The following is a 55,939-nucleotide window of genomic DNA, read 5'->3' as shown; positions in this document are numbered from 1 at the left end:
AACCACACCGCGCTGCCGTCGGACTCCCACACGCAATGGGTGAGCGTGGACGGCGACGTGGTGGAGGCCGCCATCTGGTGCGGTCCGCTGACACCGGAGGGTCCCGGGCGCTCCGCGCTGGTCCTGCACTCGGGGGCGAATGGCATCACCGCCCACACAATGGCCGACGACGTCACCGATCCTTCCGAACCGCCGGTTCAGGTCGATCCGATCACCTCTCCCGACGACCTGGGCAGCATCATCCACGTGCCCGACGGCGCCGCCATCCGGGCCGGGCTCGTCGCCCGCCTCTGCCAGACGCTGTCCGCCCGGCCGGTGGGACCACGGATCGGCTATCTCACGTCGGAGAACATGCCCGACACGGCGACCACGCCCTTCGTTCGTTCCTTCCGGCTCACTGAGGTTCTGCCGCTGCGGCTCAAGACCCTGCGGGCCAGAGCCCGCGAGCTGGGGGTGGGAAGTCTGGAGATCCTCAAGCGGGGGGTCGATGTCTCACCCGATGCGCTGCGCACCTCACTGAGGCTCAGCGGCCAGGAGGCCGAGACCTGGATCCTGACCCGCGTGGGAGACAAGGCCAAGGGCGTCGTCCTCGTCGTCGAGCCCATCGACAGCACACCATCGACTGACTCGTCATCCCACTGACCCGGCTGCGTGCCTTCCAGCGACTAGCCACCGAGACCACCTGCCACGACCCGTCAGGGACCGACGGAACCCGAGGAGACGACCAGGACATGCAGGACATGAACCAGAGCACCGCCCCCGCCCTGGCGGACTCGCAGCTGCCGCCGGCTCGCCGGCCCCAGTCCCTGCCCTTCGCCAGCTCAGCCCGGTCCACGCTGGGCGTGGAGTGGGAGCTGGCCCTCATCGACCGAGACAGCCTCGACCTGCGTCAGTGCGCCGAGGAGATCCTCCAGAAGGTGGGACCGGACCCGCACGTGCACGGCGAGATGATGCTCAACACCATCGAACTGGTCTCCGGAGCGCGCCGGACCGTGTCGGAGTGCGTAGAGGACATCGCACTCGCCTTCGACCGGGTCCTTCCAGTCACCGACCCGCTGCGCGTGGACCTGGCCTCAGCCGGTACCCACCCCTTCGCGGACCCATTGGTGCAGAAGGTGACCAATGCCGAGCGCTACGCCCGTCTGGTGGACCGCACCCGGCTGTGGGGTCATCAGATGCTCATCTTCGGCACCCACGTGCACGTCGGGGTCGAGGACCGGGCCAAGGTCCTGCCGATCCTCAAGGCGCTGCTCACCCGCACCGCCCACCTGCAGTGCCTGAGCGCATCCTCACCGTTCTGGGCGGGTGCGGACACGGGATACGCGGACAACCGGGCCATGATGTTCCAGCAGCTGCCCACCGCCGGCGCCCCCGAGCAGTTCAGCACCTGGGAACAGCTGGAGAGCTACACCGGGGACCTGGTGCACACCGGCGTCATCGAGGACTTCACCGAGATCCGCTGGGACGTGCGTCCCTCGCCACGACTGGGCACCATCGAGATACGGGCGTGCGACGCCGCCACGAACCTCACCGAGCTGGCCGGAATCGCGGCGCTGACCCAGTGCCTCGTGGAGTCCTTCTCCCGCACCCTGGACCGGGGCGAGGATCTCGACGCGATGCCAGACTGGTACGTCGCCGAGAACAAGTGGCGCTCGGCCCGCTACGGCATGGACGCGATCCTCATCGTCAACTCAGCCGGCGAGGAGGAGCTTGTGGGCGACACGGTGGAGCGGATGCTCACCGAGCTCACGCCAGTCGCCAAGGACCTGGGCTGCGCCGCCGAGCTGGACTCCGTGCGCGCCACCCTGGAGACAGGGGCCTCCTACCAGCGCCAGATCGCCGCCGTCAGAGCCTACGACGGGCAGAGGGAGGCGGCCGTCAGGCTGCTGCTGGCCGAGGCCCGTGCCGGCAGGCCCCTGCGTCCCACCGAGGTGCTGTCGCTGGCGGCCAGGTCCTGACGAGTCCCCCGAGGCACGCCTCGCTTTTCTACACGAGAGCCCAGCCGCGGGCGCGGGTGCGCTGCTCCCAGAAGCTCCGGTAGGGGCCCTCCACCTCCACAAGGTCCTCGTGCCGTCCGCGCTGGGCGACGTGCCCGGCGTCGTCGAGAACGATCACCTGGTCGGCGGCGGCGATCGTCTCGAGCTTGTGGGCGATGACGATGAGTGTCGAGGTGCGTCGCAGCTCCTCCATGGCGGCCACGATGTTGGCCTCGTTCTCCGCGTCCAGGGCGCTGGTGGCCTCGTCGAGCAGAACGATCGGCGCACGTTTGAGCAGTGCCCGGGCGATGGAGACGCGCTGGCGCTCGCCCCCGGACAGGGCACGCCCACCCTCTCCCACACGGGTGTCCCAGCCGTGTGGCAGCCGTTCGACGATCTCAGTGACGCCGGCCAGGTCCGCTGCCCAGCGAATCTGCTCGTCATCGGCCACCGGGTTGCCGATGCGGATATTGGCGGCCAGGGTGTCGTCGAAGAGGTAGACGTCCTGGAACACCATGGAGAGCTGCTCCATGAGCTGGGCGGTCGGCATGTCGCGCACGTCCGTGCCGCCCACCCGCACCGTTCCCGAGTCGACGTCCCAGAAGCGGGCCAGGAGCCGCGCGATAGTCGTCTTGCCGCTGCCGGAGGGCCCCACGATCGCGCACATGCTGCGCGCTGGGACGTCCAGCGACACCCCGTCCAGCACGGGCATGTCGGTCCGGTAGCCGAAGACGACGTCATCGAGTCCGACGGCGCCGGGTTCGGGCAGGTCGGTGCGGCCCTCGGGCTCGGCCATGAGCTCGGCATCCATGACGGCATCGAGGTGGTTCATCATCTGGCGACGTTCCTCCATGCCCATGACGTTGGCGCCGATCTCATCAATCATGGTGGTGAAGCGCAGGCACATGCCGATAATGGCCACGGCCACGAGCGGTTCCATGGTGCCGCCGACGGCTCGCGAGGCCGTCAGGGTGATCAGGGCGACGATGATGACCTGACTGAGGGCACCATTGACGATGTTGCCCGCGGTCTCCCACCACAGGGCGCGTCCGGAGGCCCGGGCACCGTCGTCGAAGGCCGCGGTCAGGCGGCTGTAGCCGGTGGCGGCCCGGCAGGAGCGCAGGGCGCCCTGGCATCGGGCGATCTCGACCACCCGGGTGGCGAGCTCGCGCTCGGCGGGCTCGGAGATCGACTTTCCGTGGTCCAGCAGGCGGCGTGCGATACGGACGAACCCGGCGAGCACTGGCGCTGCGACCGTCAGCAGGAGGCCCAGGCGCCAGTCCCATGCCCACGAACCCGCCCAGACGACGACGCAGGCCGCAGTCGTGGAGGTGAGCCTGTACATGAAGTGGGCGGCGGACTCTCCCAGCGACACCATCTCCTGACTGACGGCCCGGGACAGGGTTCCAGCGGAGTCGGAGGTGAACCAGCGCAGCGGGAGGCGAGCTATCTGGTCACCGACCGCGTGGTGGACATCGTGCATGAAGCCGAGCGCCCCGGACATGCCCTTGCGCTGTCCCTGGAACTCCAGCGCGGCCGCCCCGATGCCGAGGACGATCAGAATGAGGAGCCAGTTCCCGAAGGACAGGCCCCAGCGGGGCGCACCGGAGCCCAGAGACACCGTTGCGGGCAGGAGTACCAGAAGCGCCAGCCCCACCGTGATCCCATTGGCCGCCGCCAGGATGAGGCAGCTGCGCGTCCGCCGCCAGGAGGACTCGACCATGAGCCGGTGGAAGCGGGCCAGCAGCGAGCGGGTGCTGCGCGGGGAACCCGTACCGGCCGGCCCCCGGGTCACGGTGACGTCATCCGCCTCGTCCTCGGCACGAACCGAGTCGGGGCTGAGAGCCGGCGAGCTCGTAGAGCTCTTGGCGGTCTTCTCCGTGACCGGGGTCTCGACGTCGTCGAGCTCACCGGTCTGCCGCAGAAGAGCACGGTAGTGGGGCTCATCCAGCAGGTCGTCGTGGCTGCCGCAGGCCACGATGCGGCCACGGTCCATGACGGCGATGCGGTGGGCACCACGCACTGCGGCTGGACGGTGGGCGATGACCAGGACGGTGCGATCCTCCACCAGGGCGCTCAGAGCCTCCTGGATCTCAGCCTCGGACTCGGGGTCGGCCATGGCGGTGGCCTCGTCGAGCAGGATGACGGGGGTGTTCAGCAGGATGGCGCGGGCGATGGCGATGCGCTGCTCCTGCCCGCCGGACAGACCCGTGTCCTGTCCCAGAACGGTGTCGTAGCCGTCCGGCAGGGCCATAATCTCCTCGTCGATGCGGGCGACCCGGGCGGCGGCGCGCACCTGCTCCAGGTCGGCGTCGGGGCGCCCGAGCGAGATGTTCTCCCGCACTGTGGTGCCCAGCAGCTGGGCGTCCTGGAGGATGAAGGAGACGGTGGAGTACAGGGTGTCCTCATCCATGTCGCGCAGGTCCACCCCGCCGATGCGCACGGCTCCCGCGTCGGGGTCAGCGAAGCGGGCGATGAGGGTGGCCAGCGTCGACTTGCCCGAGCCGGAGGGGCCAAGCAGAGCGGTGACGGTTCCGGGTTCCAGAATGAGGGAGGCGTCGTCGACGGCGAGGGTGTCCCCGTAGGAGAAAGAGACATGCTCGATCTCCACCCTCGCCGACTGGGGCCGCTCCGGAGAGTCCGATATGGGCAGCACGGGGGTGTCGAGGACCTCGCACAGGCGCAGCGCCGCCGCTCCGGCCAGTTGGTAGGACCAGGAGATCGACGCGACGGTGGTGAGAGCACCGGGGAGGACCAGGGCGATGAGGGTGGTGGTCAGGACCTGGGGAAGGGTGACCGTCCCGGCATGCATGAGCAGCGCCCCTCCACCGAGATTGACCAGGAGCAGCACCGGGATCGACACCCAGGTGAAGGACAGGCAGGCGACGGTCACCAGGGGCATCGCCCAGGCCCGGTAGAAGGAGGAGAACTCGTCGGCCGCAGTGAGGTAGGCCGAGTGGGCGCGCCCGACGCGGCCGAAGGCCTTGACCACGCCGATACCGGAGACGAACTCGACCATGCTGGAGGAGACCGCGGCCAGCTTGCGGTCCATCTCGACGGTCTTCTCATTCATGCCCCGTAGGGACGCGGAGTAGGTCAGCACGTAGAGGATGAGCGTGGACAAGGCCAGCAGGGCCAGGCGCCAGTCGATCCAGAAGGCGCAGATGAGAAGCGCCAAGGGAGTGACGATGGCGTTGAGGCGCTCGACGGGGCCGTGGGCGATGACCGTGTGCACGGTGGTCGTGTCGTCCTGGACGGCCTTGCGGATACGTCCGGAGGTGGATTCGGTGAACCAGGCCAGTGGGGCGTGGGAGATGCGCTCGACGATGTCACGGCGCAGCCGGTCCCGCAGGGAGAGGTCGGCCAGATGGGTGATGAGCAGCGCCATGAAGTACAGGAGCAATCGTGCGGAGTAGGCGCTCACAAGCACCATGACGGCACTGTGCACGCGCTGCGAGTCGGGGCTCACGCCCGCCCGGTAGGCGTCCAGGAGAATGTCACCGAGCTGGACCAGCGCGATATAGGGCGCAACTGCGAGGACCGCGGAGAGAAGGACGAGAACCTGCCCGATCCGCAGCCTGATACGGATGGGGGCACCCAGGCGGGCGATGGCGGCCTGTCCCTCACGGGAGCGCTGGGCATTGCCCCCCGTTCCCGTCTGTGCGCTCGCTTCCGGACCGCCAGAGTCGGCAGGGTGAGATTCGGCGGCGCGCTCGACCGTAGGGGCCGGCTCGGCGAGCAGTGACTGGGACGTTACGGGCTGAGATGTCGACGGCGGGGCCGACGGCGTTGTCTGCTTGCTCATCAGGAGCCTCCATCCAGTGCCAGATCTAATACTGAAAGGCCTTCAGTCCTGGTTAAGGTGCACCTTACTCGCTCTGCTGAACCACGGGCAACCATTCTGCGAACGCATTACGGTTGGACCATGACACGACTGGGCAAGCCCACGGGCCCACGGCCCGGGTTCACGCGCGACGACGTGGTTGAGGCTGCGCTCGGGCTCGGCATCGCGGAGTTCACGCTCACCGCCGTGGCCAAGCGGATGGGCGTGGCGGTCTCCGGGCTGTACCGGACGATCTCCTCGCGTGAGGACCTCCTGGCCGCCTGCCTGGAACGGATCGCCGCGCAGGTCGACGTCCCCCGTTCCGAGGACAACTGGCCTGACGCGGTGCGAGCTCATGTCGAGTCCGTCTGGGGAATGCTTGAGGACTATCCCGGTCTGGCCGGTGTCATCATGAGGGTGCCCTGGGCGCATCAGCTCTTCGCCGGGCCGGTGTCCCAGGCGTGTCAGGTCCTGGTCGACGGAGGACTGGGGGCCGAGGAGGCCGGAGTGGTTCTGGACTTTGTGGGCGACACCGTCATCTCCACGCATGCACAGATCGAGATCATGCGCTCCCCCGTCGGACGCTCCGGGCTGTCCGCACCGACTGCAGGGCAGGAACCGGAACCGAGCGCCTTCTCCTCCGGCCGAGACGACTCCACGGGACTGGAGGAGGCGAGTCGGCTCGCGGCTACCAAGCGGGCACCGGATCTGCCGGAGGCGCTGACTCCGAACGAGAGCTGGCTGGACCGGGGCGGCCTGGACCGCAAGATCGAGATCATCATCCGGGGCGTCGCCGCCGACCTCGACCTGAACGCGCCGGAGCCGGCTTCAGTGAATGTCAGCTGGCGTCAGTGAGCGATACTGACATCCAGCGGCATTCCTGAGTCTGGGGCGAAGCCCATGGGGCTGGGGGCCACGCCGGCGCGCACGGCCGCTGAGCCCAGGGCGGCGATCTGAGCGCCGTTGTCGGTGCAGAAGCGCAGCGGCGGCAGGCGCAGGGTGATACCGGCGGCCTCGCAGCGCTCGGCGGCCAGGGAGCGCAGGCGGGAGTTGGCGGAGTAGCCGCCTCCGACGACGAGCGTGTCGCAGTCGTTGTCCAGACAGGCCTGGACCGCCTTGGCCGTCAGGGAGTCGTTGACGGCCTCGGAGAAGGCGGCGCAGACGTCAGCACTGGGGACCTCCTGGCCGGCGTCCTCCAGCGACTCGACGTAGCGGGCCACCGCGGTCTTGAGCCCGGAGAAGGAGAAGTCGTAGCGGTGACGCTCCTTGTCCTTACCGGCGGCCAGCCCCCGAGGGAAGCGGATGGCCGTGCGGTCCCCCTCCTGGGAGAGCCGGTCCACGTGCGGGCCGCCGGGGTAGGGAAGCCCCAGGAGCCTGCCGACCTTGTCAAAGGCCTCTCCCGCAGCGTCGTCGAGAGTGCCACCGAGCTCGACGACGTCGGTGGCGATGTCTCGGATGCTCAGGAGATTGGAGTGCCCGCCGGAGACGATGAGGCCGATGAACCGCTCGGGCAGGGGGCCGTCAACCAGCTCGTCGACCGCCAGGTGCCCGATGACGTGGTTGACGCCGTAGATCGGCCTGTCCAGGCTCGCGGCCAGCGCCTTGGCGGCGGAGATGCCGACGGTCAGGGAGCCGATGAGTCCCGGACCGGCGCACACGGCGACGGCGTCGACCTCACTCAGGTCGACGCCGGCCCTATCCAGAGCGGCGTCGAGGGTGGGCAGGAAGGACTCCAGGTGGGCTCGCGAGGCGATCTCGGGGATGATCCCGCCGAAGCGCGCGTACTGGTCCATGGAGGTGGCGGTGACGTCGGCGAGGAGCTCGCGGCCGCGCACAAGGGCCACGCCGGTCTCGTCGCAGGTGGACTCGATGCCGAGGATGAGGGGGTCACTCACAAGCCCACAGCCTATCGCTTGCCGATGCAGGCGACGGACAAGGCCAGGCGAAGCGGGCACGGGCCGCGAGGCCGCCGTCACCGCTACCGTTGGGATGAGCCGACCGGGATGCGGTACAGGTGAGACGAATGAGGAGGCACTGCAATGACCGAGCCCGACAACCCGGGCCTTGTGGTGGGCGACGACGGCCTGGCCAGACCGGCCTGGGCGACCAGCGACCCGTTGCTGCGCGAGTACTACGACACTGAGTGGGGCATGCCGGTGCGCGACGAGCGGGGCGTCTTCGAGCGGCTGAGTCTGGAGGCCTTCCAGTCGGGCCTGTCCTGGGCCACGATCCTGCGCAAGCGACCGGCCTTTCGCCAGGCCTTCGTGGATTTCGATCCCAAGGCGGTGGCCGGCTTCGGGGAGGCGGACGTGGACCGACTGCTGGGCGATGCCACGATCGTGCGCAACCGGGCCAAGATCCTGGCCACCATCACCAATGCTCGCGCGACGCTGCGCCTTCGGGAGGCGAGTGACGTCGACGGCGGTCTGGCAGGCCTCGTGTGGTCGTTCCAGCCGGAGGCCACTCCGCGGCCGCACCGGCTCGCGGACATCCCCGCTCAGTCGCCTCAGTCAGCGGCCCTGTCCCGCGAGCTCAAGCGCCGAGGTTTCCGCTTCGTCGGTCCGACGACGATGCACGCCCTCATGGAGGCGATCGGGATCATCGACACCCACCTGGTCGGCTCCCACCGCCGCGGCACCTCCGGGGTGTGGGCATAGCCCAGCCTATGCCGCCTCCTTCGTTGATACCCTGGACGACACTCGCATCCGTGTTTCCTTCTCCTTCCATCGGTCTCACCTCAGGAGGCACCGTGACCGTTCAGCTGCTGTCGTTGTCGGACAGCTCCACCGAGGAACCGGTGCCCCTGGCCCGGGCAGAGGCGGTCCTGTGCGACATGGACGGCACGCTGGTGGACTCCTCGGCTGTCGTGGAGTCGATGTGGAGCTCCTTCGCCCGTGATTACGGCATGAGTGAGCGCTTCGACGAGATCATGGCCTACTCCCCCGGCCGTACCGGCATCGACACGATCCGCCGGTTCCTGCCGGACCTGGCGGCGGAGGAGCAGGACGCCATCCACGAGTGCTTCGCCCGGGAGGAGATCGTGCGCACGGCGGGGAGGATGGCGGAGATCCCCGGCGCTGCGGCTCTGGTGACCGCACTCATCGAGGTCGGTGTTCCTCTGGCCCTGGTGACCTCTGCTCCGATTGAGCTCATGCGGGTGCGCATGGAGGAGGCCGGGGTCCCCATTCCCTCCGTCGTCGTCTCCGCTGAAGACGTCGAGCGCGGTAAGCCGGACCCCGACGCCTACCTCATGGCCGCCGAGCTCCTGGGAATGCCGATCGCCTCCTGCCTGGTGCTGGAGGATGCCGCCTCCGGTTATATCGCCGCCCAGCGCGCCGGCGCCCAGATCCTCCTCGTGGGCGACGGCGTCCCCGAGGCCGATCCGAGCACACCGCGGATCCCCGACTTCACCGGGGTCAGTGTCACCATCGACGGCTAGCGCCCGACGTCGAGCCGGGCATTCTTCGCGTGGCCCTACGGAATTTCTGTTGGTGTACGCGAAGAATGCCCTCTTCGCGGTTGGGTACCGGGCGGCGTGATTCTGGTACGCGCCGGTTTCCACAGACGGGTATCGACACCGCCAGTCCACAGAGCATCTGATGCCAGTTCTCACGTCTTGAGCTCAACCCTCACGCTGGTAGGCATGACCACCGGCATCTGACCCTCATCCGGGCTGCGGTGGCCAAGGCCCACGGGGACCTGGTCCTGCTCGGCCCGTCGGCGGCCGTGTGGCTCGGGCTCCCGCTGGTGGGGCGCATTCCGAGGCGGGTTCAGTGCCTCGGACGTCGCACGGATCGATCGAGCACCGCTCTTCTGCAACGTCGGGAGAGAACCGGGCTCGGCGCATTGGAAACGGTCAGAGGAGTCTTGGTGTCCAACGCCTCTGACACAGTCGTTGATCTGGCCCGGTGGGGTGGGCTCACCCAGGGCGTGTGCGCCATGGACGCCGCCCTGGCCGGCCGCCGGTGCACCCACGCCGAACTGACCGACGCCGTCGACCGCCTCCCCACCGGCGCCCGCGGCATCCGCAGCGCCCGCACCGCCGCCCACCTGGCCGACGAGAGCGCCGAGTCCCCCGGCGAGTCCGTCTCCCGCATCCGCATGTGGCAGGCCACCCTGCCCCAACCCGCCCTCCAGCACGAGGTCCGCATCGACGGCGAGCTCTACCGCCTCGACTTCCTCTGGCCCCACACCATGGTCGGAGGCGAGTTCGACGGCCGCATCAAGTACGCCAAGAACAGCTTCGGCAAGGACGCCGACGACACCGTCTGGGACGAGCGCCAGCGCGAGCTCGCCCTCATCCGCGCCGGATACGACGTCGCCCGCTGGACCTGGAAGGACGCCTGGCCCAACGACGCCCCCACCATGTGCCGCGAGCTCGCCCGCCACGGCATCCACCCCACCGGGGTGCGCTGGTAGAACCGGCAGAACCGGACACCGCTGGAACACCGCCGAGCCGGGCATTCTTCGCGTAGCCCTACAGAATTTCTGTTGGGGTACGCGAAGAATGCCCGGCTCGGCGTATGAGGCAGGTCAGAGGTCAGTGGGCGTGCTGGCCCTTCCACAGGGCATGACCGAGGTCCCGGTTGAGGCGTGAGATGACCTCGAGCGGCACCGACTTGGGGCACACGGCTGCGCACTCACCAATGTTGGTGCAGCCGCCGAAGCCCTCGGCGTCATGCTGATTGAGCATGCTCACCACACGGGCGAGACGCTCGGGCTGGCCCTGCGGCAGCAGACCCAGGTGGGAGATCTTCGCTCCCGTGAACAACATGGCCGAGGCATTGGGGCAGGCGGCCACGCAGGCACCGCAGCCGATGCAGGCGGCGGCCTCGAAGGCGGCGTCGGCCCTCTCCTTCTGCACGGGTACCGAGTGGGCCTCGGGGGCACCACCGGTGTTGACCGAGATGTAACCGCCGGCCTGGACGATGCGGTCCAAGGCGGAGCGGTCCACGATGAGGTCGCGCAGCACCGGGAACCCGGTGGAGCGCCACGGCTCAATCGTGATGGTGGAGCCGTCCTTGAAGGAGGGGTCCTCCGCCAGGTGGCGCATGTGCAGCTGGCAGGTGGTGGAGCGGATCGGCCCGTGGGCCTGCCCGTTGATGACCACGCCGCACTGACCACAGATACCCTCGCGGCAGTCGGAGTCGAAGGCCACCGGCTCCTTGCCCTCGGCGAAGAGCTGCTCGTTGAGCAGGTCGAGGACCTCGAGGAAGCTCATGTGCTCCTCGATCCCGCTCATGGCGTACTCCTCGAAGTGGCCCTTCGAGTCCTTGTTCTTCTGGCGCCAGATCTTGAGCTTGATGTTCACTTGTAACTCCGCTGCTTGAGCTCGATGTCCTTGTAGACGAGGTCCTCCTTGTGGAGGATCGGCGGACGGTTCTCCCCGCCCCACTCCCAGGCGGCGACGTAGAGGAACTCGTCGTCATGCCGCAGGGCCTCACCCTCAGGCGTCTGGGACTCCGCCCGGAAATGGCCGCCGCAGGACTCACGCCTGTGCAGGGCGTCGATGCACATGAGCTCGGCCAGCTCGAAGAAGTCCAACAGCCGCCCGGCCTTCTCCAGGGCCTGGTTGAGCTCATCGGCCTGGCCCGTGATGCGGGCATCGCGCCAGAACTCCTCCTTGAGGGCCCGTATCTGCTTGATGGCGTCGCGCAGACCGGCGTCACGCCGCTCCATGCCGCAGTACTCCCACATGATGCGCCCCAGGGCCATGTGGAAGTCGTCCACGCTGCGGGAGCCCCGCAGGGCCATGAGGCGGGCGACGCGTTCCTCGACGGACCGCTTGGCCTCGGCGATCTCGGGGGCGTTCGGATCGACCTTGCCTAAGCGCAGCATGTCCGCCAGGTAGTCGTTCATGGTGTCGGGCAGGACGAAGTAGCCGTCGGCCAGCCCCTGCATGAGGGCCGAGGCACCCAGGCGGTTGGCGCCGTGGTCGGAGAAGTTGGCCTCTCCGGCGATGTAGAGGCCGGGGACGTTGGACTCCAGGTCGTAGTCCACCCACAGGCCACCCATCGTGTAGTGCACGGCGGGGTAGATGCGCATGGGGACCTCGTAGGGGTCGTCCCCGGTGATGCGCTGGTACATCTCGAACAGGTTGCCGTAGCGGGCGGAGACGGCGTCCCTGCCCAGGCGGCCGATGGCCTCGGAGAAGTCCAGGTAGACACCGCGCCGCATCATGCGCTCGTTGCCGTTGGGGTCCCGCTCCTTGATGGCCGGTCCCACGCCGCGGCCCTCGTCGCACATGTTCTTGGCCTGACGCGAGGCGATGTCACGCGGCACGAGGTTCCCGAAGGCCGGGTAGATGCGTTCGAGGTAGTAGTCACGCGCCTCCTCGGGGATGTCGCGCGGGTCCTTGTCGCAGTCCTCAGCCTTCTTGGGCACCCAGATGCGTCCGTCGTTACGCAGCGACTCACTCATGAGGGTGAGCTTGGACTGGAAGTCACCGGACTGAGGGATGCAGGTGGGGTGGATCTGCGTGTAGCAGGGGTTGGCGAAATAGGCGCCCTTGCGGTGCGCGCGCCAGATGGCGGTGGCGTTGCATCCCATCGCGTTGGTGGACAGGAAGAACACGTTGCCGTAGCCGCCGCTGGCCAGCACGACGGCGTCGGCCAGGTGGGTCTCGATCTTCCCGGAGACCATGTCGCGGGTGACGATGCCACGGGCACGGCCGTCGACGATGATGAGCTCGACCATCTCGTGGCGACGGAACTCCTTGACCGTGCCGGCGTGCACCTGACGCTCAAGGGCCTGGTAGGCGCCGATGAGGAGCTGCTGGCCGGTCTGTCCGCGGGCGTAGAAGGTGCGGGAGACCTGCACGCCACCAAAGGAGCGGTTGTCCAGCAGGCCGCCGTACTCACGGGCGAAGGGGACGCCCTGGGCCACGCACTGGTCGATGATGTTGGCCGAGACCTCCGCCAGGCGGTAGACGTTGTCCTCACGGGCGCGGTAGTCGCCGCCCTTGACCGTGTCGTAGAAGAGGCGGTAGGTCGAGTCGCCGTCGTTGCGGTAGTTCTTCGCGGCGTTGATACCGCCCTGGGCGGCGATGGAGTGCGCCCGGCGAGCCGAGTCCTGGTAGAAGAAGACCTTGACGTTGTAGCCCTGCTCACCCAGGGAGGCGGCAGCGGCGCCGCCGGCCAGGCCGGAGCCGACGACGATGATGTCCAGCTTGCGGCGGTTGGCGGGGTTGACGAGCTTGGCCTCGAACTTGCGCTGCTCCCAGCGCCTGTCGATCGGGACGGAGTGCGGGGCCTTGGTGTCGGCGATCTTCTCGCCCTCGTAGTACAGGCCGTCGATAAGTTCAGTCATAGTCGTTCACTCTCAGTGGGTCGCCGCAACACACTCGGCGAAGTGCTCGGCGGAGGAGCCGATCGCGTCACAGAACTGCGGGTAGTAGTCGGCAGCGGTCATGGGGGCGTCGACATAGCCGAAGAGGATCGCCGTCGGGACGGCCATGAAGCCTGCGAACAGCGCGAAGGCCACGACGAAGGCGATCAGCCGGATGAAGGGGATGGTGCCTCCTCGCACCGCGCCCAGCGTCTGGAGGGCGGACCATACGCCGTGCCACACGTGCAGACACAGGGCCGCCAGCGCGATCGCGTAGATGAGCCATACCCACCACAGCTGGAAGCCGTAGTACATGTTGAGGTAAGCGCGTCCATGCACGTACTGGCCCCCCGGCGTCAGTGACAGGGTGGTGAACTGCAGGATGTGCCAGATGATGAACAGCAGCAGGATGACGCCGCCCCAGCGCATGGTGCGCATGGCGTAGCGGGAGGCGAAGTACTCGGCGCCGGGCTTCTTAACGGCGTACTTGTCATTGCCACGAGCCCGCTTGTTGCGCACCCACAGGTGGAAGGCGCTGCCGGCGTGAACCAGGAGACAGGCCATGAGCGCCAGGCGGAGGATCCACAGGACGCCGCCATAAGGCATGATCGGCACCAGCAGCGCTCGCAGGAACACGGCGTAGTGATCGTAGGCGACCTCACCCTCGAAGTAGTGAAGGTTGCCGTAGGCGTGGAAGAGGACGAAGAACAGGAACACCAGCCCCGAGATCGCCATCATGCGCTTCATGAAGACGGTCGTGGAGAAGGCGGTCCGCCTCTTCAGGGAAGGAGCAGATGTTTTGGCCACGGCAAAAGGCTAGCCGCGCTCAGGCACCCATTGGTCCCATCCGGGCCTCCACCAGCGCAGATACGTCGATCATCCGCAGAATCGTGGGGATTTCGTCAGGCCTCAACTTCGGATTCAACGCCGCTGAATATGTGGTCAGCACGACCTGAGGCCGCCTTTTCGTCATGAGGGTGTCAGACAAATCTGTGAGGTCTCAGACAATCGGGCCATTCGAGGCAAAGGACCGTGTTTAAGGCCGGCACCTGCCGTGGCTATCTAACCTTCGCGACCGTTGCAATCCTCCTGGTCGGAAATAGCGGTCCATCCGGCTCAGCCCACCCGTCTGTTCCGGGTCACTCCGAGGTCGTCTCTCTGACTTCATGGGCTTCGCTCGTCCCGACCGGGCCCAGGCGCGGGCGCAGCGTCAACCGCATGACCACGGCGTCCTCGGGCGGCGCCTGGTAGTAGCGGCGACGTCGGCCGATGGGAACGAACCCGTGCCTGGCATAGAGCCTCTGGGCGGACTCGTTGGACTGGCGCACCTCCAGCAGGACGTCAGGACAGCCTGTCCTTCGAGCAGTGCCCACGAGCTCGGCGAGCATGCGAGAGGCCAGTCCTCGGCCACGCGCCGCTGGGACGGTGGCGATGGTCAGCAGGTCGGCGCTGGTCAGGCCGCCGGCGTGGTAGAGCCCGGCGTATCCCAGGAGCCGCGGCTGCATCCTTCCAGCGTCTGCACCGGTCTCCACAGCGGCATCATCGGACTCGATAACGACGTAGCGGCGGTCGGCCTCGGCTCCCTGAGAGGCCTCCAGCTCGGTGGCCAGCAGGCCTCGGCTCCAGGCCTCGGCCCCGAACAGCTCGCTCTCAAGGCGGGCGATGGCATCCAGGTCCCCCTCGGCCATCTCCCGCAGCCCGGGTGCCCGTCCTGCGTTCTTCGCCTCGGACATCTGAGTCACCCTGGGCCTACGTTCAGCGCACGCGCTTGCGGGCAGCGGGCACCTGCACATCGGCGTGGCGCAGGTAGAGCGGCTTCGTACCCAGCTCCTCACCGCGGTCCAGACGGGCCAGGGCGATGCGCACCTGCGTCAGAGCGTCACCGGAGACGGGGGCGAGCGCCTCGTGGCAGGAGGCCAACTCCGCCAGCTCGGGGTAGAGGGCGACGCCGGAACCGGCCACGACGTCGACGTTTCCGTCCGCACCGACCTGCCCCGGTGCCTGCTCGGCAACGCGTTCGGCGACCTGAGCCGGAGGGCAGACACTGATCTCGGTCAGGCGGGTGACGTCGTCGGGTCCGTTGGCGCGGAAGAGTGCCCCGTAGACCTCCCGCCTGCGGGCGTCGGTAGCAACCAGGACGACGGGGGCCCGCTCGACACCGTGGGCTCCGAGCTCGTCGAGGGCTCGGCGGGCGACGGCGTCGAGGCTGGAGACGCCGTGGACGGGCACGCCGCGGGTGCGCCCGACGACCTCTGCCGTCACCAGTCCGGCCCTCAGCCCGGTGAAGGGGGCCGGCCCGATGGCCGCGACGACGGCGTCCAGTGGACAGTCGGCCACGTCGGGGGCGGACAGCGACTCGGAGAGCATCTGCCCCAGGGACTCGGCGTGCCGGCGGGTATTAGTCTGCTCGGCCTGGGTCAGCACTCGCAGGGCGCGTCGGCCGGTGGCTGAGTCGGTGTCGGCGGCGTCGACGGCCTCGGCCGTGTCGACAACCGCGAGCTGTGTCCCCAGGGAGGAGTCGATGGAGAGGATTCGCACCGGGCCAGCCTATGCCCTCGGGTCCCGAGGATAGTTGGCGCGGCTCTCGGGGATCGTGTCACCCAGGGTCTCGCCGCCAGTCGTGCCTGTACCGGCATCCCCCTCGGTCCCGTCTCCGAGGAGAGACAGGTCGATGGCTGCGCGGGGGATGCCCCGCCGTACCGCGACGCCCCGCTCGTCGGGCTCGTCCCGGCTGAGTCGGTCGGCGCGCTCGGCCATGTCGGCGCGGTTGCGGGCCTGGCGCAGCGGCGCGGTCACCTTGCGCTCGTGGCGGACCGTGATGATGACGGTAACGATCCCGACGACGACAACCGCAAGGACCGGCCCCCAGATCGCCCAGCCGCCCGTGGCGGAGCGCGCCTCGCTCTGCGTGGCGGCGGTCTTGGGCTTGGAGCCGGCGCGCTCGCGCAGGATCTCCCCGTAGTCGCTGAGCTCGATGGGCCCTGCCAGGCGTCGGGTGGCGGCCTCCCCCAGCGCCGTCACCGTGGTACCGCGTAGCGAGTACCAGGCGTTGGCATTGCGGTCGTGGATGAGCTGGGCGTCGCCCATCTGGTCGACGTCGATGGCCAGGTCGTCGTCGAACACGGGAGTGCAGGTGGCACGGCCCTTGTCCTTGACGACCTCGAGCAGGCCGACAGGCTTGCCGGCCGCGGAGACGGTCGCGGCCCAGTCCCCGGTGTCGACGGGCTGGGCGGAGGGCTGGGAACCATCGAGGAAACCGGGCGCCCAGGCGTAGACGCTCCTTAAGTCTCCGACCGTGATCTCACCCTGCTCACCGGTGCTCTGGCGCACCTGGGCGACACAGTCGCTCTCCATGAGGGACTTGGCCGAGCTGCGCGAGTCAGCGCCCGCTGAGCCTGCCGAGCCATCCGTCGGGCTCCCGGCGGGAGCGGCCGGCGTGGTCTGGGCAGTCGAGTCGGAGGTGGCAATGTCGCCGGCGCCGGTGGACGGCGGGTCCGTGACGGCCCGTGCCGCTCCCGCTACCAGGAAAGTGACGGACAGAAGGGCGATCACGAGCACGAGGCCGGCAAGGCTCGCCAGGTGCCCACGGCGCCAGGCGCGCGAGATGGGAATCGCGTCGCAGACCGGTGCAACCGGAGAAGGCGTGTTCACAGTGGCGCTCCAGGCTGGTAGGAGGTGACAGCGGCCAGCGGGCTCAGGTCGACGCCAACCCATCGCGGGCCGAGGGCACGTACGACGACTGTTCGCCTGCCATCGTCGACCTCGCCCAAATCCACGACCGGATCCTCCGTTGCCGAGCCATCCGGAGGATCGGAGCCGGCCTGGACGGCGCCGAGCCCCGAGGCTCCGACGGCGCCGTGAGGGCGAAGCACCTGGACCTCCAGGCGGTCGGGGCTCAGGGCCTCCACCTTCTCCTCACCCCACTCGACCAGGGTCACCGACCGCTCCAGGGAGGAGTCCAGGTCGAGCGCGTCGATCTCCTCCAGGGAGGCGATCCGGTAGGCGTCGACGTGGATGAGGTCGGGCCCCTCGGACAGCGAGGGGTGCACACGGGCGATGATGAAGGTGGGTGAGGAGACGCGGCCACGCACTCCCAGGGCCGCGCCGACGCCCTGAGCCAGTGTGGTCTTACCGGCCCCCAGCCCACCGGAGAGCATGACGAGGTCGCCGGCCCCCAGCAGGAGAGCCAGGCGGGCGCCAAGGGCTCGAGTCTCATTGGCGTCACCGGTGGTGACGGTGATCTCGGAAACGGTCTCAGGTGCATGTGGTGCACCGCTCATGTGTCCTCCTCATCCGTCCAGGGGATCGGTGATACCCGACGTCTGCCGTCCTCTAAGGGCGAGCGTAGTCGCCACCGGCCCCGGCTCCGACGTAGCAGCGCGGGATACGAGCGCCGAGCCGGGTCACGATCTCGTAGTTGATGGTGCCGCAGGCCTGTGCCCACTCATCCACCGTGGGCACGGCCTCCTGTCCCAAGGCGTCCGGGGCGCCCCAGAGCACGGTGGTGTCCCCGACCTGAGCCGGCGCCGGCAGAGAGGAGCCGGTCTCATCCTGGGCCGGACCGAGGTCGATGACCACCTGATCCATGCATACCCGGCCCACGATGGCGGTCATCATGCCGCCGATCCCCACCGGACCGGTCGAGCTGGCAGCACGGGGGACGCCGTCGGAGTAGCCGAGCGGGACGAGTCCCACCCAGCGGTCGGTGGGGGCGCTCCAGGTGCCTCCGTAGGAGACGGCCTGTCCGACGTCGATGCGTTTGACCTGCACCAGCTCGGACTCCAGGCGCATAGCCGGCCGCAGCCCGAGCTCGGCACCGGTGGTCACGGACGGGTCGGGGCTCAGTCCGTACAGGCCGATTCCCGCTCGCACCAGGTCCATGCGAGCCTCCGGGTGCCACAGGAGCCCTCCGGTAGCGGCCAGGTGGTGGATGGACGGGGTAAGGCCCGCCTCACACACGATCCGCTCGGCCTGCCGGTACCGCACCAGGTGCTCCTCGGTGGAACCGCTGGTGGGCTCGTCCGCGCGGGACAGGTGGGACCACAGGCCGACGACGTCGACCGCCCCCTCATCCACGGCCCGTCTCAGCGCGGCAGCCAGAGCGGGCAGGTCCTCGGCCATGGCGCCGCCGCGCGACATACCGGTGTCGACCTTGAGGTGGAGGCGCGCCGTCGTCGCCTGCGCCCGGGCCGCAGCCGCCAGGGCCTCGAGCTGGGACAGGGTGGAGACAGAAAGGTCCAGGTCTGCCTTGAGGGCGGCGCGCAGGGGTGAGTCCTCGCAAGCCGCCCGGGCGGGATCCATAACGGGCAGGAGCCAGCTGAGGACCCGGGGAGCCTGCCCGGAGGGCTCCTCAACGGGCCGAGCCACGCCGGCCTCATCGAGAAGTGCGCGCAGGGTAAGGGCCTCGGCGAGCTGGGCCACTCCCAGCCAGGAGGCCCCCGCGGAGAGGGCCGTCAGGGCGATCGGCCCCAACCCATGACCGTAGGCATCGGCTTTGACCACGGCCATCCACGGCACACCCGCCGTCTGCGCCAGGAGCCGTCCGTTGTGGGCCACGGCCTCCAGGTCGATGACGGCTCGGGAGGTGGCCGCTGCGGGCAGCGCCGACCGGTCAGGCCCGGTTTCCGTGGTGGTGGACGAGATCGTTGCTGCTGGGTCCGTTGAGGTGGTCACGGCGCGATTGTCGCACTGGGTGGCCGGTGGCGAACCTGTTTGCTCGCGCACTCGACCATCCGCATCGCCCGGTTGACGCCGGTGGCCGCCATGGCTCAGTGGTGCGGGACCGCCTGAAGCCAGTTGAGCTCGAGGCGGGCCGGACCGAGGGATGAGGCGATGTCGAGGGCGGCGACCGGGTGCCCACCAGCGCCGACAATGCCGGCTCCTTGCGGCACTGCGGCGGCGTAGGCACCGGCGAGCGCGTGCAGCCTGACACCTGCGGCCACCGAGTCGAGCACGGCATCAACCATCGGGGCCTGCAGACCTCCGGCCAGAGTGCCGGACGCCGAGTCCGCATCCGGAGGTGCATCAGTGGCTGCATGTGTCGTCCTCCGCTCCCAGCGGGCGGCGACTCCGGCCAGGACAGCGCCCAGGACGCCGGCGAGCACGTCCCCGCTTCCGGCGGTCGCCATCCAACCTGGTCCGCAGTCCACGCTGACCAGAGGATGGTCAGGGACCGCAATGAGCGTGGTGGCACCCTTGAGCAGGACAGTGGCGCCGGTGAGGCGGGAGAGCTCCCGGACGGCGCGGGCAGGGTGAGCCTCAACACGATCGCGATCCCACCCCCGAGGTGTCTGCGCGGGCGTCTCCGCTCCCGTCAGTGCGGTCAGGAGGGTGGCGGCCTCACCGGCGTGCGGGGTCAGGACGTGAAGCGGCGTGCAGCGCAGGCCCCCGGTGAGGAGCTCAGCCAGGATGCTCAGCGCTCCGGCGTCGATGACGGCAGGCAACCCGACCGCCGCTGCGCTGGCAGCGCTCCCGGTTGTCCTCTCACCCACCCCGGCATCGTCGGTATCGTCGGCATCATGGCCGCTCCTGCTGCCGCGCGCGGGAGCGAAGGTGGGACTCAGGACGTCCCGCAGCTCCTCGGTCCTGGCGGTGTCGTCAGGGTCGATCCCCGGCCCTAGGACGAGCGCCTGGCTGCGTCCGACGGCTGGAACGACCTCTGGCCGAGCCGCCAGAACAAGGTCCTCCACGCGTCTAGGCGCGGCCAGGCGCACCATGCCGGCTCCGGCGCGCACCGCGCCGTTGGCGGCCAGGACGGCCGCACCGGGGTAGGTCTCGCTGCCGGCCCACAGGCCGACAACGCCGCGAGTGTACTTGTGGTCATCGGTGCCGGGTTCGGGAACGGCTTGTGACAGGTAGTCCCCGAGGGCGCCATCGACGGGACGGCGGGCGATGGGTTGGCTCGTCGGTGCGGGTAGCCCGAGGGGAACGACCTCGACGACGCCGCACAGGTGCCGGGCCGGAGACAGGCACAGACACCCCTTGAGACAGGTGAAGGTGATGGTGCGGTCGGCGGCGAGGACCGGACCATCGACGGTGCCGTCGTCGACGCCGGTTCCGCTGGGCAGGTCGACGGCGACGACGCGCAGCGGGCGCCTGCCCGGTGACCCGGCCGCGATGAGCGGGGCGATGAGAGCGGCTGCGTCGGACCGCAGCGGCCCGGTGGCCCCGATGCCGGTGAGTCCGTCGAGGACGAGTCCCCCGTGAACGAGGAAGGCCTCGACGGCGGCGATGGCCTCAGCACCGTCCCAGTCAGCCCCATCATCGCTGCGGTAGCCGGCGCCGTGGATGATGACGCCGTGGCTGCGGGCCTCCTCAAGGGCGACGGGGTGGGGGTGCTCGGTGGCCAGAACGGCGGTGACCGCACAGCCGTTGTGCGCCAGCAGGCCTCCGGCCAGGAGGGTGTCGGCCCCGTTGTGCCCTCCGCCGACCAGAAGAAGTACCGGCGCCCCCGAGATCCACCCCGGACTCACGTAGGCTCCCGCCCTGTCGGCTGATACCCCCGACGACGTTGCCGGTGAGCCCGGTGACGCCGGTGAGGCCGGAGAGCCCGGCACTCCGGCGGGGCTGGCCGGGGCAGAAGGCGCGTAGGCGGGCCGGGCGGGGGCAACCGCAGCGCCGGGAGCCGTGGGGCCCTGACGCAGCTCGCGCAGGGCGGCCCGGGCCACCGCGTGGGCGGCGGCTCTCATGTAGCGGTCGGTGCCCGCGGTGACAGGCGCTTCCGCCGCCGCGATCTCTTGGGCCGGCCAGGCGCAGGTCATGGGATCGATGACGTCGTCGGAACGCGTGAAGTCGTTGAGGTCACTCACCTGTCCCATTGTCCTCCGCTCATCACTCCTCGCCCCTCCAGCAAGGTTCTGAGACGGAAGGTTTCAGAAAATGAGACTCTCTGAGTAGTTGCCGCAGTCTTCGAGCACCGAGGAAGAAGTTGTCCTTTCCAGAAGTAGGCGGCGCGTTCAGCCCTCACCACCCCCGCTGAACCGGCACAATGGCCGAGTGATCCGCGCAGTAGGGACTGACCTGGTCGACGTCACCCGCCTCGAAGGCTACATGGACCGGGTACCCGGCCTGCGCGAACGTCTCTTCACCCCCGCGGAGCTGTCGGTCTGCCGGAAGCGGGCCGCCTCCCTGGGAGCGCGACTGGCCGCCAAAGAGGCGGTTCTCAAGGCACTGGGATCGGCCCACGCCGAGCTGGGGCTGGATGCGCCTGAAGGTTGGGAGTACAAGGACATCGAGGTGACCTCGACCCCCGGCACCCCGCCGCGGCTACGCCTGACCGGGGCAGCCGCGATGGCCGCGCGCCAGGCCGGCATCGGCCACTGGCACCTCTCACTGGCCCACGACGGCGGCATGGCGCAGGCCTTCGTCGTCGCCCAGGCCGACCACGTCGACAACGACGACAACCTGGCCCTGTCCTCCCAGCGCTCCGAGGCTCGCATCAAGCCGCAGGTCAAGTCCCTGCGCCCAGCCCTGTAGACGCCGAGCCCCGGAAGATCCGGGGCTCGGCGCGGCTGAGGGGTGACTCGCCGTCGGACCTACTCGACAGTCACGGACTTGGCCAGGTTGCGGGGCTGGTCGATGTCCAGGCCCTTGGCCCCGGCCAGGGCGGCGGCAAAGACCTGCAGCGGGACCACAGTGAGCAGCGGCCACAGGATCGTGGGGGTGGCGGGTACCCGGATGATGTGGTCGGCGAAGGGCTCGACATCGACGTCGCCCTCCTCGGCGATGACGATGGTGCGCGCGCCGCGGGCCCGGATCTCCTGGATGTTGGAGATGACCTTGTCGTGCAGGACGGGGCGGCGCGGAGTGGGCACAATGACGAAAACCGGCAGACCCTCCTCGATGAGCGCGATCGGGCCGTGCTTGAGCTCACCGGCGGCGAAGCCCTCAGCGTGGACGTAGGCGAGCTCCTTGAGCTTGAGCGCGCCCTCCAGTGCCACAGGGAAGCCGACGTGGCGGCCCAGGAACAGGAAGGAGGACTTGTCCGCCAGCTCAGCGCCCAGGTCACGCACCCCGGCCTCCTGGTTGTCCAGGACGTGCTGGATACGGTCCGGCATGGCAGCGAGGTTGTCCAGGTACTCGGCGACCTCGTCGGGCCACTTGTTGCCGCGCAGCTGGGCCAGGTAGAGACCCAGCAGATAGCAGGCGGTGATCTGGGCGAGGAAGGCCTTGGTGGAGGCCACGGCGACCTCGGGGCCGGCATGGGTGTAGAGGACGGCGTCGGCCTCGCGGGCGATGGTTGAGCCGTAGGTGTTGACGATGGCCAGGACCTTGCTGTCCTGCTCACGGGCGTGGCGCACCGCCTGGATGGTGTCCATGGTCTCGCCGGACTGGGAGATGGCCACAGTCAGCGTCTTCTCGCTGACGACCGGGTCGCGGTAGCGGAACTCGTGGGCAAGCTCGACCTCAACCGGGATGCGGCACCAGTGCTCAATGGCGTACTTGGCGACGTGCCCGGCGTAGGAGGCGGTACCGCAGGCGATGACGATGATCTTGTCGACGCTGCGCAGGACGGCAGGGTCGATGCGCATCTCGTCGAGCTGGAGCTCGCCGCGCTCGTCGACGCGACCACGCAGGGTGTCGGCCACGGCAGTGGGCTGCTCGTGGATCTCCTTGTCCATGAAAGTGTCGTAGCCGCCTTTGACGGCCGCGGAGGCGTCCCAGGAGACCTCCCAGGTCTTGGGCTCGACGTCGTTGCCGTCCTTGTCCCAAACGTGCACGGCGTCGGCGGTCAGGAGGAGGACCTGGTCGTCGTCGACCTCGGCGGCCTTCTTGGTGAAGGCGACGAAGGCCGCGACGTCGCTGCCCAGGAAGTTCTCACCCTCCCCCAGGCCGATGACCAGCGGGCTGGAACGGCGGGCGGCGACGATGGCCGCGGGGGCCAGGTCAGTGACGGCCAGGAGCGCGAAGGCACCCTCGAGACGGTCGGTGACGGCCTGCATCGAGGCGACCAGGAGCTCGGCGACCCGGGCCGGGTCGGAGGCGGCGGACGGGTCCTGGCGCAGACGCTCGGTGAAGTCGATGTCCAGGACGTGGGCCACGACCTCGGTGTCGGTGTCGGAGAGGAGCTCGCGCCCAGCAGCCTCGACCTCCTCTCGCAGCGGACGGAAGTTCTCGATGATGCCGTTATGGACCACGGCGAGGTGGCCGGCGCGATGAGGGTGGGCGTTGACCGTCGTCGGGCCCCCGTGAGTGGCCCAGCGGGTGTGTCCGATGCCTGCGGTAGCGGGGGCCGGCGGGGTCGACTCCAGCAGCTCGCGCAGGCCGGCGAGCTTGCCCGCCTCCTTGACAACATCCAGGCCGGCGGGCCCCACCAGGGCGACGCCTGCCGAGTCGTAGCCGCGGTACTCCAGACGGCCGAGGCCGTCCATGAGAACAGTAAGAGAACGGGAGGAACCAGTTTCAGTCAAAGGGCCGACGTGGCCGACAATTCCACACATGGTCCGATCGAATCATGCTGACGCGGCGTTGACAACGAGCGCCGGGCCACGTTGGTGTGATGTCGGTGTTCTCCAAAAGACTCCTCGGACCGGGCCTCGCATGTCCCGTTACCGATCTCACGGTTGATATCCGAGTCGATACCCCGCAGATACTCCGCCGAGTCCGCTTCGATTCTCAGGGATTGTCCGCAGAGCACCTCTTTTTGCGACACTGTGTCGGTGATCTCCGAGCTGAGCGGACCGAGCGACCTGGGTATCCCAGGTGCCTCGCCCTATATCGAGCTGGACCGCGACCAGTGGTCCGCCCTGGCATCCTCGGCGCCACTGCCGTTGACCCAGGCCGACGTCGAGAAGCTGCGGGGTCTGGGAGACCCTATCGACCTGGCCGAGGTGGATGCCGTCTATCGCCCGCTGACCGCGCTGCTGGAGGACTACATCGCCACCTCGCGCGAGCGCGCGCACCGCACCGGCGCCTTCCTGGGGGTGAACGAGCCACCTACGCCCTTCGTCGTCGCGGTGGCCGGATCGGTCGCCGTCGGCAAGTCGACGACGGCGCGACTCATCGCCCACCTGCTCACCCGTTTCCCGGACACGCCCCGAGTGGACCTGGTGACCACCGACGGTTTCCTGCTGCCCAACCGGGTCCTTGAGGAGCGCGGCCTCATGGCCCGCAAGGGCTTCCCCGAGTCCTACGACCGCCGCGCCCTGCTGGACTTCGTGGCGGCCGTGAAGTCCGGCAGCGAGCGCGTCCAGGCACCGGTCTACTCCCACACGGTCTACGACATCGTGCCGGAGCGGCACGTCACGGTGGAGCGTCCCGACATTCTCGTCCTGGAGGGGCTCAACGTCCTCCAGCCCGCTCCGCGAGGCTCCCGGCCGGGGGCCTCGACCCTGGCGGTGAGCGACTTCATCGACTTCTCGATCTACGTCGACGCCGACCCGGGCGACATCCGCCGCTGGTACCTGGACCGGTTCCTCACTCTCAAGCACACGGCCTTCACCCAGCCGGGCTCCTACTTCCGGCGCTTCGCCGAGATCCCCGACGACGTGGCCCTGGCTGGGGCGAACGAGATCTGGGAGAGCGTCAACCTGGTCAACCTGCGCGAGAACATCGCCCCTACCCGTGGCCGGGCCACCCTGGTCCTGACCAAGGACGCCGAGCACCGTATGAGCCGGGTCCTGCTGCGCAAGTCCTGACTCCTCATCGTCATGCTGTGACCGAGGCGGGCGGGGCGGTCGGCCCATGGCCAGTGGCCCGAGGCTCGCGAGTACCGCTTGGTCGCTGCGGTAGTTCCCAGCACGCACCACCAGGAGTCAGAAGGGGGGACGGATGTCCACATCTGTAACAAAGGCTCAGATCGTTCTCGTACTGACGGAGCGCAACCGCATGATTCCAAGGCCTTCATCACAAGACTTGGGGGCTGGAAGTCCTTTGTCACAGATCCGGACACCAACAGGTAGATTCCTCCGAAGAGTCCGGCGCAGCGGACCTACCAGGTCCCCTCGATCAGCGCGCCACCGAGCAGCCCATGGCCTCCACCAGTGATGCTCACCCGGGTGGTCGGGACGATCCGGGAGACATCGATGATCGTGGGCTCGCGCGGCGTTGATCTGAGGCGCTACCGCAGCGAGCTGCTCACCCACCGGCTGCCGACGTCACCCAGCGTTAACAGCGTGATGGCGGCGCCGATCTAAATACTCAGAAAACACTCATATCCCGCTCCTGCGACAAGATTAACGAAGATCGTCGACAGCCTTAATAAAAACCTCTGGACGTTCAGAGTGAATATCGTGACCGCTTTTAATGTTGTCAACCAGAGTATTACGAGAGAGAAGCGAATGAACATGCGACGCGTCACGATCATCCATGGCACCGAGCAGCACACCACGATCATCATAGTAGCCCCGCATGTTCGACGGATGAGCAGCATGCAAAAGAATTGACGGACAGTGCACAGCTTTCAGTGTCTCAACCTGATCAAAACCGGTGAACCACGAGAAATCATAAAAGGTCTCACCGAACCGCAAATCGTAAGGGCCCGTACTATCCTGTAAATTCGCCGTCAAATCGAAGAACTCATTGACATGTAACTCAGGAGGATAGTACCAAAGACGCGGTATTTCGCCGGGATGGCGCCTCATGCAATCAAGGGCAGGCCGTTTAACAAACGTATCAAAGTTCTTTTGTCCAAGAACTTGCGCAAGATAGGTATGCTCAAGCGAGTAACGCGTAAAATTTCGTTCACCACTGCGTAAAAAATGATGCATGTCGCGAAACCCGAGCCAAGCAAATGTCTTCTCAGCCCTACCAGGCTCAGTCGCAAAGAATGGCGCATCCTCAATCAATAGACCCGTAACAAGCTGTGGAGCCCTGGCGGCAACGATGGTCGCCAACAGACCCCCCGAAGAGTGACCGGAGATCAAGACAGGAGACTTGACGACATGCCGAATAAACCACACGAAATCAACTGCATTCTTGATCGCCGTATAATCTGCGGTATTTTTGCTCGATCCACCATGGCCATAACAGTCGACCGCAAACACGTGATAGCGTTGAGACAGTTCCCCGAGCACCGCACTATAGTCCCTCCACGTTGTTTGCTGACCGTGAACCAACATGAGCGGCGAACCATTGCTCGGTCCCTCACCATAGTGAATGATTGCGCCGCCTGGCAGCTCTACCCGCCTTTCAACAAAGCCAGCACGACGAACAACTGTCTCAGCAGCCCGATCATACGTCATATTTCGATGAGCATAATAAGTCACACCACCCCCGAGCAAGCCAAGCACGGCGCCAACGATTATCAGCGCACGCATCCCCTTTCGCTTAGTTTTCAGTATTTTCATGCGCCGCATGATGATCTCCTTCCACGTGACGAGCAGCCTGCACAAAGAACTGCGTATCCATCAAAGCAAGCCCCCGATCGATGTCGCCGATAAGTAGGAGCTCGTCGCCGGGCTTAATGTTGAAAACTTTTCTGGCGCGCACTGGAAGCGTGAGTCTCCCACCCGGATCGATCACAACGGTGCCAAATATGTATTTGCCGGGACGATCAAGCATGGCGACAAATGAAGTTTCCCCGTTGACAAGATCGTCGATCGCAACATCGAACACCTGCGCTAATCGAATACATGAGGAAATGTCGGGATTACCGCCCGGCGCCTCCCACTTGGCAATGGTTTGCCGAGAGACACCGACCTTATTTGCCAACGCTTCCTGAGTCCAGCGATGCTTTTTGCGCAAGCTTGCGATGTTGCCGCTAATCATGACTGAATCGTAAAACGACATACCATTGTCGTCAATCAAGCAAAACAGACATAATGAGGTCTGCATGTCAAAAATAGTGGCATCCACACCTGTTTGAATCACACCAGAAGGTGGATCGCGGAGAAATCAGGAAAATGCATTCCTCGAAGGAAAGGTACGTCCTCGATGTCGGGCATGAAACCGTGGAAGAGCAGGATGAAACGGCGTGAAACCGGGTGGCGTCGCGGTGAAGCCGCTGTGAAACCGCCGGGGGCCAGCCTTGCCGGCATGACATCGCGAACAGCAACCAGAGCACCCTCACCATCCCAGTCCCCGGCGATCAGGACCGATGGCCTGACGCGGACCTTCGGCTCCTTCACCGCCGTCGACTCCCTGAATCTGGAGATTCCCGCCGGCATCGTCTACGGCCTGCTCGGCCCCAACGGAGCCGGCAAGTCGACGGCGCTGCGCATGATCACCACCCTGCTGGCACCCACTCGCGGTCGGGCAACGGTTTTGGGGCACGACGTCGTCCGCGAGCGCCATGCGGTGCGCAGCCTCATCGGGGTGACGGGCCAGTACGCCAGCGTCGACGAGATGCTTACTGGGGTGGAGAACCTGCGGCTCTTCGGGCGCCTGCTGGGGCTCGGTCGACGTCGGGCGCACGAGCGGGCCGACGAGCTGCTGGCCGCCTTCAGCCTGACCGAGGCAGGCGGCAAGCGGGTGAACAGCTACTCCGGTGGGATGCGGCGTCGGCTGGACCTGGCCGTCTCCCTCATCGCCCAGCCCCCGCTCGTCTTCCTGGACGAGCCCACCACCGGTCTGGACCCGCGCACGCGTGAGCAGATGTGGGACGTCATCCGCTCCCTGGTGGAGGGCGGCTCGACGATCCTGTTGACCACCCAGTACCTGGAGGAGGCCGACCGCCTGGCCCACCGGGTCGGCATCATCGACACCGGTCGGCTCATAGCCGAGGGCACGCCCGACGAGCTCAAGGACCGGGTGGGCAGCAGCTCACTCGTCCTGACCCCGGCGGCACCCGAGAACCAGACCGCGACCGCCGAGATCATCGAGCGGATCACCGGCCGTGCTCCTGCGATCGTCGACCAAGGCGCTCATCTGCAGGCACCGCTGAGCGAGGCCTCGGTGGCCGCCGAGGTGCTCGTTGCCCTGCGCGACGCGGGTCTGTCCCCCAGAACCATCTCGGTGGACCGCCCCAGCATGGACTCGGTCTTCATGGCCCTGACCGGCCGGCCCCATGAGGACGACGAGGCGACCTCGCCCGGCTCCTCCGCTGCGCCGTCGGCGCCCTCGCCCGCTTCCCCATCCGCCCGTCCTTCAGACGTCAAGGAGCAGTCATGACCGTCCCAGCAGCAACCGCAACCACGCCGTCCAGCACCACCTTCTCCCCCGGGGTCTCTCGTTTCAGCGAGGCACGGCTCGTCCCGGACACCCTTTCCATGGCCTGGCGCTCACTGATCACCATGGTGCGCAACCCCGGGGAGTTCTACGACATCCTCATCCAGCCGGTGATGTTCACCGTCCTGTTCGGCGAGCTCTTCGGCGGCGCCATCGCCGGGGACGTCAAGGCCTACCTTCCGACGATCGTCCCTGGGCTCGTCATTATGAATGCCCTGACCACGAGCCAGAGCGTGGGGGTGGACCTGCGCGAGGACATGGACAAGGGTGTCTTCGACCGATTCCGCACCATGCCGATGTCGCGAATCGCGCCGGTCCTGGGCCCCATGGTCTCCGACGTGCTGCGTTACCTCATCTGCACCTCACTGACGGTGCTCACCGGTTACGTCCTGGGGTACCGGCCTGAGAACGGCTGGTCGGGGACGATCGGCGCGATCGCCCTGGCGGCGGGCTGCGCCTGGGCGATCGCGTGGACCTTCCTGTTCCTGGGGACGGTCTTCTCCTCGGCCCAGGCGGTCACCTCCTTCACGGTGATCGTCCTGTTCCCCCTGACCTTCCTGTCCAACGCCATGGTGCCCACCTCGACGCTGCCGGGCTGGCTCAAGGCCTTCGTGCGCCACAACCCGGTCTCGCACATCGTCGACGGCGGCCGCTACCTGCTGGACGGGACAGCGGGCTCGGCCGGGGACGTACGCGCCGCGATCATCGGCTCGCTCCTGGTCCTGGCCGTCATGGCGCCTCTGACGGTCTTGCGCTACCAGCGGCGCAACGCCTGAGCCCGCACATCGGAGATTCAGCCGGTCTCGCCCGCCAGACGGCGGGCGAGACCGGCAGCGTGCGCAACCAGTTGAGCACGGTCCAGGGACCGGATCCTCTCCCCGGCCTGAACCAGCGCCCGGGCGTCGAGCTGCTCGGTGCGGGTGCGCAGGTAGCTGTGGGAGAGCAGGCGGCAGGTCTGGTTTGTGCCCACGGCGAGGGCGGTGGTGATCAGCTCGGCCCCTACTGACCGCCGATCAGAGCCCGCATCCTCAGCAGCCACGACGGACAGGCCGACGGCCGCGGCGAAGGCCATGATCGTGGGAATGTCGCGCTGCCGCGGAGCGGGATCGGAGAGGATGTCGTGCAGCAGAAAGGCGGCTCGGGCGCGGATGGCGCCGGCATCGAGCTCGACGGCGTCGTCGGGTCTGAGCTCGACGTCGGTGACCAGGCACATGCTCAGGATGTAGAGCTCCCACTGGGATCCGGATCCCAGGATGGAGCGCCAGTGCCCGGCATAGCGCAGGCTCACGCGCTGGACGAGGGCGGCGGTGCGCACTCGCCCGCGGGTGAGCTCCAGCTCGCCGCGCACGGAGCGGGCGATGAAGCGCATGGTTCCCGGCAGGTCGACGGACTCCAGACTCTCCAGCAACCTGTCTGCCGCCTCGGGACGAGGATCGAGGTAGACCGCGCAGTAGGCCCCCTCGAGTCGCAGTGTCGTACGGAAGAACTCACTCCAGCTGGGCAGGACCCGGTCCAGGAGCACCTGGGCTCGCGTGCACGCCTCAACGACCTGGCTGTAGCGCCCCAGTGACATGAGAACCTGCAGCCGGTGGAGGTGCAGCTCGAGCAGGTGAATACCGGCCACGTCATTGCCGTGGAACCGATCCAGGAGGGCCTCGATGGTCTCCAGGGAGGCCTGGGGGTCGCCGTCGTCCTCCTGTTGAGCGGCCAGGCAGCGGGTCGCCGCCCAGGCGACCCAGGGGTCGGCGTCACGGGCCAGCTCGGGCCACTGCTCGTCACCCGCACGCAGGAAGCGCCTCACTCGGGAGAACGGCCCCTCGCCGTTGAAGGAGGCCGGCAGCAGGGAGCGGACCTGGGTGGGCATGTGACTCAGGAGCCCGAACAGGGTGACGCACAGGGACAGGACGCTCAGCCCCGCCTCGTTGCCGCGCAGGTTCTGGGCCGGTTGGACGGCAGGACCGATGAGGCGCGAGCCGTAGTCAGCGATGCGCTCATAGCTCCAGGTGACGCTCCACAGTCGCATGAGTGCAGCGCCGATGAAGCAGATCGCGTCACGCAGGTCCGCCGACAGGCGATCCGAGCCGTAATCATCGGCCCGTGCCAGAAGCCGGTCGAGCTGCTGAAGGATAACGGCCTCATTGTGGGCGACCTCCTGGAAGAGGCGGTCGTGGTGGCGCGACTCAGGGTGACTGACGTCGCCGAAGTCGCCGGCGTCGATGGGGAAGCGGATCTGGGAACACAGGTCCACCGCCCACTCGTGCAGGGCCGCCCGGGCCGCCACCTCGTCACCTGAGGCGGACAGCTGCTCGAGGGCGAAGTCACGGACAGTGACGAGCATATGGAAACGGGGCAGGCCGCGGTCGCGTACCACGAGCAGGGAGTGGGAGACCAGGGCATCGAGGAGGTCGGCGGCCTGCGCACCGACAAGCGCCTCCGCGGCGGCGAGGGTGAAGCCGTCGGCGAGCAGGGCCAGGCGCGCCATGGCGCGGCGCTCGGCGGGGTCGAGCAGGTTCCAGGACCACTCGATGACCGCTCTCAGGGTGCGCTGACGGGCCGGCGCGTCACGTGCGGCGGTCAGCAGATCGGGTCTGCCGGGCAGCCGCTCGGCGACCTGACCGACCGACAGGCTGCGGGTGCGCGCGGCGGCCAGCTCGATGGCCAGGGGAATGCCGTCCAACCGCGTCAGGAGCTCAGCCAGATCGTCATCGTTGATGACCTGGCCGGGGCGAGCGGCCAGAGCGCGGGCGCGGAAGAGCTCGGCCGCCGAGACGGAATCGAGCGATTCGAGGCGATGGACGTGCTCCGCGGCCAGATCGAGGGGGCGGCGCGAGGTCGCCAGGACGCGCAGGTCGGGGCAGGCGCCCAGGAGCGGCCCGACGAGGTCGGCGACCTGGTCGGCCAGATGCTCGCAGTTGTCCAGGACCAGGACGGTTCCAGGCTGGGCGAGGGCGGCGGCCAGGGCGCGGCGCGGGTCGCCGTCAGCCGCTCCGGGGCCTCCGACGGCGTCGAGCAGGACCCTGGTCAGATCGGCCCCGGGTGATACCTCGGCGAGGGCGACGACGTAGACGGCAGGGCGACGGCTGCGGGCCGCCACCACCTGGGCCAGGGTCGTCTTGCCGACCCCGCCGGGACCGGTGAGCGTCACCAGCCGGCGGGTGCTCAGGGCCTTGAGAACACCGGTCACGTCCGCCTCCCTCCCCAGGAAGTGCTCGGGCTCGGGCTCCAGGCCGCGGCGCACAGGGCTCTCGGCGGCCAGAACGGCCTCGTGGGCGGCGCGCAGGGCGGGTCCCGGCACGGCTCCCCGATCGCGCAGCCGGCGGCGGTACTGCTCATAGATCTCCAGGGCCGCGGCGGGTGAGCGGGCCCAGGACTCGGCGCGCATGAGGGCGGCCAGGACGATCTCGTCTCCAGCGTCTCGCTGGGCGGCCTCGCGCAACAGCTCTGCGGCCCGCTCGTGCTCACCGGTGGCCTCCAGGGCGAGCCCCCGGTCGCAGCGAGCAGCCTCGGCCAGGGCAACGGCGCGCTCCCGCAGGCGGGATAGAGGGGCGGGTCCGGCTCCGACGGCATCGCCGGCCTCGCAGTGAGCGGGCACCTGGGGCAAGGAGCCGGTGAGGACCAGAACCTGGTCCCACTGCCCCTCGACGGCACGGGTGCGGGCCCGCTCCGCCCGGTCCGCCAGGTCGCAGACATCGATCTGCGCCGCCGGCAGCGCCAGCCGGTACCCGTCACCGAGACGCTCGACGACGCCCTCCCCCACCACCGCCCGAACCCGGGAGACGACGACGTGCAGCGCCCGCAGGGGCCGGGCCGGGACGTCGTCGGGCCACAGGGCCTCGATGAGGATGTCATCGCTCACCCGGGTCTGCGGGCTCGCAGCCAACACGGCGAGCAGATCGAGGGGCCTCCCGCTCAGGGCCGTGCCGCGCCAGGTCGGCGGGTCCGTCAGGAGGGCCAGCGAATAAGGAGGCTTCACGGGCCTATTCTCCCCCATCGCACCGGGCCGATGGCGTCAATGATGAAGGGCCGGTCGCGACGCCGGCCACCGCTGTAGTGGCCACGCCTGCGACCGGCCCCGAGGAGGAACCTTCCGTCAGCTCACAGGCTGAGGTTGCTCTTGACGGTGTCGGCCAGGGATCGGGCCACGCGGTCGGCCTCCTCCTGGGACGCCGCCTCGACCATGACGCGCACAAGAGGCTCAGTACCCGAGGGCCGCAGCAGGACGCGGCCGGTCTCGCCCAGCTCCTTCTCCGCGGAGGCGACGGCGTCCTGCACGGACTGGTTGGTGCTGACGGCCGCCTTATCGACGTTCTTGACGTTGATGAGCGTCTGGGGCAGGCGGGTCACGACGCTGGCCAGCTCGGCCAGGGTCTTGCCGGTGCGCTTGACTCGCGCGGCCACGTGCAGGGAGGTGAGCACGCCGTCACCGGTGGTGGCATGGATAGTGTCAATGACATGGCCGGACTGCTCTCCGCCCAGGGTGTAGCCGCCCTGGAGCATCCGCTCGAGCACGTAGCGGTCTCCCACCCCGGTCTGAACGGTGCGGATGCCGTGCTCGCGCATCGCCAGGATGAGGCCGAGGTTGCTCATGACGGTGACGACGAGCGTGTCGGAGCCGAGGGTGCCGTCGGCCTTCATGCCGATGGCGAGCATGCCCATGATCTGGTCGCCGTCGACGAGCTGTCCGTCGGCGTCCACGGCCAGGCAGCGGTCGGCGTCGCCGTCGTAGGCCACGCCCATGTCCGCGCCGACGGCCTTGACATAGTTCTGCAGCTGCTCGGGGTGAGTGGAACCGCAGCTGTCGTTGATGTTGAGGCCGTCAGGGGAGGCATTGATGACGATGACCTCGGCGCCGGCGGCACGCAGTGCGGCCGGCCCGACGACGGAGGCGGCTCCGTTTGAGGCGTCGACGACGATGCGCAGCCCGGACAGGTCAGTGGCCGCGGAGTCGACGAGGTGGTTGATGTAGTTCTGGTCGGCGACGGTCTCGCCCTTGACAACGCGACCGACGTCGGACCCGGTGGGCCGGCCGTCAACCTTGCCCAGGAGGGACTCGATCTCGTCCTCGACGGCGTCGGCGAGCTTGTAGCCGCCGCGGGCGATGAACTTGATGCCGTTGTCCGGGAAGGGGTTGTGGGAGGCGGAGATCATGACGCCCAGCTCGATGTCCTGGGTTGCCGTCAGGTGTGCGATCGCCGGGGTGGGCAGGACGCCCACGCGTGTGACGTCGATCCCGGAGGAGGCCAGCCCCGCGCTGATGGCGTGGTCGAGGAACTCTCCGGAGGCACGGGTGTCGCGGCCCACGATGGCGCGGGGACGACCGCTGCGGGTGCGCCGGGTGGCGGTCGTGTCCTTGGTCAGGACGCGGGCCGCAGCCTCACCGAGCTGTACGGCCAGAGTTGGCGTGAGCAGGTCGTTGGCCAGGCCGCGTACGCCGTCGGTTCCGAAGAGACGAGCCATGGAAATCCTCCTGAAGGGTGACGAAACATGACCATCCTGCCACGGGCCGCGCGGTACGGGGGCATGACGACCGAAGCGCAGGGAAGGTCTGATGTCCTCCCGGGAGCTCGTCACGGAGGGGTCCCGCCCGAGATCCCGCCCATCGGCGGCGGCCAGTCGGATCATCCTGCGATGTCAAGGCCGCTCGCGGCAGCCCCTGACAGATGACGATGGCGGCCGTCCCGGAGAGGGGACGGCCGCCATCGTGCACAGCGGGCGAGCGGGTCCAGTCGGTCCGACCGGGACCGCGCCGGATCAGCGCTTGGAGTACTGGGGGGCGCGGCGGGCCTTGTGCAGACCGGCCTTCTTGCGCTCCACGATGCGCGAGTCGCGGGTGAGGAAGCCGGCCTTCTTCAGGGTGGCGCGGTTGGCCTCACGGTCGATCTCGTTGAGGGCGCGGGCGATACCCAGGCGCAGGGCACCGGCCTGGCCGGAGACGCCGCCGCCGTTGATGCGGGCGATCACGTCGAAGCGGCCCTCGAGGTCCAGGATGGTGAAGGGGGCGCGCACGAGCTGCTGGTGCAGCTTGTTGGGGAAGTAGTCCTCCAGGGAACGGCCGTTCAGCGTCCACTGACCGGTGCCGGGAACGAGGCGCACGCGGGCGACAGCCTCCTTGCGGCGACCCAGGCCTGAGCCGGGGGCGGTGATGGACTGGCCGCGCCCCGGGGCGGCCTCCTCGGTCTCGGTGGTGTAGCTGGAGGGGGCGTTCTCCTCGTCCAGCGCGTCGATGTCGACAGTGGTCTCAGCCACGATATGTCCTTTGCTTGTCGCGAGGTGCCGAGCGCGGGAGCGCTTACTGGGCGACCTGGGTGATCTCGAACGGCTTCGGGTTCTGGGAGGCGTGCGGGTGCTCGGCACCTGCGTAGACCTTGAGCTTCTTGAGCTGGGCGCGACCGAGCTTGGTGTGCGGAACCATGCCCTTGATGGCCTTCTCGACGGCGCGCTCGGGGCGAGTGGCCAGCAGCTCGCGGTAGGAGACGGCGGTCAAACCACCCGGGTGGCCGGAGTGGCGGTAGGCGAACTTCTTGTCTGCCTTGCCGTTGGTAAGGGCCACCTTGTCGGCGTTGATGACGACGACGTAGTCGCCGCAGTCCTCGTTGGGCGCGAACTGGGGCTTGTGCTTCCCACGGAGCAGGGTGGCGGCCTGGGCCGCGAGTCGACCCAGGACGACGTCGGTGGCGTCAATGACGTACCAGTTCTTCTCGACGTCGCCGGGCTTCGGTGTATACGTGCGCACGGGCGTTGCCTTCGTTTCTCTTGGCGAGTGGGCACGCCGAAGCGCGGTGAAGCATTCGCAGTTCGGCGAGACCACCATGGTCAGGTGAGTGGTCGGAGCACAGGCGATCCGGGGCGAGTGGGACGGCACCGCGGACACGCGCACGTGTGCTGCACGACGATTGCCAACAGTACCGGGCGGTCCATGGGAGGGTCAAAAGGTGCGGCTTTCCAGTTCCGTGAATCGCACCACGCGGCCCACCTGTCACTGAGCGCGCTGTCAGCAGGTCAGGCGGCGGGTGGCCCGGGCACGCTCAGCCTGGGCGGCGAGCTCGTCATCGGCCGGGTAGACGACCTCCTCCAGGGTCAGCCCGTGCGGCGGGGCGACGGGGGCGGCGCCGTCACGACTACGAGCGGCCAGGAGCTCATCGGGCCAGGCGGCGGGTCTGCGTCCCTGCCCGACGGCGAGACCGGCTCCTACCAGGGAGCGGACCATGGAGTGGCAGAAGGCGTCGGCGACGACGGACAGAGTCACCAGCCCTGCATCCGGTCCGGCCGCGACTCGCCGCCACTCCAGGGCGCGCAGGGTGCGGATGGTTGTGGCCCCCTGGCGGGGCTTGCAGTAGGACAGGAAGTCGTGCTCGCCGAGCAAGGGCTTGGCAGAGGCCTCCATGGCCTCGACGTCGAGCCGGTCCGGCAGCCACAGAACGGTGGCACGCCGGGCAGGGTTGCGAGGAGCGTCGGCGTCGGCGATCCGATAGGTGTAGCGGCGGGACAACGCCCCGAAACGGGCGTCGAAGGCCTCCGGCACGATGCGCGCCCCGGTGACGACGACGTCGCCGGCTCCACGCGGGGTGCGCGGCAGGCTGGTCTGCGCCTCACGAGCCAGGACCCCCGCCATTCGAGTCAGCAGGGCGGCCTCGGGGAGGCGGTCGGAGCGTCCGGGCAGCGCGGCCCAGGCCTCGGGGCTCACGTCGAGGTGGACTACCTGGGCCGCGGCGTGGACACCGGCGTCGGTGCGACCAGCCACCGCAAGGCGAACGGGCTCGCGCAGGACGGTGGCCAGGGCGGAGGTGAGGACTCCCTCGACGGTACGCAGACCGGGCTGGGCGGCCCACCCGGAGAAGAAGGTGCCGTCGTAGGCCAGGTCGAGGCGGATGCGTGGCATGTCCCTATTGAACCGCACGGGTTTCTCGAGATGCAGCATGCGGTACAGGCCTGGGCTGCACAGACGCTCTCGGCAACCATCCGCGCCGCGCAGCTCTCGAGTCGTCGCCCGCCCCACTGCCTCTCTCCCAGGAACTATGCACTTCCACTAGGCTCGCCGCCGTGAGCACAACGACTCTGTCCGTGGACTGCGGCGGCGGCGGCATCAAGGCCTCGGTGCTGGATCGCGAGGGCAACATCATCTCCCGCGCCGTGCGCACCCCGACCCCCTACCCGCTACCGCCGACGAAGCTGGTGGAGACCATCGCCTCACTGGCGTCCCAGCTGCCGGGCGCGGACCGGGTGACGGTGGGGATGCCGGGCATGATCCGCCACGGGGTCGTCATCGCCACGCCGCACTACATCACCAGGGACGGCCCGCGCTCCAGGGTTCTGCCCGATCTGGTGGAGGCCTGGGCCCGCTTTGACATGGGCACCAGTGTCTCGAAGGCCCTGGGCATCCCTTCTCTGGTCCTCAACGACGCCGAGGTCGCCGGGGCCGGTGTCGTCACCGGCCACGGACTGGAGATGATCGTGACCCTGGGCACCGGCCTGGGCAACGCCGTCTTCGACAACGGCGTCCTGGCCCCTCACGTGGAGGTCTCCCAGGGTCCGGTGCGCTGGGGCCTGACCTATGACGACTACATCGGCGAGCACGAGCGGCTGCGCCTGGGCGACGCCCACTGGTCGCGCCGGGTACGTCGCGTCGTCGACGCCCTGCGCCCCATGTACCTGTGGGACCGCCTCTACCTGGGTGGCGGCAACTCGCGCCGGATCACGGCGACCCAGCTGGCCAAGATCGGCGACGACGTCGTCGTGGTCCCCAACGAGGCCGGCATGACCGGTGGCGCCCGCTGCTGGGACATGACCCGCCCCTAATCGCCCTTGTTCCATCCACCGTCAGTGCCTTCGCGCACCGCGTGCGGGCCGTTTCTTTGGTCCGTCTCTCCGCCCACGTCACCGGACCGACACCAACAGTCCCTTGCCGCAGACCTCACCACCTTCTATCTTGCCGATAGTTTCTTGTGAGGTGCTGCGACGGCACCCGTGTCGTGCAAGGAGGCACTATGCGTATCGGAGTCCCCCGCGAACCTGCGGATCAGCCACGCGTCGCTGCGAGCCCGCAGACAGTGGAGCGGATGATCCGCATGGGCTACGAGGTCCTGGTCGAGCGCGGCGCCGGGACGCGGGCACAGTTCCCCGACGACGCCTACGAGGCCGCCGGGGCCCAGTCAGCCAGCGGCGTCCGGATCTGGGGCTGCGAGGTCGTGGTGAGTGCCTCGGCGCCCACCGAGGAGCACCTGGCGCTCATGACCCGGGGCTCGGTCCTCATCTGTCGGTTGGACCCGGCACGCCGGCCCGAGCTCCTCGAGGCGCTGCAGGAGCGGAGCATCACCTGCATGGCCCTGGACGTGGTCCCGAGGATCTCGCGGGCGCAGTCGCTGGATGTGCTCTCCTCGCAGGCGAACCTCGCCGGCTACCGGGCCGTCATTGAGGCGGCCTCATACCTGGGCAGGCTGTTCAGCGGGCAGGTGACCGCCGCGGGCAAGTTCCCACCCGCGACTGTCTACGTCATCGGTGCGGGGGTGGCCGGGCTGTCTGCGATCGGGACGGCCTACTCCCTGGGCGCGCAGGTACGCGGCTCCGATGTGCGCCCCGAGGTCGCCGATCAGGTCCGGTCCATGGGAGCGCAGTTCGTACCACTGCCCAGCGCCCAGGAGGTGTCCTCCGACGGCTACGCCAAGGAGATGCGCGCCGATCAGGCGAGCGCGGCCAACGCACTCTACGCCCAGCAGGCCGCCGAGTCCGATGTCGTCATCACCACGGCGAGCATTCCGGGCCGCCGCGCGCCGGTGCTCCTGGACCGCTCCGCGATCGAGGCCATGCGCCCCGGATCGGTCATCATCGACATGGCCGCGGCCACTGGCGGCAACACCGAGCTGACAGCGCCCGGCGAGGTGGTCACCACCGACGGCGGCGTCACGATCGTGGGGCACACGGACCTGGCGGGGATGCTGCCCGCGCAGGCCTCCCAGCTCTACGGGCGCAACATCGTCAACCTGCTGGCTCTGCTCACCCCGACCGAGGACGGCGAGCTCGTCGTGGACCTGGACGACGAGGTGGTCCGGGCTATCACAGTCACCCACGACAACGAGCTGCTGTGGCCACCTCCCCAGATCCAGGTCTCGGCCGCTCCAGCCCCGGGCCACCCGGCACAGGCGAACGCCGACGACGCAGCCACACAGGAGGCCGCCCGCGCAGCCCGGGCACTCTCGCGCTCCCGGCAGTGGCTAGGGCTGGCCGCGGTCAGCCTCGTGGCAGCAGCCCTGGTGCTGGTGACGCCATCGGCCGCCACGAGCCACTACATCGTGCTCATGCTCTCAGTGATCCTGGGCTTCCACGTCATCTCCAACGTGACCCCGGCCCTGCACACGCCGCTCATGTCGGTGACCAACGCGATCTCGGGGATCATCCTGATCGGGGCGATCTCGCAAGTCGGTCACCCCCACCCGGTCATCAGCGCCATCAGCCTGGCCGCGGTGGTCCTGGCCACGATCAACATCGTCGGCGGCTTCGCGGTCACCCACCGCATGCTCGCCATGTTCACGAAGGACTGAGGTGAGGACCGGATGATGACTCAGATGCCGATCCTGACGCCGGCTGCGTCGTCGAGCACACTGATCGCCGCCACGCCGTCTCTGCCCTCACCCGTGGTCCTGGCCTACATCGCCGCCGCGATCCTGTTCATTCTGGCCGCGGCCGGTCTGTCCCGCCATGAGACCGCGGTGGCAGGCAACGTGGCGGGCGCCGTCGGCATGGGAGTGGCGGTGCTCGCCGCCATCGGCCTGGCCCTGAGCAACCAGCCCGCGCGGGGCGTGCTGCCAACACTGCTGCTCATCGTCATGGGGCTGGCCCTGGGCTCGGTCATCGGGCTGGTGGTGGCCAGGCGCGTAGCCATGACCGGGATGCCCCAGCTCATCGCCGCGCTCAACGGATTGGTGGGGCTGGCAGCCGTCCTGGTGGGCTACAACTCCTACGTCTCCCCCGACGCCCTGTCCGCCTCTCTGGGAGCCTTCCACCTGGGCGAGGTCTTCCTGGGCGTGTTCGTCGGCGGGGTGACCTTCACCGGCTCCGTCCTGGCGGCCCTCAAGCTGGCCGGCCGCGTACCGGGGCGCCCGATGACGCTACCGGGCCGCAACCTGCTCAACCTCGGGGCGCTCATCGTCTCCCTGCTTCTCATGGTGGGGTTCATGGCGGCACCGGCCGGCTCCAGTACCGGCTGGGCCTTCCTGGCGGCGATGACGGTGATCTCCCTGGCACTGGGCACTCATCTGGTGCTGGCGATCGGCGGCGGCGACATGCCGGTAGTCGTCTCGATCATGAACTCCTACTCGGGGTGGGCCTCCGCCTTCACCGGCTTCATGGTGGACAACGACCTGCTCATCATCACCGGGGCGCTGGTGGGCTCCTCGGGGGCATACCTGTCCTACCTCATGTGCCAGGCCATGAACCGTTCCTTTGTCTCGGTGCTGCTGGGCGGCTACGGAACCGACTCCACCGGCGCCGCCGCGGGCGGCCCTCAGCACGAGGGATCGGTGGACGAGACCAGCGCCGACGAGGTGGCCCACCTGCTGCAGAACGCCCGACGCGTGGTCATCACCCCCGGCTACGGGATGGCCGTCGCCCAGGCCCAGTACCCGGTGGCCACCCTCACCGAGATGCTGCGCTCGGAGGGTGTGGAGGTCACCTTCGGCATCCACCCGGTTGCGGGCCGCCTGCCCGGACACATGAACGTACTGCTGGCCGAGGCGAAGGTCCCCTACGACATCGTCCTAGAGATGGACGAGGTCAATGACTCCTTCGACGACGTCGACGTCGTTCTCATCATCGGCGCCAATGACACCGTGAATCCAGCCGCCCAGGAGCCGGGCTCACCGATCGCGGGCATGCCGGTGCTGCACGTGTGGGAGGCAAGCCGAGTCATCATCTTCAAACGGTCCATGGCCACCGGCTACGCCGGGGTGGACAACCCGCTCTTCTTCCGGGAGAACGCCTCCATGCTCTTCGGCGACGCCAAGGGCACCGTCGAGGCCATCATCCGGGCCCTGGAGTAGGAGGCGCCAGGATCCAGGAGTCACTTGTGTTCAGTCGAGCCGACCGCCCTCGAGGCGCTCGACGCCGTCGACGCCGTCGAGGCCGGACAGGGACTCGATGAGGTTGGCGGCGGGCCGTTGCCCGTGGAAGCGCATAACGGCGTTCATGGTGCGCCCGTGCTCGCCGCGGGTCATCTCGGTCTCCTCCAAGGTGGCCGTGAAGCCGGAGGCCGTGGCGGCCTGGAGGATCTCGGGCATGATGGCGCGGCCAACCTCGTAGTCGATGCGTACGGTTACCTCGCCGTGGCGGCGCTGCAGGCGCGAGGTGAGTGGCCCTAGCAGCAGGACGACGATGTAGTCGAGCGCGACGGCGGTCGCGGCGAGAGGGATCATGCCCGCTCCGCAGGCCATGCCGATGGCGGCACTGAGCCAGACAGTGGCGGCGGTAGTCAGGCCGCGGACGGTGTCATTGTTGACGAAGATGACCCCGGCCCCCAGGAAGCCGATGCCGGAGACGATCTGCGCGGCCACACGACTGGGGTCCACGGCGACATCGGATCCGGTGATCGGGGCGAATCCGTAGGCGGACACAAGGGTGAACAGGCACGAGCCCAGTCCCACCAGGACGTGCGTCTTGACCCCGGCGTCCTTGTGGCGCAGGTGACGCTCGGCACCCAGGGTGAGGCACAGGATGAAGGTCGCCGTCATGGCGACGACCTGGACCCCCACGTGGTCCAGGCTGAACAGCGCGCCCACACCGGCTCCCTTCCTCATGATCGCGATACCCGCCCTACCGGCCCTTCGTCGATTCTAAAGGAGCGGCCGACAGGGCGCGTCCCCGGTGACGTCTCCCCATCGCGAGGCGCATGCTCGCCGTTTAACGTGGGCCCACCATCGTTCCCCCAGTTCCGAGGCTCTCAGACGTGTCGCTCTCCCCCTATGTCAGCCCCGAGGGCGTGGCTCGTGCCAGCCGGCTGCTGGAGCTCAGTGAGCGCCTGGCGAGCTCGGGGCGCCGGGGCGAGGCTTTGGACGCCGCTCGGGAGGCGAGCGAGATCCACCGCGGTCTGGTCCGGGTCAACCCGGACCTCTACCTGGCCGACCTCGCTGGAGGCCTGTCAGTCCTGGCGGTCCGCCTGCACGAGGCCCGCAGGATTCGCGAGGGGGTCGCGATCTCTCGGGAGACGGTAAGGATTCGACGGCGCCTGACCCAGCGGAACTACGACGCCCATGCTCCCGGTCTGGCCGAGTCTCTGGGCCGGCTCGCCGTCGACCTGAGCGCGGCCGGCGAGCTGCGCGATGCGCTGGCCACCGCGCAGGAGTCCGTCGAGCTCTACCGGAGCCTGAGCCGGGATGAGCCCTCCACCTACGACGCCGATCTGGCTCGGGCCCTTACCACGCTCGCCTGCCGTCTGGGCGAGTCCGGGCGCCCGAGCGACACATTCATCGCCGCTCAGCAGGCCATCAGTGTCCGACGGCGCCTAACACAGTCCGACCCGGGCACCCAGATCCACCGACTCGCGGCGGACCTGAGCAGTCTGGCTCCAAGGCTGCGCACGGTGGGTTACGTCGATGAGGCCCTTGGCCAGGCCCGGGAGGCCGTCAGCCTCTACCGCAGCCTCGATAAGGATGAGCCCGGTTCCTGCACCGGCGAGCTTGCCGGCGCCCTGGAGGTCCTGGCCGCATGCAGGGCCGGGGTAGGGCGCCGCGATGAGGCGCTGGAAGCCGCCGAGGAGGCTACCGCGCTCTACCGGGGGTTGGCCCGCCGCACACCCGCCCTGTACTCCCCCGAAGTGGCCCGCTCCTTAGGGACACTGGCCCGGCGTCTGAGTGACGTGGGACGGCGCCATGAGGCACTCGCCGCAGCCCAGGAGGCGGTCAGTATCGCTCGGACTCTGGCTCGCAGCGCCCCCGATACACACCTGCCCGATCTGGCCGATGCTCTCAAGGCGTACGCCGCCTGCCTGCGCGACGCTGACCGCCTGGACCGTGCTCTGACCGCGGCGCGTGAGGTGGTCAGCATCCGCCGCACCCTGGTCCAGGGCAGTCCTACGACCTACACCTCGGATCTTGCCGAGTCCCTGTACATCCTCGCCGTCGGCCTGTACACGGCCAGGCAGCTGCCCGAGTCCTTCACGGCGGCCCGGGAGGCCATTGACATCTATCGGCGTCTGGTCCGTGCCAACCCGGCCTCCTACACCGCCGACCTGGCCCGGGCTCTCAACATCCTCACCTTGAACCTCAACCGCGCCGGACGCACGCACGAGGCCCTGGCCGCCGTTCAGGAGGCGGTCACCATCTATCGCAGCCTGGTGCAGATCGATCCGGCAGCCTACAAACCGGCTCTAGCAGCCTCCCTGCACAACGTCGCGACGTGCCTGGTTGACACGGGACATCGTTCGGCCGCTCTGGCGGCGATCCGTGAAACGGCGGCGATCCGTCGGGAGCTGGCCGAGCGCGCCCCCGCGACTCACACCCCGGCACTGGCGCCGTGCCTGCACCGGCTCGCCAAGCGCCTGGCCGAGGCGGGCCACCGACGGGAGGCTCTGGAGACCGCGCGGGAGGCGGTCGACCTCTACCGAGGTCTGGCCCGCAAGCAGCCGGAGGCCTTCAACCGGGGCCTCGCCGATACCCTCGGCACCTACGCCTCGGTACTCCAGTGGAGCGGCAGGGAGGCTGACGCCGCCCGCATTCGCCAGGAGGTCAGCGACGTGACCAGGCAAACGGCGGCAGATGGCTCACTGAGCCCACTCTGAGCCACCGCCTTCATAAGACACGGGGAGGGCCGGTCACCTGATGGTGACCGGCCCTCCCCGGAGTGCTGCTCAGAGCGTCAGCCCCGGCTCACTTCTCGACCTTCTGGGCGGCGGCGCCGCCGGCGGGGGCGAAGCCCGCGGCCTCAGCCTCCTCGGCACTGGCGAACCAGACCTCGGCGACCGTGGCGTCGTACCAGCGCGAGCCGGGAACGTGGTACTTCATGGAGTCCTCGTTGCCCTTGACCAGGTGGTCGTCGTCGGGAGCATCCGTGGCACCCTCCTCAAGACGAACCGCACCGGCGTACTCGGCCTTCTCCGCCTTGCCGCCCTTCTCAGCCTTCTCCTCGGCCTTCTTCGCGGCCTTGTCCTCGTCGGCGACGGCCTTCTGGGCAGCCTTCTTGGCGGTGGCGATCGCGTCGTCCACGACCTCCTTGCGGGCAACCGGCTCCAGCACCAGGGAGATGACCGCCATGGGGGCGTTGTCGCCCTTACGGGGGGTCGTCTTGATGATGCGGGTGTAGCCGCCCTCGCGGCCCTCGAACTGGGGCGCGAGCTCCTCGAAGAGGCGGTAGACGGCGTACTTGTCCGTCACCTTCTTGAGCACGGTGCGACGGGCGTGCAGGTCGCCGCGCTTGCCCTTGGTGATGAGCTTCTCGACGTAGGGACGCAGGCGACGGGCGCGAGCCTCCGTGGTCTTGATCGACTCGTGGACGATGAGCTGCGTGGCCAGGTTGGCGAGCAGGTGGCGCTCGTGCTGGGCACTACCGCCCAGGCGGGGACCCTTGGTGGGGCGAGGCATGGTTGTCTCCTAGATGAATAACGAGCCGGCTCAGGCCTGGGTCTCGTCGCTGAAGGTGGGGTTGGCGTAGTCGTCGTCCGAGACGTAGTCGACCGGGGAGCCCTTGAGGGAGAGCCCCAGCTCGGCCAGCTTGTCCTTGATCTCGGAGATGGACTTGGCACCGAAGTTACGGATGTCGAGCAGGTCGGCCTCGCTGCGCGAGACGAGCTCACCGACGGTGTGGATGCCCTCGCGCTTGAGGGCGTTGGAGGAACGGGCCTGCAGGTCGAGCTCGTCGATCATGAGGGCGAGATCCTGCTGGAAGGCCTCGTCGATCGGCGAGGGGCCGACCTCGATGCCCTCAGCCTCGACGTTGAGCTCGCGGGCCAGGCCGAAGAGCTCCACGAGCGTCTTACCGGCGGAGGCCAGGGCGTCGCGCGGGGTGATGGAGGACTTGGTCTCGACGTCGACGATGAGACGGTCGAAGTCGGTGCGCTGCTCCACACGGGTGGCCTCGACGGAGTAGGAGACCTTCTTGACCGGCGAGTAGATCGAGTCCACCGGGATACGGGAGATCTCCGCGTTGGGGTCCTTGTTCTGGTTGGCGGAGACGTAGCCGCGGCCGCGCTCGACCGTCAGCTCGATCTCCAGCTTGCCCTTCTCGTTGAGAGTGGCGATGACCAGATCGGGGTTGTGGATCTCGACGCCGGCCGGCGGGGTGATGTCGCCGGCGGTGACCTCACTCGGACCGGACTTGCGCAGGTACATGACGACCGGCTCGTCGTTCTCCGAGGACAGGACGATCTCCTTGATGTTGAGGATGATCTGGGCGACATCCTCCTTGACCCCGGGGATCGTGCGGAACTCGTGGGGCACCCCGTCGATGCGGACGCTGGTCACGGCCGCCCCCGGGATGGAGGACAGCAGCGTGCGCCGCAGGGAGTTGCCGAGCGTGTAGCCGAAGCCGGGCTCGAGGGGCTCGAGCACGAAGCGCGAGCGGCGGTCCTCGACCACGACCTCCTCGGTGAGCGTGGGTCGCTGTGCAATGAGCACGTGGTTTCCTTTCGTCGCGGCGCCCGCTATATGACGCCGTTCCTCATGGTTGGAGCTGCCGGCCCGCCCGAGCCGGCCCTACTCCGCGCCCCGCCGGTTGGGCGGGACGTGGTGGGACGACGGCGCAGCAGGTGCTGCGCCGTCGTCCCATGAAGCTCAAACGCGGCGGCGCTTGGGCGGGCGGCAGCCGTTGAAGGCCTGGGGGGTGACGTCGGTGATGGAGCCGACCTCGAGGCCGGCGGCCTGGAGGGAGCGGATCGCGGTCTCGCGGCCGGAGCCGGGGCCCTTGACGAAGACGTCAACCTTCTTCATGCCGTGCTCCTGGGCGCGCCGGGCGGCGGACTCGGCGGCGAGCTGGGCGGCGTAGGGGGTCGACTTGCGCGACCCCTTGAAGCCGACCTGGCCGGAGGAGCACCAGGCGATGACGGCACCCTGCGGGTCCGTCAGGGAGACGATGGTGTTGTTGAAGGTGGACTTGATGTAGGCGTGACCGTGGGTAACGTTCTTGCGGTCCTTGCGGCGCGTCTTGCGCGCGGCGGCGCGGGTCTTGGGAGGCATTCTTCCTTCTTCGTGATGAGGTCGTCACTGCGCTCTCCGCAGGGCGGGGCGCGAGCTGCTGCTTACTTGGCCTTCTTCTTACCGGCCACGGTGCGCTTGGGGCCCTTGCGGGTACGCGCGTTGGTCTTGGTGCGCTGACCGTGCACCGGCAGGTGGCGGCGGTGACGCAGGCCCTGGTAGCAGCCGATCTCGATCTTGCGGCGGATGTCCGCCTGGACCTCACGACGCAGGTCACCCTCAACCTGGTAGCTGCCGTCGATGTGGGTGCGGAGCCTGACCAGCTCCTCCTCGGTGAGGTCCTTGACGCGGGTGTCGGGGTTGACGCCCGTCGCCTTCAGGGTCTCGTCCGCGCGAGTGCGTCCGATCCCGAAGATGTAGGTGAGTGCGACCTCGACTCGCTTCTCGCGAGGCAGGTCGACACCGGAAATGCGTGCCACGGTGTGGTTCTCCTGTGTGCTCCCGGAGGTCGTCACCCATCTCCCCCACCTCGTCTGGTGGCCCCGGCCTCCGAGAACCGGGGGTTGCGGACCCGTGGTGCGGGTGCGCTGGGATGGGTGCTGGAAAGGGGTCGTCCAGGTATCTGGGCGGCCCGGCGCCGGGGGCTCAGCCCTGACGCTGCTTGTGCCGCGGGTTCTCGCAGATGACCATGACGCGGCCGTGGCGACGAATCACCTTGCAGCTGTCACAGATCTTCTTGACGCTCGGCTTGACCTTCATGATGTTCCTCCGCCGGCTCTGGGAGCCGACATGTCACTTGTACCGGTAGACGATTCGGCCGCGGGAGAGGTCGTAGGGGCTCAGCTCCACGACCACCCGGTCCTCGGGGAGGATGCGGATGTAGTGCTGCCGCATCTTTCCGGAGATGTGCGCGAGCACGACGTGCCCGTTGCTCAGCTCCACCCGGAACATCGCGTTCGGAAGGGCCTCGACGACCGATCCCTCGACCTCGATGACTCCGTCCTTCTTAGCCATGTTCCTCCATCGGTGCTTTCTCGCTCGAGTTCACCCCGACGACGACGTCGCCGGGCGGTCGCGGCCGCCGCTGCAGGCCCTACCACAGGCGAGCCACTGTTGCCAGGGTCTCGATATCGCGATGCGGGCATACGTCATCGACGGACGCGCGTCCAGCGGATAACTTTACGGCAGACCGCCCGGGCTCCACCATGCTAGATGGCGCCACCCTGCGGTGTTTCCTGACACACCGGCGCATGGCGGCGGGTCGACGACGATGCCGCGGCGGGTGACCGGACGGAGCGCGTCTGCTATCTCAGTGGCTTGGGCTCGATGCCGTAGGGGGCCAGTCCCTCGGCACCGCCGTCGGGCGCGGTGAGGACCCACACACCACCGGGGACGATGGCCACGGTGTGCTCCCACTGGGCGGCGTGGGAGCCGTCCTGGGTGACAACGGTCCAGCCGTCGTCGAGCTCACGCGTGGCCGGGCTGCCGGCCGTCAGCATGGGCTCGATGGCCAACACCATGCCGGGCCGCAGCCGTGGCCCGCGTCGCTTGACCGAGTAGTTGAGGACGTCGGGCGCCATGTGCATGCTCGTGCCGATGCCGTGGCCGACGTATTCCTGGAGAATGCCCAGCTCGCGGCCCTCGCGCTCGGCGGCCGCGGCCACCACGGCCTCGACGGCGTCGCCGACGGCGTTGAGGCGCAGCTCGCGTCCGCTCCCCTCCCCCGCCGCGGCGCGGGCGACGGCGGCGATCGCCGCCCACAGGGCCTCGCGGGTGGTGGAATCCACGAGCCGATCGGTCTCGTTGCGGTACGTCCCGCCGACGACGGTGGTGAAGGCAGCATCGCCGTGCCACTGAGTGCCGTCGTCGTCGACGACGTAGGCGCCGCAGTCGAAGGTGACGAGGTCGCCGTCGACCAGGACCCGCTCGCCGGGGATGCCGTGGACCACCTCATCGTTGACGGAGATGCACACGGTGGCCGGGTAGTCGTAGTAGCCCAGGAAGTTCGAGTGGGCGCCGGCAGCCTCGATGACGCCGGCCGAGACGGCGTCGAGCTCGCCGGTGGTGATCCCGGCACGCACCGCCTCGCGCAGGGCGGCATGGATGTCGGCGACGACGAGTCCGGCCCGGCGCATGAGGCGGACCTGCTCGGGGGTCTTGATCTGGATCTGTTCGCGTGAGAGCACGGCTGCCTCCTGTGATCTCGTGGGCTGTGTGGGACCGTGCGGGTCGGGTCAGCGTTCCGGCGCAGTCGGTCCAGCGTCCCGGCAGCTGCTGGGGCGGGTCGGAGCATGCGGAGGCGGGCCGTCCGCGTGAGCAGACGACCCGCCGGTGAGGCCGGGCCTCAGGAGCCGGTGATGCCGCGCGATGCGAGGGCCTCCAGGATGCGGGCGGTGACGACGTCGATCTCACCCATGCCGTCGACCTGGACCAGCAGGCCGCGCTCGGCGTAGATGCCCGCCAAAGGCGCGGTGGACTCGGCGTAGACCTCGAGGCGGTGCCGGATGACCGGCTCGGTGTCGTCGGCGCGCCCCTGCTCGCCGGCCCGTTTGAGCAGTCGGGCGACGACGGCCTCGGCGTCGGCGGTGATCTCCACGACGACGTCGAGGGCGAGGCCCGAGGTCTTCAGCATGGAGTCGAGCTCGCCGACCTGGGCGGTGGTGCGCGGGTAGCCGTCCAGGAGAAAGCCGGCCACGCAGTCGTTCTGGGCGATGCGGTCGCCCACCATGGCATTGGTGATGGAGTCGGGCACGTACTCACCCTTGTCCATGTAGGCCTTGGCCCGAGTGCCGAGCTCGGTGGCGCCGGCAACGTTGGCGCGGAAGATGTCTCCGGTCGAGATGGCCGGGATACCGAGGCGCTCGGCGATCCGGGCGGCCTGAGTGCCCTTGCCCGCTCCGGGGGGACCGAGAAGAACCATGCGTGCGCTCATGACAAGAACCCTTCGTAGTGGCGCTGCTGCAGCTGGGAGTTGACTTCCTTGACCGTCTGAAGGCCCACGCCCACCATGATGAGGATGGTGGTTCCGCCGAAGGGCAGGTGCTGGGACAGATCCAGCCAGATCACGGCAAGCGTCGGGATGAGGGCGAGGACCACCAGGTAGATGGAGCCCGCCGTCGTGATGCGGTTGATGACGTAGGACAGGTAGCGCACGGTGGGCTCGCCGGCACGGATGCCCGGGATGAAGCCGCCGTAGCGCTTCATGTTGTCCGCGATCTCCTCGGCGTCGAAGGTGATGGCCGTGTAGAAGAAGGCGAAGAACAGGATGAGGATGGCGTAGGCGGTCAGGTAGATCGGGTGCGTCTGCTGCAGGTGCGTCATGATCCACTGCACCCACTTGCTCGTAGGAGTGCCGAAGCCGGCGACGAGCTGAGGCATGGCCAGGATCGAGGAGGCGAAGATGACGGGGATGACGCCGGCGGTGTTGATCTTGACCGGGATGTAGGTGGTCGAGCCGCCGTACTGACGGCGCCCGATCATCCGCTTGGCGTACTGCACTGGAATGCGCCGCTGAGCCTGCTCGATGTAGACGACCGCGAGGGTGGCCACCAGGACGACGCCCACAACGATGAGGAACTTGGCCGCGCCGCCGTTGCCGCCGGCGATGGAGAACATGTTGGAGGGGAACTGGGCCACGATTGAGGTGAAGATCAGCAGCGACATGCCATTACCGATGCCGCGCTCGGTGATGAGCTCGCCCAGCCACATGATGAGGCCGGTGCCGGCGGTCATTGTGATGATCATGAGCAGCATCGTGATGACCGAGCCACCGGGGATGATCTGAGCGGTGCAGCCCGGGAAGAGCCGTCCGCTGTTGGCGGTGGCGACGATGGTGCTCGACTGGAGCAGTCCCAGGCCGATGGTCAGGTAGCGGGTGTACTCGGTCAGCTTGGCAGTGCCCGACTGGCCCTCCTTGTGGAGCTCCTCGAAACGGGGAATGACGACCCGCAGGAGCTGGATGATGATGGAGGCGGTGATATAGGGCATGATGCCCAGCGCGAAGACGCTCAACTGGAGCAGCGCACCACCGGAGAAGACGTTGACGAGGCTGAGCAGCCCCTGGTCCTGGGTCTGACCGATACAGGTCTTGACGTTGGCCAGATTGACACCGGGAGCCGGCAGGATCGACCCGAGCCGGAACAGGGCCATAATGCCAAGGGTAAAGAGCAGCTTCGCCCTGAGGTCTGGCGTTCTGAACGCCTGGGTGAACGCGCTGAGCACTCGATCTCCTGTGGACTCGGGGGTGGGTTCGGTCTTGCGGGCAGCAAGGCGGAGCGCAGGGGAACTGCGCTCGGCCCAGACTACCCCGCCGAGGTCTCGGCCTGGGCGCTGAGACAGCCTTGCAACGCCGATGAGGTGCGGGTTTTGTCACGTCTCGTCCCGGCTATGCACCGTCGGGTGACCCAGCGCACCTCACCGTGGGTGGTCAGGGGTCACCGGGATACTCGACGTCGGAGCACGAGAAACCCCGGTGACCCAGGAAATCCTGGGCCACCGGGGCCTGCTATCTCGTGACTCGCGACGGCAGCACCTTCAGAGGGCTACTCCCCATCGGGTGCGGCCTCACGGCGTTCAGCGCGTGGCGATGGTACCGCCGGCGGCCTCGATCTTCTCCTTGGCGGAGCCGGACCAGGCGTCGACCGTGAGCGTCAGGGCCACGGTGACGTCGCCGCCGCCGAGGACCTTGACGAGCTGGTTCTTGCGCACCGCGCCCTTGGCGACGAGGTCCTCCACGGTCACCGTGCCGCCCTCGGGGAACAACTCGGCAATGCGGCCGACGTTCACGGGCTGGTACTCGACGCGGTTGGGGTTGCGGAAGCCGCGTAGCTTGGGAAGACGCATGTGCAGCGGCATCTGGCCGCCCTCGAAACCAGGACGGACCTGGTAACGAGCCTTGGTGCCCTTGGTACCGCGACCGGCGGTCTTACCCTTGGACGCCTCACCACGACCCACACGGGTCTTGGCCTTCTTGGCGCCGGGGGCGGGACGCAGGTGGTGCAGCTTGACGACGCGCACCTTCTCCTCCTGCGTGTTCTCGGTGTCAGCCATCTCAGACCTCCTCAACGGTGACCAGGTGGTGCACCGTGGCAATCAGACCGCGCACGCTGGGGGTGTCCTCACGCACGACGGACTGGCGGATCTTGCGCAGGCCCAGGGTCTTGAGGGACTCGCGCTGGCGGTGGGTACCCCCGATGCCAGAGCGGATCTGAGTGACCTTGAGCTGCTTGGTCATCTGCTTCGATGCGGACTCAGCCATCACGCACCCACTCCTTCAGCGGCCTTCTCGGCCTCCTGCTTCTCGGCCTGGGCGCGCTTGTCGGCCTCGCCCTCGGCGCGGGCCCGCAGCATGGGCTGCGGGGCGACGTCCTCCAGGGGCAGGCCTCGGCGGGCCGCGACGGCCTCGGGCTGCTCAAGCTGCTTGAGGGCGTCCACCGTGGCGTGCACGATATTGATCGCGTTGGAGGAGCCCAGCGACTTGGACAGGATGTCGTGGACACCGGCGCAGTCCAGCACGGCGCGCACCGGGCCACCGGCGATAACACCGGTACCGGGGGACGCCGGGCGCAGAAGGACGACTCCGGCGGAGTCCTCGCCCTGAACCAGGTGCGGGATGGTGCGGCGGATCATCGGGACGTGGAAGAAGTTCTTCTTCGCGATCTCGACGGCCTTGGCGATGGCGGCGGGAACTTCCTTCGCCTTGCCGTAGCCCACGCCGACGGTGCCCTCACCGTCACCGACGACCACGAGAGCCGTGAAGGTGAAGCGGCGGCCGCCCTTGACGACCTTGGACACGCGGTTGATGGTGACGACGCGCTCGATGTACTTGTCGTCGTTGCCGCGACCACGGTCGCGGCGGTCGTTGTTGCGGTCGCGGCGGCCGCGGCCCTCGCCCCGGCGCTCGTCGTTCTCGCGCTGGGCCGAGCCGTCGGACGACGCGGACCTGTCTCGCTGCGGTGCAGCCATCAGATGTTCCTCTGCTTTCTCGTCGTCTTAGTGCTCACAGCTTCAGGCCGCCCTCGCGGGCGCCCTCAGCGACGGCCGCGACACGGCCGTGGTACTTGTTGCCGCCGCGGTCGAACACGACTGCCTCGATGCCCAGCGCCCTGGCGCGCTCGGCGATCAGCTCGCCGACCTTGTGGGCGGCACCCACCTTGTGGCCCTCGACGCCCTTGGCGGCCTCCTCCAGGGTGGAGGCGGCGCACAGGGTGTGACCGATGGTGTCGTCCACGACCTGAGCCACCATGTGGCGGTTGGACCGGGTGACCACCAGACGGGGGCGCTCGGGCGTGCCGGAGACGTGCTTGCGCACGCGCTGGTGGCGGATCTTGCGGGCGATGACGCGGGGGTTTCCCTTGCCCCTCTTGATCGAGTAAGCCATGGTCACTTACCAGCCTTTCCGACCTTGCGGCGCACGTTCTCGCCGGCGTAGCGCACGCCCTTGCCCTTGTAGGGCTCCGGCGGACGGATCTTGCGGATGTTCGCCGCTACCTCGCCGACCTGCTCCTTGGAGATACCGGAGACGGTGATCTTCAGGTTGCCGTCGACCGTGAAGGTGATCCCCTCGGGGGGCTCGACAGTCACGGTGTGGGAGAAGCCGAGGGACAGTTCGATGCCCTGTCCCTTGGCGGCGACGCGGTAACCGGTGCCGACGATCTCGAGCTGCTTGAAGTAGCCCTCGGTAACGCCGATCACCATGTTGTTGATGAGGGTGCGCGACAGTCCGTGCAGCGAGCGCGAGCGGCGCTCGTCGTCGGGGCGCGTGACCAGGATGGAGCCGTCCTCCTGGCGGGTGACGCTCAGGGGCTCGCTGATCGTGCGGGACAGGGTGCCCTTGGGGCCCTTGACCGTCACGTCCTGGCCGTCGATGGTGACGTCCACTCCGGCGGGAACCGGAACGGGGAGTCGTCCAATACGAGACATGGTTTTCCTCCGTTCCTTCTCTTACCAGACGTAGGCGAGGACTTCGCCGCCCACGCCACGCGACTCGGCCTGCTTGTCGGTCAGGAGGCCGGAGGAGGTGGACAGGATCGCCACTCCCAGGCCGCCGAGGACCTTGGGCAGGTTGGTGGACTTGGCGTAGACGCGCAGGCCGGGCTTGGAGATCCGGCGCAGGCCCTGGATGGCCCGCTGGCGGTTGGCTCCGTACTTGAGGCTCAGCGTGAGCGTCTTGCCGACCTCGGCGTCCGTGACCTCGTAGCCGGCGATGTAGCCCTCGGACTTGAGCATCTCAGCGATGTTCACCTTGAGCTTGCTCGACGGCATCGACACGGTGTCGTGGTAGGCGCTGTTTGCGTTGCGCAGACGGGTCAGCATGTCTGCGATGGGGTCTGTCATTGTCATGAGTGGGCCTTGGCCCTTCCTCGTCGTGGTTTCCTCACCGGACCTGCGACGTAAGTTCTTACCAGCTGGACTTGCTCACGCCCGGGAGCTCGCCGCGAAGGGCCATCTCGCGCAGGCAGATACGGCACAGGCCGAACTTGCGGTACACCGAGTGCGGGCGGCCACAGCGCTGGCAGCGCGTGTAGGCACGGACACCGAACTTGGGCTTGCGGTTCGCCTTCTCAATCAGAGCGGTCTTCGCCATGTCACTTCTCCTTGAAGGGGAAGCCGAGCTGCTTGAGCAGCGAGCGGGCCTCCTCGTCGGTCTTGGCCGTGGTCACCACGGTGATGTCCATGCCGCGGACACGGTCGATCTGGTCCTGGTCGATCTCGTGGAAGACGGCCTGCTCGGTCAGACCGAAGGTGTAGTTGCCGTTGCCGTCGAACTGCTTGGGGCTCAGACCGCGGAAGTCGCGGATGCGAGGCAGCGAGATCGACACCAGACGGTCCAGGAACTCCCACATGCGGTCGCCGCGCAGCGTGGAGTGCGCGCCGATCGGCATGCCCTCACGCAGCTTGAACTGCGCGATGGACTTGCGGGCCCGGGTGACCTGGGGCTTCTGACCCGTGATGGCGGCGAGGTCGCGCACGGCGCCCTCAATCATCTTGGAGTCGTGGGCGGCCTCACCCACACCCATGTTGACGACGACCTTGACGACGCGCCCGACCTCCATCACGTTGCTGTGCTGGAACTCCTTGAGCAGGGCGGGGCGCACCTCGTCGGTGTACTTCGTCTTGAGACGGGGGGTGGTCTTCTCAGCCATGGTCACAGGTCCTCCCCGCTCTTCTTGGCGTAGCGCACGCGGACGGTGCGCTTGCGGCCGTCGGGACGCACGCCCTCCTCGACGCGGAAGCCCACGCGGGTGCGCTTCTTGGTCTTGGGGTCGACGAGCATGACGTTGGAGGCGTGGATGGGCGCCTCAACGGTCTCGATGCCGCCGGTGCGGGCGCCCTGCTGGGACTGCCCCACCTTGGTGTGCTTGGTAACGCGCTGGACGCCCTCGACGATGACGCGGTCTTTGCCCTTGAGGACCTCCAGAACGCGGCCGGTCTTGCCCTTGTCCTTACCGGCGATGACGATGACCTGGTCGCCCTTCTTGATGCGTGCCATGTTCAGATCACCTCCGGGGCGAGCGAGACGATGCGCATGAACTTCTTCTCGCGAAGCTCACGGCCGACGGGGCCGAAGATGCGCGTACCGCGCGGCTCCCCATCGTTCTTGAGGATGACGGCGGCGTTCTCGTCGAAGCGGATGTACGAGCCGTCGGGACGACGACGCTCCTTGCGAGCACGCACGACGACGGCCTTGACGACCTCGCCCTTCTTCACGTTGCCGCCGGGAATGGCGTCCTTGACGGTGGCGACGATCGTGTCGCCGATACCCGCATAGCGCCGACCCGAGCCACCGAGAACACGGATGCAAAGGATCTCCTTGGCACCGGTGTTGTCGGCGACCTTCAGTCGCGACTCCTGCTGGATCATTGAGTGTTCTCCTGTCGTCGAGCCGGTTCTCAGGAAGCTCCTGAGCCTGGCCGAACGTTCTTCTGGTCTTGCACACGTCTCCCCCGGCCGCAGGCCGCACGAGGCCGACCCAGGGATAGGGGATGCCCGCGGTACGCTCTCCCGACAGACACAGGCGCAGACTGCACGAGGTCTCTGTCGGGCGCACCGAGGGCGCGCGCAACTCCATTAGCCTAGTCCAGCCGCAGCATCAAGCGGTACCTGAGATGACCGCCCCGCCCTGTGCCTTTGCTCACCGGCTTTTCCCGGGCTTCCAGGTCCTTCGTCGACTCACCTCGTACCGAGGCGCGCTCGCAACCGCCTGATGCGGACATCGGGCAGACGCAACGCGGGTACTGCACGACCGCCAGACGCTACTAGTCGCTCCATAGCCGCACTCCACGACGGTGAGGGTGTCGTGGAGTGCGGTTGACCCTCGGCCGCTAGGAGCTGAGGTTCGTGGAGTAGACCCGTGCCGAGGCTGGGTCTGAGAAGGCGACATATGACGACGCCGCAGCCTCCCGAGTGGGATGCTGCGGCGTCGCGGGGCCGGCTCGACGTCGTCGAGGGCGGCGTTCAGCCGAGGGTCACTTGGCGCGCTCGAGGATCTCCAGGAGGCGGAAGTGCTTGGTGGCGCTCAGCGGACGGGTCTCCATGATGGACACGAGGTCGCCGACGCCGGCATCGTTGTGCTCATCGTGGACCTTGACCTTCTTGGAACGACGGAGGACCTTGCCGTACAGGGAGTGCTTGTAGCGCTCCTCGACGAGGACGACAACCGTCTTGTCCATCTTGTCGGAGACGACGTAGCCGCGACGCACCTTGCGCTGGGGGCGCTCGGTGGACTGCTCGACGTTCTCGGTGCTGGTCTGCTCGCTCACTTGGACTCCTCCGTGCTCGGGGCGGTGCGAATACCGAGCTCACGCTCGCGCACGATCGTGTAGATACGGGCGATGTCGCGACGCACAGCCTTGAGACGTCCGTGGTCCTCGAGCTGGCCGGTCGCCGAGGCGAACCGGAGGTTGAACAGCTCGGCCTTGGCCTTGGAGAGCTCCTCGGAGAGGCGCTCGTTGTCCATGCCGTCGAGGTCGGCGGGGGTCAGGCCCTTGGAACCGATTGCCATCAGACGTCACCACCCTCACGAGTCACGAAACGGGTCTTCATCGGAAGCTTGTGCTGTGCGCGGCGCATGGCCTCGCGGGCGAGGGCCTCGTCGACACCGCCGAGCTCGAACAGAATGCGTCCGGGCTTGACGTTGGCGATCCACCACTCGGGTGCACCCTTACCGGAACCCATACGGGTCTCGGCGGGCTTCTTGGTCAGGGGGCGGTCCGGGAAGATGTTGATCCACACCTTGCCGCCACGCTTGATATGGCGGGTCATGGCGATACGGGCCGCCTCGATCTGGCGGTTGGTGATGTAGGCGGGCTCGAGAGCCTGGATGCCGTACTCACCGAAGGCGATCTGGTTACCGCCCTTGGAAAGGCCCGTGCGGTGCGGGCGGTGCTGCTTGCGGAACTTGGTCCGGCGGGGAATGAGCACGGCTCAGGCCTCCGTTCCCTGGTCTGCGGCAGCGGCCTCGGCGGCCGGCGTCTGCTCGGCGGCCTGCTGCTGCTCGGTGTTCTGACGCGAACCGCGCTCACCGCGGTCGCCACGACGGCCGCCGCGGCGCTCGCCCCGGCCCCGGCCCCGGGAGCCGGACTCGGCCTGCTGGCGGG

General features: G+C 68.2%; 57 protein-coding genes and 1 pseudogene (1 of these 58 only partly in view). 15 read left to right on the top strand and 43 right to left on the bottom strand.

The annotated features are described in order from the left end of the window. Positions 1-642, top strand: the 3' portion of a protein-coding gene (locus HMPREF9056_RS05685) for a class I SAM-dependent methyltransferase (RefSeq protein ID WP_009403690.1). The gene continues 627 nt to the left of window position 1, outside the view; 642 of the gene's 1,269 nt are visible here — the last part of the coding sequence; its start codon lies off the left edge, out of view; the stop codon is at positions 640-642. Positions 643-731: 89 nt separating this feature from the next. Then, positions 732-1,958 (top strand): glutamate--cysteine ligase, encoded by a 1,227-nt coding sequence (locus HMPREF9056_RS05680; protein ID WP_009403688.1) that lies wholly within the window; start codon positions 732-734, stop codon positions 1,956-1,958. Between the two features lie 28 nt (positions 1,959-1,986). On the opposite strand, the gene HMPREF9056_RS13605 is transcribed toward HMPREF9056_RS05680, so the two are convergent. After that, positions 1,987-5,781: an ABC transporter ATP-binding protein gene (locus HMPREF9056_RS13605; RefSeq protein WP_009403686.1), complete on the bottom strand. Its 3,795-nt coding sequence runs from the start codon at positions 5,779-5,781 to the stop codon at positions 1,987-1,989. Positions 5,782-5,901: 120 nt separating this feature from the next. Between HMPREF9056_RS13605 and HMPREF9056_RS05665 the strand changes: the two genes are divergently transcribed. Next, positions 5,902-6,654 carry a TetR/AcrR family transcriptional regulator gene (locus HMPREF9056_RS05665; RefSeq protein WP_009403683.1) on the top strand — a complete coding sequence of 251 codons (753 nt, stop codon included), beginning with the start codon at positions 5,902-5,904 and terminating at the stop codon, positions 6,652-6,654. Here HMPREF9056_RS05665 and tsaD read toward each other — a convergent pair. Continuing rightward, a complete protein-coding gene (tsaD, locus tag HMPREF9056_RS05660; protein WP_009403681.1) occupies positions 6,648-7,694 on the bottom strand; it encodes a tRNA (adenosine(37)-N6)-threonylcarbamoyltransferase complex transferase subunit TsaD in 1,047 nt (348 codons plus the stop codon). The two genes, HMPREF9056_RS05665 and tsaD, sit on opposite strands and share 7 nt — an antisense overlap. Before the next feature lie 144 nt (positions 7,695-7,838). On the opposite strand from tsaD, the gene HMPREF9056_RS05655 reads away from it, so the two are divergent. From HMPREF9056_RS05655 to HMPREF9056_RS05645, 3 genes are all read left to right on the top strand, one after another. Beyond that, positions 7,839-8,456 (top strand): DNA-3-methyladenine glycosylase I, encoded by a 618-nt coding sequence (locus HMPREF9056_RS05655; protein WP_009403678.1) that lies wholly within the window; start codon positions 7,839-7,841, stop codon positions 8,454-8,456. A 92-nt stretch (positions 8,457-8,548) separates the two neighbouring features. Then, positions 8,549-9,238, top strand: coding sequence for an HAD-IA family hydrolase (locus HMPREF9056_RS05650; protein ID WP_009403676.1), 690 nt, complete (start codon positions 8,549-8,551; stop codon positions 9,236-9,238). A 431-nt stretch (positions 9,239-9,669) separates the two neighbouring features. Then, positions 9,670-10,218: a hypothetical protein gene (locus HMPREF9056_RS05645; RefSeq protein WP_253269950.1), complete on the top strand. Its 549-nt coding sequence runs from the start codon at positions 9,670-9,672 to the stop codon at positions 10,216-10,218. 121 nt (positions 10,219-10,339) lie between these two features. Here the strand turns inward: HMPREF9056_RS05645 and HMPREF9056_RS05640 are convergent, their stop codons facing one another. The 9 genes from HMPREF9056_RS05640 to HMPREF9056_RS05600 all read right to left on the bottom strand — a co-directional run bounded on the left by HMPREF9056_RS05640 (position 10,340) and on the right by HMPREF9056_RS05600 (position 20,942). Beyond that, the gene (locus tag HMPREF9056_RS05640; protein WP_009403673.1) at positions 10,340-11,110 is read right to left on the bottom strand and encodes a succinate dehydrogenase/fumarate reductase iron-sulfur subunit; all 771 of its coding nucleotides are present in this window, start codon (positions 11,108-11,110) and stop codon (positions 10,340-10,342) included. Beyond that, positions 11,107-13,107, bottom strand: a complete 2,001-nt coding sequence (locus HMPREF9056_RS05635) for a fumarate reductase/succinate dehydrogenase flavoprotein subunit (RefSeq protein WP_009403671.1) — start codon at positions 13,105-13,107, stop codon at positions 11,107-11,109. Before HMPREF9056_RS05635 ends, HMPREF9056_RS05640 begins: the two co-directional genes overlap by 4 nt. 12 nt (positions 13,108-13,119) lie before the next feature. After that, a complete protein-coding gene (locus HMPREF9056_RS05630; RefSeq protein ID WP_009403670.1) occupies positions 13,120-13,872 on the bottom strand; it encodes a succinate dehydrogenase cytochrome b subunit in 753 nt (250 codons plus the stop codon). Between the two features lie 392 nt (positions 13,873-14,264). Then, positions 14,265-14,858 carry a GNAT family N-acetyltransferase gene (locus HMPREF9056_RS05625; RefSeq protein WP_009403668.1) on the bottom strand — a complete coding sequence of 198 codons (594 nt, stop codon included), beginning with the start codon at positions 14,856-14,858 and terminating at the stop codon, positions 14,265-14,267. A 22-nt stretch (positions 14,859-14,880) separates the two neighbouring features. Further along, complete coding sequence (gene tsaB / locus HMPREF9056_RS05620) at positions 14,881-15,663, bottom strand: tRNA (adenosine(37)-N6)-threonylcarbamoyltransferase complex dimerization subunit type 1 TsaB (RefSeq protein ID WP_009403667.1); 783 nt, start codon at positions 15,661-15,663, stop codon at positions 14,881-14,883. Between the two features lie 9 nt (positions 15,664-15,672). Next, on the bottom strand, positions 15,673-16,776 hold the full coding sequence (locus HMPREF9056_RS05615; RefSeq protein ID WP_034513988.1) for a hypothetical protein: 1,104 nt from the start codon (positions 16,774-16,776) through the stop codon (positions 15,673-15,675). After that, positions 16,773-17,405, bottom strand: a complete 633-nt coding sequence (gene tsaE / locus HMPREF9056_RS05610; RefSeq protein ID WP_009403665.1) for a tRNA (adenosine(37)-N6)-threonylcarbamoyltransferase complex ATPase subunit type 1 TsaE — start codon at positions 17,403-17,405, stop codon at positions 16,773-16,775. The genes HMPREF9056_RS05615 and tsaE overlap by 4 nt, the downstream gene beginning before the upstream one ends. A 52-nt stretch (positions 17,406-17,457) precedes the next feature. After that, on the bottom strand, positions 17,458-18,768 hold the full coding sequence (gene alr / locus HMPREF9056_RS05605) for an alanine racemase (RefSeq protein WP_034514068.1): 1,311 nt from the start codon (positions 18,766-18,768) through the stop codon (positions 17,458-17,460). A 125-nt stretch (positions 18,769-18,893) separates the two neighbouring features. After that, positions 18,894-20,942: a bifunctional ADP-dependent NAD(P)H-hydrate dehydratase/NAD(P)H-hydrate epimerase gene (locus HMPREF9056_RS05600; protein WP_009403663.1), complete on the bottom strand. Its 2,049-nt coding sequence runs from the start codon at positions 20,940-20,942 to the stop codon at positions 18,894-18,896. Between the two features lie 178 nt (positions 20,943-21,120). Here HMPREF9056_RS05600 and HMPREF9056_RS05595 point away from each other — a divergent pair, with 178 nt between their 5' ends. Beyond that, on the top strand, positions 21,121-21,600 hold the full coding sequence (locus HMPREF9056_RS05595; RefSeq protein ID WP_009403661.1) for a holo-ACP synthase: 480 nt from the start codon (positions 21,121-21,123) through the stop codon (positions 21,598-21,600). 59 nt (positions 21,601-21,659) lie between these two features. Here HMPREF9056_RS05595 and glmS read toward each other — a convergent pair whose 3' ends face one another. Then, the gene (gene glmS / locus HMPREF9056_RS05590) at positions 21,660-23,564 is read right to left on the bottom strand and encodes a glutamine--fructose-6-phosphate transaminase (isomerizing) (protein WP_034513986.1); all 1,905 of its coding nucleotides are present in this window, start codon (positions 23,562-23,564) and stop codon (positions 21,660-21,662) included. A 213-nt stretch (positions 23,565-23,777) separates the two neighbouring features. Here glmS and coaA point away from each other — a divergent pair, with 213 nt between their 5' ends. Next, complete coding sequence (gene coaA / locus HMPREF9056_RS05585; RefSeq protein WP_009403659.1) at positions 23,778-24,761, top strand: type I pantothenate kinase; 984 nt, start codon at positions 23,778-23,780, stop codon at positions 24,759-24,761. Positions 24,762-25,106: 345 nt separating this feature from the next. Beyond that, positions 25,107-25,259 carry a hypothetical protein gene (locus HMPREF9056_RS14090; RefSeq protein WP_216593602.1) on the top strand — a complete coding sequence of 51 codons (153 nt, stop codon included), beginning with the start codon at positions 25,107-25,109 and terminating at the stop codon, positions 25,257-25,259. Between the two features lie 39 nt (positions 25,260-25,298). Here HMPREF9056_RS14090 and HMPREF9056_RS13600 read toward each other — a convergent pair whose 3' ends face one another. Together HMPREF9056_RS13600 and HMPREF9056_RS13595 are read right to left on the bottom strand one after the other, a co-directional pair. Then, positions 25,299-26,420 (bottom strand): alpha/beta fold hydrolase, encoded by a 1,122-nt coding sequence (locus tag HMPREF9056_RS13600; protein ID WP_009403656.1) that lies wholly within the window; start codon positions 26,418-26,420, stop codon positions 25,299-25,301. Then, positions 26,392-26,832, bottom strand: coding sequence for a helix-turn-helix domain-containing protein (locus HMPREF9056_RS13595; RefSeq protein WP_087942211.1), 441 nt, complete (start codon positions 26,830-26,832; stop codon positions 26,392-26,394). The genes HMPREF9056_RS13600 and HMPREF9056_RS13595 overlap by 29 nt, the downstream gene beginning before the upstream one ends. 267 nt (positions 26,833-27,099) lie before the next feature. On the opposite strand from HMPREF9056_RS13595, the gene HMPREF9056_RS05580 reads away from it, so the two are divergent. After that, on the top strand, positions 27,100-28,173 hold the full coding sequence (locus HMPREF9056_RS05580; protein WP_009403652.1) for a daunorubicin resistance protein DrrA family ABC transporter ATP-binding protein: 1,074 nt from the start codon (positions 27,100-27,102) through the stop codon (positions 28,171-28,173). Beyond that, on the top strand, positions 28,170-29,006 hold the full coding sequence (locus HMPREF9056_RS05575) for an ABC transporter permease (protein WP_009403650.1): 837 nt from the start codon (positions 28,170-28,172) through the stop codon (positions 29,004-29,006). Before HMPREF9056_RS05580 ends, HMPREF9056_RS05575 begins: the two co-directional genes overlap by 4 nt. Positions 29,007-29,023: 17 nt before the next feature. Here the strand turns inward: HMPREF9056_RS05575 and HMPREF9056_RS05570 are convergent, their stop codons facing one another. The 5 genes from HMPREF9056_RS05570 to truA form a co-directional block, all read right to left on the bottom strand. Next, a complete protein-coding gene (locus HMPREF9056_RS05570) occupies positions 29,024-32,203 on the bottom strand; it encodes an AAA family ATPase (RefSeq protein WP_253269949.1) in 3,180 nt (1,059 codons plus the stop codon). Between the two features lie 122 nt (positions 32,204-32,325). After that, positions 32,326-33,687, bottom strand: a complete 1,362-nt coding sequence (gene glmM, locus HMPREF9056_RS05565; protein WP_009403646.1) for a phosphoglucosamine mutase — start codon at positions 33,685-33,687, stop codon at positions 32,326-32,328. Positions 33,688-33,981: 294 nt separating this feature from the next. After that, positions 33,982-34,476, bottom strand: a complete 495-nt coding sequence (gene rpsI, locus HMPREF9056_RS05560; RefSeq protein ID WP_009403645.1) for a 30S ribosomal protein S9 — start codon at positions 34,474-34,476, stop codon at positions 33,982-33,984. Positions 34,477-34,519: 43 nt separating this feature from the next. Beyond that, the gene (gene rplM / locus HMPREF9056_RS05555) at positions 34,520-34,963 is read right to left on the bottom strand and encodes a 50S ribosomal protein L13 (RefSeq protein ID WP_009403643.1); all 444 of its coding nucleotides are present in this window, start codon (positions 34,961-34,963) and stop codon (positions 34,520-34,522) included. A 258-nt stretch (positions 34,964-35,221) separates the two neighbouring features. Then, positions 35,222-36,109: a tRNA pseudouridine(38-40) synthase TruA gene (gene truA, locus HMPREF9056_RS05550; protein ID WP_172635242.1), complete on the bottom strand. Its 888-nt coding sequence runs from the start codon at positions 36,107-36,109 to the stop codon at positions 35,222-35,224. Between the two features lie 161 nt (positions 36,110-36,270). Between truA and HMPREF9056_RS05545 the strand changes: the two genes are divergently transcribed. The 3 genes from HMPREF9056_RS05545 to HMPREF9056_RS05535 all read left to right on the top strand — a co-directional run bounded on the left by HMPREF9056_RS05545 (position 36,271) and on the right by HMPREF9056_RS05535 (position 40,262). After that, positions 36,271-37,026 carry an ROK family protein gene (locus HMPREF9056_RS05545; protein WP_034513983.1) on the top strand — a complete coding sequence of 252 codons (756 nt, stop codon included), beginning with the start codon at positions 36,271-36,273 and terminating at the stop codon, positions 37,024-37,026. 188 nt (positions 37,027-37,214) lie between these two features. After that, complete coding sequence (locus HMPREF9056_RS05540) at positions 37,215-38,765, top strand: Re/Si-specific NAD(P)(+) transhydrogenase subunit alpha (RefSeq protein WP_034513981.1); 1,551 nt, start codon at positions 37,215-37,217, stop codon at positions 38,763-38,765. 12 nt (positions 38,766-38,777) lie between these two features. After that, a complete protein-coding gene (locus HMPREF9056_RS05535; RefSeq protein ID WP_009403625.1) occupies positions 38,778-40,262 on the top strand; it encodes an NAD(P)(+) transhydrogenase (Re/Si-specific) subunit beta in 1,485 nt (494 codons plus the stop codon). Between the two features lie 30 nt (positions 40,263-40,292). Here HMPREF9056_RS05535 and HMPREF9056_RS05530 read toward each other — a convergent pair whose 3' ends face one another. Continuing rightward, the gene (locus HMPREF9056_RS05530) at positions 40,293-41,015 is read right to left on the bottom strand and encodes an MgtC/SapB family protein (RefSeq protein WP_009403623.1); all 723 of its coding nucleotides are present in this window, start codon (positions 41,013-41,015) and stop codon (positions 40,293-40,295) included. A gap of 149 nt (positions 41,016-41,164) precedes the next feature. On the opposite strand from HMPREF9056_RS05530, the gene HMPREF9056_RS05525 reads away from it, so the two are divergent. Further along, complete coding sequence (locus HMPREF9056_RS05525) at positions 41,165-42,994, top strand: tetratricopeptide repeat protein (protein WP_009403621.1); 1,830 nt, start codon at positions 41,165-41,167, stop codon at positions 42,992-42,994. Positions 42,995-43,082: 88 nt separating this feature from the next. Here HMPREF9056_RS05525 and rplQ read toward each other — a convergent pair whose 3' ends face one another. The 23 genes and pseudogenes from rplQ to HMPREF9056_RS14640 form a co-directional block, all read right to left on the bottom strand. Continuing rightward, on the bottom strand, positions 43,083-43,793 hold the full coding sequence (gene rplQ, locus HMPREF9056_RS05520; RefSeq protein WP_009403618.1) for a 50S ribosomal protein L17: 711 nt from the start codon (positions 43,791-43,793) through the stop codon (positions 43,083-43,085). A gap of 30 nt (positions 43,794-43,823) precedes the next feature. Further along, positions 43,824-44,825, bottom strand: a complete 1,002-nt coding sequence (locus HMPREF9056_RS05515; RefSeq protein WP_003789324.1) for a DNA-directed RNA polymerase subunit alpha — start codon at positions 44,823-44,825, stop codon at positions 43,824-43,826. 156 nt (positions 44,826-44,981) lie between these two features. Next, complete coding sequence (gene rpsK / locus HMPREF9056_RS05510) at positions 44,982-45,383, bottom strand: 30S ribosomal protein S11 (RefSeq protein WP_009403616.1); 402 nt, start codon at positions 45,381-45,383, stop codon at positions 44,982-44,984. 62 nt (positions 45,384-45,445) lie between these two features. Continuing rightward, the gene (gene rpsM, locus HMPREF9056_RS05505; RefSeq protein ID WP_034514065.1) at positions 45,446-45,820 is read right to left on the bottom strand and encodes a 30S ribosomal protein S13; all 375 of its coding nucleotides are present in this window, start codon (positions 45,818-45,820) and stop codon (positions 45,446-45,448) included. A gap of 166 nt (positions 45,821-45,986) precedes the next feature. Next, positions 45,987-46,100: a 50S ribosomal protein L36 gene (gene rpmJ, locus HMPREF9056_RS05500; protein ID WP_003781903.1), complete on the bottom strand. Its 114-nt coding sequence runs from the start codon at positions 46,098-46,100 to the stop codon at positions 45,987-45,989. Positions 46,101-46,133: 33 nt separating this feature from the next. Continuing rightward, complete coding sequence (gene infA, locus HMPREF9056_RS05495; protein WP_003781847.1) at positions 46,134-46,355, bottom strand: translation initiation factor IF-1; 222 nt, start codon at positions 46,353-46,355, stop codon at positions 46,134-46,136. Positions 46,356-46,645: 290 nt separating this feature from the next. Next, positions 46,646-47,527: a type I methionyl aminopeptidase gene (map, locus tag HMPREF9056_RS05490; RefSeq protein ID WP_009403610.1), complete on the bottom strand. Its 882-nt coding sequence runs from the start codon at positions 47,525-47,527 to the stop codon at positions 46,646-46,648. Positions 47,528-47,685: 158 nt separating this feature from the next. Further along, entirely contained in the window at positions 47,686-48,273 is a 588-nt protein-coding gene (locus tag HMPREF9056_RS05485) for an adenylate kinase (protein ID WP_009403605.1), read from the bottom strand. Next, on the bottom strand, positions 48,270-49,562 hold the full coding sequence (secY, locus tag HMPREF9056_RS05480) for a preprotein translocase subunit SecY (protein ID WP_009403603.1): 1,293 nt from the start codon (positions 49,560-49,562) through the stop codon (positions 48,270-48,272). The genes HMPREF9056_RS05485 and secY overlap by 4 nt, the downstream gene beginning before the upstream one ends. A gap of 351 nt (positions 49,563-49,913) precedes the next feature. Continuing rightward, positions 49,914-50,390: a 50S ribosomal protein L15 gene (gene rplO, locus HMPREF9056_RS05475; RefSeq protein ID WP_003781827.1), complete on the bottom strand. Its 477-nt coding sequence runs from the start codon at positions 50,388-50,390 to the stop codon at positions 49,914-49,916. A 1-nt stretch (position 50,391) separates the two neighbouring features. Continuing rightward, complete coding sequence (gene rpmD, locus HMPREF9056_RS05470; protein ID WP_009403599.1) at positions 50,392-50,598, bottom strand: 50S ribosomal protein L30; 207 nt, start codon at positions 50,596-50,598, stop codon at positions 50,392-50,394. Further along, positions 50,598-51,305, bottom strand: a complete 708-nt coding sequence (gene rpsE / locus HMPREF9056_RS05465; protein ID WP_009403597.1) for a 30S ribosomal protein S5 — start codon at positions 51,303-51,305, stop codon at positions 50,598-50,600. The genes rpmD and rpsE overlap by 1 nt, the downstream gene beginning before the upstream one ends. A gap of 34 nt (positions 51,306-51,339) precedes the next feature. Further along, positions 51,340-51,720, bottom strand: a complete 381-nt coding sequence (gene rplR / locus HMPREF9056_RS05460) for a 50S ribosomal protein L18 (protein ID WP_009403591.1) — start codon at positions 51,718-51,720, stop codon at positions 51,340-51,342. A gap of 2 nt (positions 51,721-51,722) precedes the next feature. Beyond that, the gene (gene rplF / locus HMPREF9056_RS05455) at positions 51,723-52,262 is read right to left on the bottom strand and encodes a 50S ribosomal protein L6 (protein ID WP_034513976.1); all 540 of its coding nucleotides are present in this window, start codon (positions 52,260-52,262) and stop codon (positions 51,723-51,725) included. A 21-nt stretch (positions 52,263-52,283) separates the two neighbouring features. Continuing rightward, positions 52,284-52,682 carry a 30S ribosomal protein S8 gene (gene rpsH / locus HMPREF9056_RS05450; protein WP_003781870.1) on the bottom strand — a complete coding sequence of 133 codons (399 nt, stop codon included), beginning with the start codon at positions 52,680-52,682 and terminating at the stop codon, positions 52,284-52,286. A gap of 58 nt (positions 52,683-52,740) precedes the next feature. Further along, complete coding sequence (locus tag HMPREF9056_RS05445) at positions 52,741-52,926, bottom strand: type Z 30S ribosomal protein S14 (RefSeq protein ID WP_003781856.1); 186 nt, start codon at positions 52,924-52,926, stop codon at positions 52,741-52,743. A gap of 1 nt (position 52,927) precedes the next feature. Further along, positions 52,928-53,485, bottom strand: a complete 558-nt coding sequence (gene rplE / locus HMPREF9056_RS05440) for a 50S ribosomal protein L5 (RefSeq protein WP_009403587.1) — start codon at positions 53,483-53,485, stop codon at positions 52,928-52,930. Positions 53,486-53,487: 2 nt separating this feature from the next. After that, complete coding sequence (rplX, locus tag HMPREF9056_RS05435) at positions 53,488-53,832, bottom strand: 50S ribosomal protein L24 (protein ID WP_009403584.1); 345 nt, start codon at positions 53,830-53,832, stop codon at positions 53,488-53,490. 2 nt (positions 53,833-53,834) lie between these two features. Continuing rightward, on the bottom strand, positions 53,835-54,203 hold the full coding sequence (gene rplN / locus HMPREF9056_RS05430) for a 50S ribosomal protein L14 (protein ID WP_003781898.1): 369 nt from the start codon (positions 54,201-54,203) through the stop codon (positions 53,835-53,837). A gap of 605 nt (positions 54,204-54,808) precedes the next feature. Further along, a complete protein-coding gene (rpsQ, locus tag HMPREF9056_RS05425; RefSeq protein ID WP_009403580.1) occupies positions 54,809-55,102 on the bottom strand; it encodes a 30S ribosomal protein S17 in 294 nt (97 codons plus the stop codon). Then, a complete protein-coding gene (gene rpmC / locus HMPREF9056_RS05420) occupies positions 55,099-55,344 on the bottom strand; it encodes a 50S ribosomal protein L29 (RefSeq protein WP_009403578.1) in 246 nt (81 codons plus the stop codon). The genes rpsQ and rpmC overlap by 4 nt, the downstream gene beginning before the upstream one ends. After that, entirely contained in the window at positions 55,344-55,763 is a 420-nt protein-coding gene (gene rplP, locus HMPREF9056_RS05415) for a 50S ribosomal protein L16 (protein ID WP_003781881.1), read from the bottom strand. Before rplP ends, rpmC begins: the two co-directional genes overlap by 1 nt. Positions 55,764-55,766: 3 nt before the next feature. Then, a pseudogene (locus HMPREF9056_RS14640) lies at positions 55,767-55,939 on the bottom strand (30S ribosomal protein S3); the annotation flags it as partial.

This window comes from Actinomyces sp. oral taxon 170 str. F0386, from assembly GCF_000195595.1.
Classification (GTDB): domain Bacteria; phylum Actinomycetota; class Actinomycetes; order Actinomycetales; family Actinomycetaceae; genus Actinomyces.
This window is presented reverse-complemented; position numbering and strand designations above follow the sequence as displayed.

Excerpts from the sequence above, each read along its gene's own strand:
- HMPREF9056_RS05625 (WP_009403668.1), bottom strand. The coding sequence starts at position 14,858 with ATGTCCGAGGCGAAGAACGCAGGACGGGCACCCGGGCTGCGGGAGATG.
- HMPREF9056_RS13595 (WP_087942211.1), bottom strand. The coding sequence starts at position 26,832 with ATGATTAGCGGCAACATCGCAAGCTTGCGCAAAAAGCATCGCTGGACT.
- HMPREF9056_RS05580 (WP_009403652.1), top strand. The coding sequence starts at position 27,100 with ATGACATCGCGAACAGCAACCAGAGCACCCTCACCATCCCAGTCCCCG.
- truA (WP_172635242.1), bottom strand. The coding sequence starts at position 36,109 with ATGCCACGCATCCGCCTCGACCTGGCCTACGACGGCACCTTCTTCTCC.
- infA (WP_003781847.1), bottom strand. The coding sequence starts at position 46,355 with ATGGCTAAGAAGGACGGAGTCATCGAGGTCGAGGGATCGGTCGTCGAG.
- HMPREF9056_RS05665 (WP_009403683.1), top strand. The coding sequence starts at position 5,902 with ATGACACGACTGGGCAAGCCCACGGGCCCACGGCCCGGGTTCACGCGC.
- glmM (WP_009403646.1), bottom strand. The coding sequence starts at position 33,687 with ATGGCTCGTCTCTTCGGAACCGACGGCGTACGCGGCCTGGCCAACGAC.
- rpmC (WP_009403578.1), bottom strand. The coding sequence starts at position 55,344 with ATGGCAATCGGTTCCAAGGGCCTGACCCCCGCCGACCTCGACGGCATG.
- rpsE (WP_009403597.1), bottom strand. The coding sequence starts at position 51,305 with ATGGCTGCACCGCAGCGAGACAGGTCCGCGTCGTCCGACGGCTCGGCC.
- rplX (WP_009403584.1), bottom strand. The coding sequence starts at position 53,832 with ATGGCACGCATCAAGAAGGGCGACCAGGTCATCGTCATCGCCGGTAAG.
- HMPREF9056_RS05630 (WP_009403670.1), bottom strand. The coding sequence starts at position 13,872 with ATGAAGCGCATGATGGCGATCTCGGGGCTGGTGTTCCTGTTCTTCGTC.
- HMPREF9056_RS05485 (WP_009403605.1), bottom strand. The coding sequence starts at position 48,273 with ATGAGCGCACGCATGGTTCTTCTCGGTCCCCCCGGAGCGGGCAAGGGC.
- HMPREF9056_RS05600 (WP_009403663.1), bottom strand. The coding sequence starts at position 20,942 with ATGGGACAGGTGAGTGACCTCAACGACTTCACGCGTTCCGACGACGTC.
- glmS (WP_034513986.1), bottom strand. The coding sequence starts at position 23,564 with ATGTGTGGAATTGTCGGCCACGTCGGCCCTTTGACTGAAACTGGTTCC.
- HMPREF9056_RS05535 (WP_009403625.1), top strand. The coding sequence starts at position 38,778 with ATGATGACTCAGATGCCGATCCTGACGCCGGCTGCGTCGTCGAGCACA.
- rpmJ (WP_003781903.1), bottom strand. The coding sequence starts at position 46,100 with ATGAAGGTCAAGCCGAGCGTCAAGAAGATCTGTGACAGCTGCAAGGTG.
- HMPREF9056_RS05530 (WP_009403623.1), bottom strand. The coding sequence starts at position 41,015 with ATGAGGAAGGGAGCCGGTGTGGGCGCGCTGTTCAGCCTGGACCACGTG.
- rplO (WP_003781827.1), bottom strand. The coding sequence starts at position 50,390 with ATGGCTGACACCGAGAACACGCAGGAGGAGAAGGTGCGCGTCGTCAAG.
- rpsH (WP_003781870.1), bottom strand. The coding sequence starts at position 52,682 with ATGACAATGACAGACCCCATCGCAGACATGCTGACCCGTCTGCGCAAC.
- rplN (WP_003781898.1), bottom strand. The coding sequence starts at position 54,203 with ATGATCCAGCAGGAGTCGCGACTGAAGGTCGCCGACAACACCGGTGCC.
- HMPREF9056_RS13600 (WP_009403656.1), bottom strand. The coding sequence starts at position 26,420 with ATGCGGCGCATGAAAATACTGAAAACTAAGCGAAAGGGGATGCGTGCG.
- HMPREF9056_RS05445 (WP_003781856.1), bottom strand. The coding sequence starts at position 52,926 with ATGGCGAAGACCGCTCTGATTGAGAAGGCGAACCGCAAGCCCAAGTTC.
- rplR (WP_009403591.1), bottom strand. The coding sequence starts at position 51,720 with ATGGCTTACTCGATCAAGAGGGGCAAGGGAAACCCCCGCGTCATCGCC.
- rplQ (WP_009403618.1), bottom strand. The coding sequence starts at position 43,793 with ATGCCTCGCCCCACCAAGGGTCCCCGCCTGGGCGGTAGTGCCCAGCAC.
- HMPREF9056_RS05655 (WP_009403678.1), top strand. The coding sequence starts at position 7,839 with ATGACCGAGCCCGACAACCCGGGCCTTGTGGTGGGCGACGACGGCCTG.
- HMPREF9056_RS05680 (WP_009403688.1), top strand. The coding sequence starts at position 732 with ATGCAGGACATGAACCAGAGCACCGCCCCCGCCCTGGCGGACTCGCAG.
- rpmD (WP_009403599.1), bottom strand. The coding sequence starts at position 50,598 with ATGGCTGAGTCCGCATCGAAGCAGATGACCAAGCAGCTCAAGGTCACT.
- HMPREF9056_RS05635 (WP_009403671.1), bottom strand. The coding sequence starts at position 13,107 with ATGACTGAACTTATCGACGGCCTGTACTACGAGGGCGAGAAGATCGCC.
- rpsK (WP_009403616.1), bottom strand. The coding sequence starts at position 45,383 with ATGCCTCCCAAGACCCGCGCCGCCGCGCGCAAGACGCGCCGCAAGGAC.
- tsaE (WP_009403665.1), bottom strand. The coding sequence starts at position 17,405 with ATGAGCGGTGCACCACATGCACCTGAGACCGTTTCCGAGATCACCGTC.
- HMPREF9056_RS05540 (WP_034513981.1), top strand. The coding sequence starts at position 37,215 with ATGCGTATCGGAGTCCCCCGCGAACCTGCGGATCAGCCACGCGTCGCT.
- HMPREF9056_RS05575 (WP_009403650.1), top strand. The coding sequence starts at position 28,170 with ATGACCGTCCCAGCAGCAACCGCAACCACGCCGTCCAGCACCACCTTC.
- rplE (WP_009403587.1), bottom strand. The coding sequence starts at position 53,485 with ATGGCTGAGAAGACCACCCCCCGTCTCAAGACGAAGTACACCGACGAG.
- rplF (WP_034513976.1), bottom strand. The coding sequence starts at position 52,262 with ATGTCTCGTATTGGACGACTCCCCGTTCCGGTTCCCGCCGGAGTGGAC.
- HMPREF9056_RS13605 (WP_009403686.1), bottom strand. The coding sequence starts at position 5,781 with ATGAGCAAGCAGACAACGCCGTCGGCCCCGCCGTCGACATCTCAGCCC.